Source organism: Nocardioides taihuensis (genome assembly GCF_042657275.1).
GTDB lineage: Bacteria > Actinomycetota > Actinomycetes > Propionibacteriales > Nocardioidaceae > Nocardioides > Nocardioides taihuensis.
The window spans coordinates 509294-565762 of the sequence record NZ_JBHSKD010000027.1 but is presented as its reverse complement, the minus strand read 5'-3'; the positions used below and the strand labels follow the sequence as shown (position 1 = coordinate 565762).

Sequence of the window (56469 nt, the reverse complement as noted above, 5' to 3'; positions counted from 1 at the left end):
CCTGGTCGAGGTCCACGTCCGTTTCGAGAGCATCGATCTCGGCCTGCCGCTCATCCCGACGATCCAGGACGGCATCGTCGACACCACCGCCAAGACGCGCGTCGAGTTCCTCAACGGCGGAAACCCCGAGGACTGCAGCTATGTCAACTACCTTCCGTGAGCGCAGCGACCGCGGTGCGGTCGCGGTCATGGTGGCCATCCTGTCGGTCCTGCTCCTGACCGTCGGCGCACTCTCGGTCGACCTCGGCAACGCCTGGGCGCGCAAGCGCTCGGCCCAGAAGCAGGTCGACGTCGCCGCGATGGCGGGTGCCGCGATGCTGCCGGCCAAGAGCTCCGCGGACCGGACGGCGGTCGCGCAGGCCGTGGCCACCTCGATGAACAACGCCAGCAACGCGGTCGGCGGACAGCAGGACGCCGCGTTCAGCGCCTCGCAGTTCCTCGACTCCGAACTCGGCAACGGCGAGATCACCTTCCAGGACAACAACGGGAACACCTGCGCGGTGACCGGGCTGTGCACCCAGATCACCGTGACCTCGCCGAGGGCCCGGGTCGAGTTCGGCCTGGGGCGGATCGTCAGCGACGGCGTCGACGTCGAGCAGACCGCGGTGGCCAAGATCTTCTCCGAGGTCCCCGACGGCAGCCACACGCTCCCGTTCTGGCTCCCCAACGGCTGCGCCTTCGGCGCCGCCGAGGGTGACACCTCGGGCGGGGGCAACGGCGGTGGCGGCGGCAACCCGATCGTGGCCAACGGCTTCGTGGCCACGGCCCCGGCCGGCGCGGTGGCCTCGGCCGCACCGGAGGCCGCGGCGACCTCACCGGCGGTCGGCGCGACCGCCGCGGCGAGCGCGCCGCAGTCGGTGGTCGTGGTCAGCCCGGTCGGCAGTCACAGCCTGGGCCCGTCGACCGCCAACTACACCGTGGGGGTCGGCTCGACGACCGACATCACCAACTACGTCGTCAGCAACGTGCCGTCCAACACCGACCGCGCCTCGATCCGCTTCATCTCGCCGGACAACAGCACCTTCGTCGACTACGCCGTGAACGAGCAGAACCCGCGCGGCACGCTGATCGTCCCGACGTTCACCGTCGGCCCGGCGGTCAGCAACACCTCGGGGGTCTGGACCGTGTACGCGTTGATCAAGCCCAACGGCAACCAGCCGGTCCAGTACTCCACCACCCACCTCACGTTCACCGTGGGCAACCCGTCGGTCTCGACCACGCTCACCTCGTCGACGACCACGACCAGCTCGGACACGACGTCGACCAGCACCAGCGGTGACGGTGGCCCCTCGTCGACGACCACGACGACCGAGCAGACGATCACTGCCACCCCGACCGGCAACGCGGTCGGCTGTGTCGGCCAGAACCGCGGCAACTTCGGCCAGCTCGACAGCCCGCGCCGCGGCATCAGCAACATCCAGCAGGCGCTGGGCCCGAACATCGCGCTCGGCCTCGACCACAGCATCGTGCAGTTCCTCGACCTGCCGCCGGGCACCATCAACTGCGACGACGTGCCGGCCGACCGTCAGGACGAGGTGTCGGAGGACGATGCACCGCCGCAGAACGGCCGCAACTGCATCCAGGGCGCCACCGGCAACGACGGCCCCAAGATGCTCGAGGGACTGATCACCGGCAGCACGGGCAACCCGAGTTTCAAGGGGCGGCTCGACGTGACGGGCGGCCCCAACCGCAACACCTCGAGCCTGTGCACCGGCGGCCGCACCAACGTCGCGCGCAACGGCGTCACCATCAACAACGACGTGCTGTCGTGCTACCTGCGCAACGGCACGACGCTGCGCGACATCGCCCAGCCGACCGGCGTCAGCCAGTCGATGGTCGACCCGTCGATCGTGAACTCGCCGCGGTTCGTGTGGCTGCCGGTCGTGTACGCCCAGACCCGCGACGAGCACGGCTGGCAGCCGATCTACACCTTCACCGCGGCGTTCATCACCGACGAGCGGTGGGACTTCGACGCCAACACGCCGGTCAACGCGACCAGCGACAACGGCATCGTGATCAACGGCAACGGCAACAGCGTCGAGAAGCTGACGGTGTTCACCTTCAACTCCCGCGTGCTGCCGACCAACTCCCAGTCGCCGAACGTCGCCTACAACGAGCAGATCGGCCGCCCGGTCCCGCGCCTGGTCGGCTGACGCGGAGGGCCCGCTCCTCACTGGTCGGGGTGCGGGCCGTCGGGGTCGACGGCGTGGCCGACAGTTGAGGACCTGGTCGCCGCCGCCGGCCCGCGAGACGTCCACAGGCCCTGCTCGGGACACCCTCGTCCACAGGTCCCCTCCGCCCCGCCGCCGCCCGTGCCCGGCTCCGGCGACGCTGGCTCCATGCAGCCCTCCACCTCATCCGCCGCCCGGCGCCTCGCCCTCGGCTCCTACGGCGAGCGCGTGGCCGAGCGTCACCTGACCGACCGGGGCCTCGTCGTGCTCGACCGCAACTGGCGGTGCCCGGGCGGCGAGCTCGACCTCGTGCTCCGCGACGGGGACGTCCTCGTCGCCTGCGAGGTGAAGACCCGGAGCAGCCTGGCCTGCGGCACGCCGCACGAGGCGGTCGACCTGGCCAAGGCCGAGCGGCTGCGCCGGCTCGCCGAGCTGTGGGTGGCCGCGCACGCGGCCCGTCCGCGCGAGGTGCGGGTCGACCTGGTCGCGGTGCTGCGACCCGCCCGGGGTGCCGCCAGCGTCGAGCACGTGCGGGGGATCGCCTGATGCCCGTCGCGACGGCCCGCGCCATCGCGCTCGAGGGCGCCACCGGCCACCTCATCGACGTGCAGGCCGACGTGTCGCAGGGGATGGTCGGCACCACCCTGGTCGGCCGGGCCGACGTGGCCCTGAGCGAGGGGCGCGACCGCTGCCGGATGGCCGTGGTGAACAGCCGGCTCGAGTGGCCCTCGACCCGACGGGTGACGATCCTGCTGTCGCCCGCGGACCTCGCCAAGCGTGGCACCCACTTCGACCTCGCCGTGGCCCTGGCCGTGCTGGGCGCCTGCGGCACGGTGCCGCCCGCCGCGCTCGCCGGCACGGTCTTCATCGGTGAGCTCACCCTCGAGGGCGGCCTGCGGGCAGTGCCCGGCGTGCTCCCGATGGTGCTGGGCGCCGCGGCCGGCGGGATCCGCCGCGTCGTGGTGCCCGAGCCGCAGGCAGCCGAGGCGGCCATGGTTCCGGGCGTCGAGGTGCTCGGGCTCCGCTCGCTGTCCCAGGCGGTGGCCGAGCTGCGCGGCGAGCCGGTCCCGGAGGCACCTCCGGTCGCCGCCGCCTCCGGCAACCGGCTGCTCGCGTGGCGCGGCGACGAACGCCTCGACGAGGTGGACATGGCCGACCTGCTCGGCCTCGGTGACGCCCGCTACGCCGTCGAGGTCGCCGCGGCGGGCGGTCACCACCTGCTGCTCTCCGGGCCGAAGGGGGCCGGCAAGACCACCCTCGCCGAGCGCATCCCCGGTCTGCTGCCCGACCTCACCCCGGAGGAGGCGCTCGAGCTCGCCGCGCTGCACTCGCTCGCCGGCGTGCTCGACCCGCGGCACCAGCTGGTCCGCCCGCCCTACTCCGCGCCCCACCACGACGCCAGCAAGGCCAGCATCATCGGCGGCGGCACCGGGCGGGTCCGCCCCGGCGAGGTCAGCCTCGCCCACTGCGGCGTCCTGCTCCTCGACGAGTTCCCGCTGTTCCGCACCGACGTCATCGACGCGCTCCGCACGCCCCTGGAGAGCGGCGACGTGACGGTCGCCCGTGGTGACGAGGTGGCGGTCTTCCCGGCGCGCGGCATGGTCGTGATGGCGTGCAACCCCTGCCCCTGCGGCGAGTACCGCAGCGACGTGCGGGTCAGCCGCTGCACGTGCAAGGAGGTGACCCGTCGCGACTACCGCGCCCGCATCTCCGGGCCGCTCGCCGACCGCATCGACATCACCCGTCACTTGGTGCCGCTGCGCCCTGACCACGAGCCCGGGGCCGATCCGCCGCCGGGGCTCACCCCGCCACCCGAGTCGACGGCGACCGTCCGCGCGCGCGTCGAGGCGGCCCGGCAGCGGCAGGAGGCCCGCTACGCCGGCCGGTCCTGGCGGCTGAACGCCCACGCCCCCGCGCCTGCCCTGCGCGCTGAGTGGCCGTTGTCCGAGGTCTGCCAGCGCCTGGTGGACGACAAGCTCTACGGCGGGCGGCTGAGCCGCCGCGGGGCCACGCGCGTGCACCGGATGGCCTGGACGGTCGCCGACCTGCGGGGGCTCGACCGTCCCGATGTCGCGTGCGTGGACACCGCCCTCCGGCTCCGCGAGGGTGAGCCGCTCCTGCTCACCGCGCTGCGGGTGGCGGGATGAACGCCCCCGCCGCCCTCCACGACGACCGCCTCGCCCGCGTCACCCTGTCGCGCCTCACCGAGCCGGGCGACCCGCGCGTCTCGCGGCTGGTGCCCCAGCTCGGCGCGCCCCGCCTGCTCCACCTGCTGCTCGACGACGCCGAGGTGAGCGACCTCCGGACGGACGCCGCGGCGCGCCTGCTCGACGTGGAGCCGGAGCGGGAGCTCGAGCGGGCCGCCCGGCTCGGCATCCGGTTCGTGGTCCCGGGCGACGCCGAGTGGCCGGCGCGGACCGCCGACCTGGCCCGGGTCGCCAACTCCCAGGACCGGGGCGGCCCGCCGCTGGGGCTCTGGGTCCGTGGCCCGCGGCGCCTCGACGAGCTGGGCAACTCCGTCGCGGTCGTCGGTTCGCGCTCGGCCACGACGTACGGCGCCGACGTCGCCTCGGAGATCGCGGCCGTCACCGCCCGGGCCGGCTGGGGCGTGGTCAGCGGCGCGGCGTTCGGGATCGACCAGGCCGCCCACCGCGGCGCTGCGGCTGTCCGCGGCTTCACCGTGGCCGTGCTCGCCTGCGGCGTCGACCGGGCCTACCCGACGGCGCACGCGGCCCTGCTCGAGCACCTGGCGACCGAGGGCATGGTGGTGTCGGAGCTTCCACCCGGCTGCTCGCCCACCCGGCTGCGCTTCCTCTCCCGCAACCGCGTCATCGCGGCCCTCACCCGGGGCACCGTGGTGGTCGAGGCCGCGCTGCGCAGCGGGGCCCTGAGCACCGCCAACTGGGCGAGCAAGATCTCCCGACCGGTGCTCGGCGTTCCCGGTCCCGTGACCAGCGCGCAGTCCCAGGGCGTGCACGGCCTGCTGCGCACCGGGGCCGCGACCCTGGTCACCTGCGGCGCGGAGGTGCTCGAGGAGCTCGGCGCCGTGGGGGAGCACCTCGCCGAGCTGCCCCGCGGCCCCGAACGCCGGCGCGACCGGCTGTCCTCCCGCCAGCAGCAGGTGCTCGAGGCCGTGCCCGTGGCCTCCCCGGCCGGGGTCGAGTCGGTCGCGCGCGCCGCGGGGATCGGCCTCCTCGAGGTCAGCACGCTGCTCGCCCAGCTGCAGGCCCTCGAGCTCGTCGAGCAGCTCCCGCGCGGGTGGCGGCTCGCCGAGGGAGCGCGAGCGTGAGGTCCCCGGGGGTCGCGACCCGCGCGCCTACACTCCGGGCATGGCCGACGGCGCTCCCGACCCCGGGCTCCCGGAGGCGATGGTCCGGGTGCTGGCGGACTACGAGCGGCACCTGGCCGTCGAGCGGGACCTGACGCCGCACACGGTCCGCGCCTACCTCGGCGACGTGGCCTCGCTGCTCGAGCACGCGCGGCGGCTCGGACACACCGACGTCGGCGGCCTCGACCTGCGCGGGCTGCGCAGCTGGCTGGCGCTCCAGCAGACCAGCGGCCGCTCGCGCACGACGGTCGCCCGCCGTGCCACCGCGGCGCGCGTCTTCACCGCCTGGCTGGCCCGGACCGGGCGGATCCCCACCGACGTCGGCGCCAGCCTCGGCTCACCCCGGGCGCACAGCACGCTGCCGGCGGTGCTCCGCGCCGACGAGGCCCGCGACCTGGTCGAGGCCGCCGCCGCGCTCGCCGACGACGGCAGCCCGGTCGGGATGCGCGACGTCGCGATGCTCGAGCTGCTCTACGCGACCGGGATCCGGGTCGGCGAGCTGGTCGGCCTCGACGTCGACGACGTGGACCGCGAGCGCAACGTCGTCCGGGTCCTCGGGAAGGGGCGCAAGGAGCGCACGGTGCCGTTCGGCCGTCCGGCGGCGCAGGCGCTCGACCTGTGGCTGGCGTTCGGCCGGCCGCGCCTGGTGGCCGCGGGGGCCGGGCCGGCCCTGTTCGTCGGTGCGCGGGGCCGGCGCATCGACCAGCGGGCGGTGCGCACGCTGGTGCACCGCCGCATCGCGGAGGTGCCCGGCGCCCCCGACATCGGCCCTCACGGGCTGCGTCACACCGCGGCCACCCACCTGCTCGAGGGTGGCGCCGACCTGCGCTCGGTGCAGGAGCTGCTCGGGCACGCCTCGCTCGCCACCACGCAGCGCTACACACACGTGACCACCGACCGGCTGCGCCGCGCCTACCAGCAGGCCCACCCCCGGGCCTGACGCCCGCGCCCCCGCCTCCCCGCGCGCTCACGGATCCCACCCGGAGCGGACCAGCGGCTGCCAACCGGCCCACGCCGGCCGGAGCAGCGGCGTTGCGGTGGGCGGTCCTGGAGCCGGAGGCACCGCGTCCGCCACTGGCGCCGGCCCCCACAGGGGCAGCAGGCGCACGGGTCCGCCGCCGACCAGGGTGAGCGGGTCGAGGTAGGTCTCGCCGCGGCGCCACCCCCAGTGCAGGCAGGCGTCGGGTGGGCAGTGGGTGCCCGCCCAGGCCAGCGTCCCGAGAGGGGCACCGGCCGCCACCCGGTCGCCGACCCTCACCGAGGCCGCGACGGGCTCGTAGGTCGTGCGGGTGCCGTCGTCGTGGCCGACCACCACGACGCCGCGTCCGGCGACCATCCCGGCGAAGGACACCGTGCCCGGCAGCGCGGCCACGACCTGCTGCCCGGGCGACCCGCGCAGGTCGACCCCGCGGTGACCGCTGCCCCACGGGTCGTCGGGAGGCTCGAAGGTGCGGGTCACCGCGGGCGCGGGGGAGAGCGGCCACACCCCCGCCGGACGGGCCGTGTCGGCGCTCGCGGCGACGGGAACGGCCGGGAGTGCCGGAAGCAGGAGCAGGAGGAGCGGGAGCAGGCGACGGGTCATGGTCCGAGGGTGCGGTGCGACAGGACCACCCCGGGGGCGCCGCGGGGGCGGTTGTGGAGGAAGGTGTCCCGGGGAGGGGCTGTGCGCAGGAGACGGGCCGTCCCTCGGATTCGCTGTGGTCGGCCCCGGTCGACTACGCTGACCCCCGGCGATCCCTCGGGATCGACTTCGCACGCCTGCCGACCACGACGGGACCGCTCCGGCCCCGACCACCCGTGGGCGACGGCCCTCGGTCCCGGTCACCCGACCGGGTCGGGCCGCGCGCAGGCGTCAGGGCAGCCGGCACCCGTCGGTTGCACGGAACTGAAAACGATCGGGGCACGTTCCCGGTCCGTCCTGGTTCAAGGGCGGACGTACGGGCGTGGCCCCACACCACAGGAGAACACCTTCATGGCAGTCGTGACCATGCGCCAGCTCCTCGAGAGCGGCGTCCACTTCGGACACCAGACCCGTCGCTGGAACCCGAAGATGAAGCGCTTCATCATGACCGAGCGCAACGGCATCTACATCATCGACCTGCAGCAGTCGCTGGCCTACATCGACCGCTCCTACGCGTTCATCAAGGACGTCGTCGCCAAGGGCGGCACGGTGATGTTCGTCGGCACCAAGAAGCAGGCCCAGGAGGCCATCGCCGAGCAGGCGACCCGCGTCGGCATGCCCTACGTCAACCAGCGCTGGCTCGGCGGCATGCTCACCAACTTCCAGACGGTGCACCAGCGGATCAACCGCCTCAAGGAGCTCGACGAGATCGACTTCGACGACGTGGCGGGCAGCAGCCGCACCAAGAAGGAGCTGCTGCAGATGCGCCGCGAGCGCGACAAGCTCAACAAGTCGCTGGGCGGCATCCGTGAGATGAGCCGCACCCCCGCCGCGGTGTGGATCGTCGACACCAACAAGGAGCACCTGGCCGTCGAGGAGGCGCGCAAGCTGCGCATCCCGATCGTGGGCATCCTCGACTCCAACTGCGACCCCGACCTCGTCGACTTCCCGATCCCGGGCAACGACGACGCCATCCGCGCGGTCGGCCTGCTCACCCGGGTCGTCGCCGACGCCGTCGCCGAGGGCCTGATCGCCCGCTCCGGCTCGAAGCCCGCCGAGGGCACCGAGGCTGTGGGCGCCGAGGAGCCGCTGGCCGAGTGGGAGCGTGAGCTGCTGGGCGGCGACGCCGAGAAGGCCGCCGTCGAGGCGACCGGCGGCGACGCCACCGCCGAGGCACCGGCCTCCGAGGCGACCGGTGCGGCCAGCGAGGCCCCCACCGAGGCGCCGGCCGCCGAGGCCGCGACCGAGGCTCCGGCTGCCGAGGCCGCCACCGAGGCGCCGGCTGCCGAGGCTGCCACCGAGGCGCCGGCCGCCGAGGCCGCCACCGAGGGCGAGTACGGCGCCGACTCGGCCGCCCCGCTCGAGGACGGCTCCGCCCCCGAGGGCTTCACCGTCAAGGGCAACAAGACCTCGATGAAGTTCCACGCGGAGACCAGCCCCTGGTACGACCGGACCAACGCCGAGGTGTGGTTCCGCTCCGCCGAGGCCGCCGAGGCCGCGGGCTTCACCAACGCCGAGGCCAAGGCCGACGCCTGACCGGCGTCCGCCCGACGCCTGACCGACGTCCGCGCCGTGCTCCCGTGACCCCTGGTCGCGGGAGCACGGCCGACCACCACCTGTTCGAGAAGAGGGACCATGGCGAACATCTCTGCCGCCGACGTCAAGAAGCTCCGTGAGCTCACCGGCGCCGGCATGATGGACTGCAAGAAGGCGCTGACCGAGGCCGAGGGCGACTTCGACAAGGCCGTCGAGATCCTGCGCGTCAAGGGCTCGGCCAAGGCCGAGCAGCGCGGTGCCGAGCGCGAGGCCACGGCCGGCCTGGTCGCCACCTCGGGTGGTGCCCTGGTCGAGCTCAACTGCGAGACCGACTTCGTGGCCAAGAACGACGACTTCGTCGCGGCGGCCCAGCGGATCGCCGACGCCGCCGACCAGGCGAAGGCCGGCGACGTCGAGACCCTCCAGCAGGTCTCGCTCGGTGACAAGACCGTGGGCGAGACGGTGAAGGACCTCGCGGTCTCCATCGGCGAGAAGATCGAGCTCGGCAGCGCCGCGTGGTTCGAGGGCCCGGTCGTGGTCTACCTCCACCGCCGCGCCGCCGACCTCCCGCCGGCCGTCGGCGTGCTCGTCGAGTACGACGGCGACGCCGACGCCGCCCGTGGTGCGGCGATGCAGATCGCCGCGATGCGCCCGCAGTACCTGACCCGTGACGAGGTCCCCGCGGACGTCGTCGAGCACGAGCGGAGCATCGCCGAGGCGAAGTCCCGCGAGGAGGGCAAGCCCGAGCAGGCGATCGCCAAGATCACCGAGGGCCGGCTCAACGGCTTCTTCAAGGAGGTCGTGCTGCTCGAGCAGCCGTCGGTGACCGAGCACAAGAAGTCGGTCAAGGCGGTCCTCGACGAGGCCGGCACCACGGTCAAGCGGTTCGCCCGCTTCGAGGTCGGCGCCTGACGCTAGGGTTCGACCAGACCTATCGGAGGAGGCCGGTTCGATGACGATCACGTCGCTCATCGAGCCGGCCTTCTGCCGTCCCCAGCCCCGCACCAGTCCCGAGCCCCGAAGGGTGACCGCGTGACCGCGTACAACAGAGTCCTGCTCAAGCTGTCCGGCGAGGTGTTCGGCGGCGGCAAGGTCGGCGTCGATCCCGACGTGGTGCAGGGCATCGCCCGCGAGATCGCCTCGGTCGCCCGCGCCGGCGTCCAGGTGGCGGTGGTCACCGGTGGCGGCAACTTCTTCCGCGGCGCCGAGCTCCAGCAGCGCGGCATGGACCGCGTGCGCGCCGACTACATCGGCATGCTCGGCATCGTGATGAACTGCCTGGCCCTCCAGGACTTCCTCGAGAAGCTCGGGGTCGAGACGCGTGTCCAGACCGCGATCGCGATGGGGCAGATCGCCGAGCCCTACATCCCGCGCCGGGCGATCCGCCACATGGAGAAGGGGCGCGTGGTGATCTTCGGCGCCGGCATGGGCATGCCGTTCTTCTCCACCGACACCGTCGCCGCGCAGCGCGCGCTGGAGACCAAGTGCGACGTGGTGCTGATGAGCAAGAACGGCGTGGACGGCGTCTACAGCGCCGACCCGCGGCTCGACCCGACGGCCACCAAGTTCGACGACCTCACCTTCGAGGACGCCCTCCAGCGCGGGCTGCGCGTCGCCGACGCGACCGCGTTCGCGCTCTGCCAGGAGAACAAGCTCCCGATGGTGGTCTTCGGCATGGAACCGGAGGGCAACATCCTGCGCGTCGTGCAGGGTGAGAGGATTGGCACGCTCGTCAGCGCGGGCTGAGCAGGCCACCTCGCGAGGGCCAGCCGGCGACGACGGCACGAGACGACCGCAGGACGACAGGAGCCAGGCGTGATCAACGACATCCTCAACGAGGCCGACGGCAAGATGGACAAGTCGGTCGAGGCGACGCGTGAGGAGTTCGCGGCGATCCGCGCGGGCCGCGCCCACCCGAGCATGTTCAACAAGATCACGGTCGACTACTACGGCACCCCGACGCCCCTGCAGCAGCTCGCGTCGTTCACCGCGCCCGAGGCCCGGATCATCCTCATCTCGCCCTACGACATGGGTGCCATCGGCAACATCGAGCGGGCGATCCGCGACTCCGACCTCGGAGTCAACCCCGCGAACGACGGCAAGCTGCTGCGCTGCGTGTTCCCCGAGCTCACCGAGGAGCGCCGCAAGGAGTACATCAAGGTCGCCCGGCACAAGGCCGAGGAGGGCCGGGTCGCGGTGCGCAACCTGCGCCGCACCGCCAAGCACCAGCTCGAGAAGCTGGAGAAGGACGGCGAGGCCGGCCAGGACGACGTCACCGGGGCCGAGAAGCGCCTCGACGGCATGACCAAGAAGCACACCGACGCCATCGACGACCTCCTCAAGCACAAGGAAGCCGAGCTGCTGGAGGTCTGAGCCTCCGCCAGCCCCGCACCCCCATGACCGAGACCGCACCCGCGGCCCCGCAGAAGGACCACGGCCGCGCCGGCCGGGACCTGCCGGCCGCCGTCGGCTCCGCCGTCGTCCTGATCGCCGCGATCATCGCGTCCCTGGCGTTCTGGAAGACCGCCTTCATGTTCATCGTCGCCGCCGCGGTCGTGGTGGCGATCTGGGAGATGCACCGCGGCTTCCGGGCCAAGTCCATCGACCTGCCGGAGCAGCCGCTGATGGTGGGCGGCGTGATCATGGTCGTCGTCGCGTACTTCTACGGCACCAATGCGCTGACCACGGCCACCGCGGTCACCGCGCTGGTGATCATGCTGTGGCTGCTGCGGCGCGGGGTCGACGGCTACGTCATGAACGCCACGGCGTCGGTCTTCACCCTGGTCTACATCCCGTTCCTCGGCTCGTTCGTGGCCCTGCTGCTCGCCGAGGGCGGCGCCACCGACTTCTCCCGGTGGGACGACGGCGTCAAGGGGATCATCACCTTCATCGCGGTCACCATCGCCAGCGACATCGGCGGGTACGTCGCCGGTGTGCTCTTCGGCAAGCACCCGATGGCGCCGGTGATCTCGCCGAAGAAGTCGTGGGAGGGCTTCGCCGGCTCCACCGTCTTCTGCGTCGCCGCCGGCTGGGCGCTCGTGGTCTACCTGCTCGACGGTGACTGGTGGGTCGGCGTCCTGCTCGGCCTGATCGCCGTCGTCATGGCGACGCTCGGCGACCTCTGCGAGTCGGTGATCAAGCGCGACCTCGGCATCAAGGACATGAGCCAGGTGATCCCCGGCCACGGCGGTCTGATGGACCGCCTCGACTCCCTGCTGGCCACGATCGCGCCGATCTGGCTGCTGCTGCACAACCTCGTCTTCAGCTGACACCACGGCCCCGTCGGGCGGGGGCACGCCGAGGCCGGTGCCGCCTCGGGTCCGGGGGTCGGAGGTGGGAGCATGGGGGCATGGGCAACGACACCTCCGTCGAGGACTCACCCACCCGCTCCGGCAACGGTTCGCCGGCCGAGTGGGACCGCAGTCACCCGACCGTGGTCGCCCTCAGCGGCTTCTTCACCGGGATGCTGTTCATCACCGTGATCCCGGGCGGCGTGGCCGGCGTGCTGCGGCTGCTCTTCACCTACGACACCGCCGAGGACCTCTTCCCGCTCGTGCTGCTGGCGCTGGTGGTCCCGATCGTGCTGGTGATCCTCCCGCGGACCCGCCGCTTCGGTGCGTACATGTGGCTGGGGATGGCGCTCACCGCGCTCGTCGTGCTCGGTGTCACCTCGCTGGTGCTCTACTTCATGGTCCGCGCCAACTAGGGGCGCCCGGCCGCATCGGATTGGGCCCGGCACAGTCCCGGATGGGATGATCGCGGGGATGTCCTCCCCGTCGCCCGACCGCCCCGCGCTGCCGCTCGTCCTCGACGAGCCGCGCGGACGACGCAAGCCGCCGCCGCACCTCGCCGACCTGACGGCCGAGGAGCGCGCCGACCGGCTCACCGAGCTCGGCCTCCCGGCGTACCGGGCCAGGCAGCTCTCGACGCACTACTTCGCCCGGCTCGTCGACGACCCGGCGGAGATGACCGACCTTCCCGCCGCCCAGCGGGCGGAGCTCGTCGAGGCGCTGCTGCCCTCGCTGATGACCCCGCTGCGCACCCTCGAGGCGGATCGAGGCACCACCCGCAAGACGCTGTGGCGCCTCTTCGACGGCGCGCTCGTCGAGTCGGTGCTGATGCGCTACCCCGACCGGGTCACCATGTGCGTCTCGAGCCAGGCCGGGTGCGGCATGGCGTGCCCGTTCTGCGCCACCGGGCAGGGCGGGCTGCAGCGCAACATGTCCACCGCCGAGATCGTCGAGCAGGTCGTGGCCGGGGCACGGTCGCTGGCCCGCGACGAGGTGCCCGGCGGGCCGGGTCGCGTGTCCAACGTGGTGTTCATGGGCATGGGCGAGCCGCTGGCCAACTACAAGGCGGTGATCGGCGCCGTACGACGACTCACCGACCCCGCGCCCGACGGCCTCGGCATGTCCGCCCGTGGTGTGACCGTCTCGACCGTGGGCCTGGTGCCGCGGATCCGCCAGCTGGCGGGCGAGGGCATCCCGGTGACCCTGGCGCTGTCGCTGCACGCGCCCGACGACGAGTTGCGCAACGAGCTGGTGCCGATCAACACGCGGTTCTCCGTCGCCGAGACCGTCGAGGCGGCGTGGGACTACGCGCGCACGACCAAGCGCCGGGTCTCGATCGAGTACGCCATGATGCGCGGCATCAACGACCAGGCGTGGCGCGCGGACCTGCTCGGTGACGTCCTCAACGGCTACGGCGACTGGGGGTGGGTGCACGTGAACCTGATCCCGCTCAACCCCACGCCGGGCAGCAAGTGGACAGCCTCCGACCCTGCCGACGAGCGCGAGTTCGTGCGCCGGCTCGAGGCGAAGGGCATCCCCACCACCGTGCGTGACACGCGTGGCCGCGAGATCGACGGTGCCTGCGGCCAGCTCGCCGCCACCGAGGGCTGAGCGAGCCGGCCGGCGACCCGGCTCAGCTCAGCGGAGCCACTTCGGCGTCCGCACGAGCAGCTCGACGTTGCGGTCCTTCGCCGATCCCCGACGCGTGTTGTCGCGCTCCTGCGGGTCGTTGGCCGCGAGCTCGCGACCCAGCGCCGCCAGGTTGAGCGGGTCGTCGAGCTGGTCCGCGGCCCAGGTCAGCGGGGCCGCGTGGTCGACCATCGTGCAGAAGATCGACAGCGTGCCGTCCTTGTTGTCGGCCACCTCGATCAGCCGGGACTGCTGAGGGAAGTCGATGTGGGCAGCGGTGTTGATCTCCCAGAAGCCGCCGCCACCGTCGCGCTTGTGGGCGGTGACCGAGTTGCGGTGGGTGTGGCCGTTGACCCACGCGATCACGTTGGGGTAGCGCAGCAGCTCCTTGACCACGGCCGGGCCGAGCTTGTCGCCGGACTTGATCGCACGGGCGTCCATCGTCCAGGACGTGTGGTGGCTGGCGATGACCACCAGCTTGCGCTTGGCGCGCTCGAGCTCGGCGCGCAGCCAGGCGAACTGCACCTTGTCGATCGATCCGGCGTCGCTGCCGCCCGGCGTCACCGAGTCGAGCACGATGAACCGGATCTTGCCCTGGTCGAAGGAGTAGTAGGCCGTGCCGTCCGCGAGGTTCTGGTCGGTGAAGCCGTGCCCGGCCGGCGCGGTGGTCGTCGTGAAGTGCTCCTCGACCAGCTCCTGGCGCGACAGCAGGCGACGGTCGGGGTCGGCGGTCACGGTGCGGGTGCCCGTGTTGGTCTGCTTGGTGCTGCCGATCGCGGTGGTGTTCGCCGCGTCCGTGTGGGGGAAGTTGCCCTGGTAGAGCTCGTCGTGGTTGCCCATCGCGACGTACCACGGCATCACCAGGCCGGTGGCCTGGAACGGCGCGCGGCAGGCGTCGAGGAGCCCCGGCACCGTCGGGAAGCCGTACTGCGACCGGTAGGTGTCGTCGACCTTCCCGGCGGGCGTGCCGTGCGGGTGCCAGAAGTCCACGCTGTAGTAGGTGGCATTGTCGTCGGCGACGCCCTCGTACTTGGTGAGGTCGCCGGAGTCCTGGGCGACCGTCTCGCCGTCGAGGAGGTCGATGTTCCAGCGGATCTCGTTGTACTGGCCGTTGTCGGAGTTGTCGCCCGTCTGCAGGGCCAGGGCGAGCGGCAGCTTGGTCACGGGGCCCTTGCCCACCGCGTTGATCTCCTGCACCATCGCCTCCGCGACGTGTGCCGTGAGGAACTCCTGGGGCCGGTAGGCCGAGGAGGAGAAGTTCTTGTCCTGGCTCTCGAACCGCAGCGGTGACTGGGCGTCGACGATGTGGACGTCGGTGAGCTGGGCGAACGCGAGCAGTCCCTCGCGGCGCTTCTTGCGCCCCTTCTTCGCGGTGATGCCGAGGTTGGTGCGCACCGTCGTCGGCTCGCCGGCGCCGTACACGAGCGGTCGGTACCCGCCCGTGCCCGGCGCGCCCTTGAGGATGACCTGCGACCGGGTGGCCGCGGCGGCGGTGAGCACGCCGGCCACGGCGGCGTCCGCCAGACCGCCGGCAGCGACGAGGCCGCCGGTGACGCCGGCAGCGCGGAGGAGGTTGCGACGACTGAGATCCATGGAGGCACCTTAAGCGGCGCCGGGCCTCAGGTCCGCTCTTCGAGCACGCTTGCGGCTTCCTTGACGGAGTCGACGAGGTGCACGTGCGTCTCCATCGGCCGCCCGCGGGCCAGCGAGCGCAGCAGCGGCCACGCCGGGAGCTCCTCGGTCCAGTAGCGGCGACCGACCAGCACCATGGGCGCGACCGACGACTCGTCGGCGTAGAAGTTCTCGCAGGCGTCCTGGAAGACCTCCTGCACGGTGCCGCCGACACCGGGCAGGAAGACGATGCCCGCGTCGCACACCTCCAGCAGGATCGCCTCCCGCTGGGCGTTGCGGAAGTACTTCGCGATGGCGGTGGCGAACAGGTTGGGCGGCTCGTGGCCGTAGTGCCAGGTCGGGATCCCGAGGGAGTCGGCGGCCCCGCCGTCGTCGACGACCGACCGCGCGGCCCGGGCCCACGCGCTCACCGACGGGTGGTACGACGGCACGGCTGCCAGCCGGTCCAGTGCGGTGTCGAGCTCGCGGACCGGTCGACCGGACAGCCGCGCGCCGAGGTTGGCCGCTTCCATCGCGCCGGGGCCGCCGCCGGTGGCGACGGTCAGCGTGTCGCCGAGGACGTGACCCAGCCTCGCCGCATCGGCGTACGCCGGCTCGCCGCGGCGCAGCCCGTGCCCGCCCATCACCCCGACCAGCCGGCGACCGGTCACCCAGTCGACCAGCGCGCGGTCGATGGCGTGGTCGTGCAGCGTGCGGGCCAGCAGGGCGGACTCGTCGCCGTTCTCGCGCGACCACGCGTAGGCGCGAGCGTCGAGCGTGTGCGGGTAGGCCGGGTCGTCGTACAGCTCGGCGGCGGAGTACAGGTCGGTGCGGTAGACGTCGACCGGTGTGGCCGGGATGGTCGGCAGCACCAGCGCGCCGCGCTCGGCGAGGGCGTCGTCGTCGCCGGGGGCGAAGGTGCACCCCAGGAAGGTCGCGCCCGCGACGTGGCAGCCGGCGAGGGCCGGACCGCGCTCGCGCAGGTCGACGGCCGTGAGCCGCCAGCCGCTGAGCGAGGCGGCCCCGGCCGCGAGGCGCCGGTCGAGGTCGGCCAGGGTGCCGACCTCGACGACGCGTCCGCGGGTGTGCCTCACGACGGCGAACCTAGCGGCTCGCCGGTGGGACCCTCAGAAGGCGTGCGCCAGCAGGTCGCCGTACAGGTCGTGCTCGTCGACCTCGAGACCGCGGGCCCGGAACCACGTGCAGATGTTGGTGCAGTCGCGCAGCAGGTAGTCCATGCCGTTGAGGTTGCCGACGAGGTCGACGACCTGCGGCAGGTCGATGATCACGAGCCGCTCGCCCGCGGCGAGGATGTTGTACGGCGAGAGGTCGCCGTGCACCAGCCCCGACTGCACGAGCGTGGCCATCGACTCCCGCAGCTGCTCGAAGTACGACGTGAGCAGGGCGCGGTCGGGCCGGGTCTGGGCCAGCCGCGGTGCGGTCTCGTCGCCGTCGGGCCCCTCGACCGTGATCCACTCCATGAGGATCTCGGTGCCGTCGATCTGCACGGGGTAGGGGACCGGCAGCCCGAGCGCCCAGCAGCGCTTGAGGGCGTCCCACTCCGAGACCGCCCACTCGCCCGCGGCCACGACGCGGCCCCAGGTGCTCTTGCGCTTGAGCGCCCGCTGGTCGCGCGAGCGCTTGGTGGCACGGCCCTCGGTGTAGGAGGCGGCCCGGTGGAAGGTGCGGTGCTCGCTGCTGCGGTAGCGCTTCGCGGCCATCACGACCCCGCCGTCGGGGTCGGCCGGGTCCGCGCGCTCGAGCAGGAAGACGTCGGCCTCCTTGCCGGTCTTGAGGATGCCGAGGTCGGTGTCGATGGCGCCCTGCGAGGTCACCACCCAGTCGGGGCGGGGCTCGGGGCCGCGGCACAGCGGCTCGACGCTGAGCCACGTGGACCAGCGCTGGGAGTCGTCGTCGGCGAGGTCGTCGTACGCCTGGAAGTCGAAGACGAACGTCGGGTCGAGGTCACCGTCGTGGTCGCCGGAGTGGTCGGCGGGCGAGGGTGCGAGGTGCGAGAAGTAGTCGTCAGGTGTGAGCTCGAGGGGCTCGGTCATGGTGGTGGGTGCTCCGGGTGTGAGAGAGGATCTGGTCTGCGGACAGGCCAAGGACAGCGATGGTCATGTCACTGCTCCTCTCTCCTGGGAGGCACACCACGGACGGCACGCGCTCGCTCTCCTCCCATGGTGACCCCGGCCGGTGGTGGGGTGCAACGTGTTATTCCGGATAGTCCCCGACGTTCGGGTCGGGTTACGTGCGAGTAACCCGACCCGAACGTCGGGGACTATCTCGCCCGGGGTCGAGTCGGGCACGCCGTCGGCACCCTTGCGCCGGGGCGCTGTCAGCCGGCCGGGCGCGCTGCGGGGCGGGGCCGGGGCACGGCCGACCCGGCGACCCGCTGCCAGTCGTCGTCGAGGTGGACGACGCTGCGCCCGGCCCGGGCCAGCAGGGCGGCGGCGATGCCGGCGCGGAAGCCGGAGCGGCAGTGCACCCACACCTCGCCCGGCGGCACCTGCGCGATCCGGGCAGGCAGGTCCTGCAACGCGATGTGCACGGATCCCCGCAGGTGGCCGGCGTCGTGCTCGTCGCGCTGACGCACGTCGAGCAGCACGCGCCGGGCCCGCAGGTCCGGGTCGCCGCCCGAGCCCGACACCCAGTCGGCCCAGTCGGCCACGCGGTAGCGCCCGGTCGGCTGGTCGCCGTGCGCGGCGCCGTCGAGCGCGAACGTGGCCACGCCCTCGATGCCGATCGCGGCGAGGTCGGTGAGGGCGGGGGCCGGGTCGACTCCGGACGGGGTGAGCAGCACCAGCTCGGCGCCCCACGGCACCAGCCACCCGACGTACGTCGCGAACTGGGCGCCGTACTCGATCCCGAGGGTGCCCGGCAGGTGGGCCGCCGCGTAGCTGCGGCGCGGGCGCAGGTCGACGAGCCAGGCGCCCCGGTCGCGGGCGTCCAGCAGCTCCTCGAGCGCGAGGCGGCGGCTGGGCCGAGGGCGGCGCCGCCCCGACCCGGCGCGGTTGAGCGGTCCCATGTGCCGGTAGTACGCCGGGTAGGGGCCGAAGCCGGCCACCAGGGCCTCGACGAACGGGTCGCGGTCGAGCTGCAGCACCGGGTTGGTCGCGCGCTGGTCGGCGACCGTGGGCGTGCCGGCGTCCGGGCCGGCGGTCACGCCGCCCGCGCAGAAGCTGCCGAAGCCGTGGGTGGGGTGCAGGCGGGTCGCCGGCGGCAGCTCGTCCAAGGTGCGGGCGCTCTGCCACTGGGCGGCGGCGAGGGTGGCGGTCAGGGCCGGGTCCACGAGGTCGGTGCGGCCGACCGTGCCGTGGAGCAGGCTCCCGCCGCTGAAGAGGGCGCCGGGCCCGTCGCCGTACGACGCGAGGAAGGCCTGGTGGTGACGCGTGTGACCGGGGGTGTCGATCACCCGGACCGAGAGCCGGCCCACCTCGAGCACGTCGCCGCCGCGGACCCCGACCCGCTCGAACTCGACCGGCTCGTCCGCCGCGAGCAGGTAGTCGGCGCCGTGACGCCGGGCCAGGCCGAGGGCGCCCGAGAGGTAGTCGTTGTGCACGTGGGTGTCCGCCACGGCCGCGATCTCGAGCTGCGCCTCCTCGGCGGCGCCCTCCACCGCCGCGAGGTCGCGCGGCGGGTCGACGACCAGGGCACGCGCACCGTCGTGGACGAGGTGGCAGCGGTTGCCGAGGTGGGGCAGGTCGAGGGTGATCACGGAGGGGGTGGTGGACGCGGTCATGGTCGGCTCCCGGAGAGTCGGTAATAAAGTCAATAGATTCAGTAGTGTTTATACACCTCCCGACGGCCCAGGAAGGGGAGCAGGTGGCGCTAGGTTCGACCCCGTGACCCCTCGGAACCCGCTCCGGCGTCCTGCTCTCACCGCCGCCGTCCTCGCGACCGTCCTGGCGGTCGGCGGCGCCGGCGCGGCGCCCTCGCTGGCCGGGGGAGTCGTCGGCACGCCCGGCGCCGACGGGATCGGCGACCCCTACTTCCCGCTCGACGGCAACGGTGGGTACGACGTGCAGTCCTACGACGTGCACGACCGCTACCGGTTCGGGACCGGGCGGCTCACCGGCCGGACGACCGTGACCCTGACCGCGACGCAGGACCTGTCGTCCTTGGACCTCGACTTCCTGCTGCCGGTCGACGAGGTGCTGGTCGACGGTGTTGCCGCCGGGCACGCCCGGCCGGACAACGACCACGAGCTGGTCGTCACGCCGGCCACGGGGATCCCGGCCGGCAGCACCGTCGAGGTCCGCGTGTCCTACGCCGGCCGCCCCGGCGAGGTGTCGTGGCGCGGGGAGTCCAACTGGCTGGCGGACCGGCACGAGGTCGTCGCCATGAACGAGCCGCACATGGCGCCCTGGTGGTTCCCGGCCAACGACCACCCGCTCGACAAGGCCGCGATGGACATCTCGATCCGCGTGCCCGCCGACCGGCAGGTGATCGCCAACGGCGAGCGGGTGGGTCGCACCGTCCACGCCGACGGCACCGCCACGACCAGCTGGCACGCGGACGAGCCGATGGTGCCCTACCTGGCGTTCTTCGCCGCGGGCCGGTTCGCGGTCGACCACGGCACCACCGCGGGCATCCCCTGGTACGTCGCGGCGTCGGAGCAGCTCCGTGACCGCGACACCCGGGCGTCGATGACGCAGCTGCGCCGCTCGGCCTCCATCGTGCACTGGCTGCAGGGCCAGCTGGTCGACTACCCGTTCGCGACGACGGGCGGTGTGGTCACCAGCCTCGACGCCGGCTTCGCGCTGGAGAACCAGACCCGGCCCACCTACTGGCCGCTGGGCCGCGGCTCGACCGGGGTGCTGGTGCACGAGCTCGCGCACCAGTGGTTCGGCGACTCGGTGTCGGTGCACCACTGGCGCGACGTGTGGCTCAACGAGGGCGCTGCGACGTTCATGCAGGTCCGCTGGACCGAGACCCACGGCGGCCCGAGCGCCCAGCACTGGTTGCACTCCTGGTACGACAGCTACCGCGCCGGCAGCAGGTTCTGGGACCTCACCATCGGGGACCCCGGACGCAACCGCATCTTCGACGGCGCGGTCTACACCCGCGGCGCGATGGCGCTGCAGGCGCTGCGCCACCGCATCGGGAACGGCGCGTTCTGGACCACGATCCGCACCTGGCTGACCGACCGTGCCGACGGCAACGGCTCGACCGAGGACTTCCAGGCCGTCGCGGAGTCGACCAGCGGCGAGGACCTCGACTCCTTCTTCACCGCCTGGTTCTTCACCGACGCCAAGCCGGACCCGACCGCCGCCAACGGCCTCGACTGACGGCCCGCCGGGCAGCCGTCAGCGGAGGCGGACGGAGAGACAGGTCACGCAGCCCTCGAGCTTCTCGAACTCGGAGATGTCGACGGCCACCACACGGAGCCCGCGTTCCTCGAACAGCGCGCGGGTGCGCGGGGCGCTGGTCGCCATCAGCACCGTGTCGTCGGCGAGCCGAACGACGTGGGCGCCGCCCCCCTCGGGCACGCCGAGGAAGGTCGGCCAGGTGGCGGGGTCGTCGACGACCGGCTCGTGGCCCACGACGGTGCCGTCGGGGAGCGCGGTGACCGCCGACTTCAGGTGCAGCGCCTTGGTCACCGGGACGCCGACCACCCGCAGGCCGGCCGGGGCCAGCAGCGCGGCGAGCTGGTCCACGCCCGCCCGGTTGGTGCGACCGCCCAGCCCCACCCAGCAGGTGTCGCCGGAGCGGAGCACGTCGCCGCCGTCGAGCGTGCCCGGCGCCTCGATGTGCGCGATCCGGTAGCCGAGGCCGGCGAGCGTCTCCTCGGTGCCCGCGGTCTCGGGCCGCCGCTGGGGCGCTCCGGGCAGCGTGATCACGGCGAGGTCGTCCTGCACGACCACGGTGTCCTCGACGAACGCCGCGTCGGGGCAGTCGTCGGCGGGCGGGACCTCCACCGGCTCCCAGCCGGCGCCGACCAGCGCTGCGACGTACCCGGCCCACTGCTCGCGCGCGAGGTCCACGTCGACCGGAACCCGGTCGAGGTGCGTCAGCAACCCGTCCGCGAGGCGGGGTGAGGGTCGTCGGACGAGTGCGCGCGTAGCCATGGGCGCAGTGTGTCAGCCGTCAGCCCAGGAACCTCGACACCACCCGGGCGGTGCGGCTCGGGCGGCCCGTCCGGGCCTCCTCGTGGTCGGCCCACGTCATCGCGCGCAGGCCCGCGTTGACCCCCAGCCACCGCAGGGGCTCGGGCTCCCACGCGGGGGAGCGGTGGCCGGCCCACGGCAGGCGGGTCAGGTCGGTGTCGTGGCCGAGCACGAGGTCGCGCAGGGTCCGTCCGGCGAGGTTGGTCGTGGCGACGCCGTCGCCGACGTACCCACCGGCCCAGGCCAGCCCGGTGTCGCGGTCGAGGCCGACCGAGGCGCACCAGTCACGCGCCACGCCGAGCGGGCCGCCCCAGCGGTGCGTCACCCGCACGTCGGCGAGCACCGGGAACAGCTCCACGAGGGTCTCGCGCAGCATGTCGAAGACCTTCTCGTTGCGGTCGAAGGTCGGGTCGATCCGCGACCCGAAGTGGTACGGCGCGCCCCGGCCGCCGAACACGATCCGGTCGTCGGCGGTCCGCTGGCCGTAGATGATCAGGTGCCGGTGGTCGTTGAACGTCTCGCGGCGCCGCAGCCCGATCCGCTCCCACGTCGCTGCCGGCAGGGGCTCGGTCGCGATCACCAGTGAGTAGACCGGCGCGACGGCCCGGCGGTACCCGGGCAGCGTGGCCGTCCATCCCTCCGTGGCCCGCACGACCACGTCCGCACGCACCCGTCCGCGCGCGGTGGTCGCCAGGCCGGGCTCGATCCGCTGCACCGGCGTGTGCTCGAGCAGCCGGACGCCGCGCTCGGTGACCGCGTCGGCCAGGCCGCGGACCAGGCGCAGCGGGTGCACGGCCGCGCAGTCGGGTGTGTACGTCGCGCCCAGGGTGCCGCTGGCATCGAGACGGGCGCGCGCCTCGGCCTCGTCGAGCTCGGCGAGCTCCTCGGGGCCGCGGCCCCACGACCTCGCCTCGGCGACCTCGGCCCGGGCCCGGGTGACCTGGGCAGGGGAGCGCAGCAGCGACAGGGTGCCGCCCTTGGCCCAGTCGGCCGGGATCTGCTCGGCTGCGACCACGCGGCCGACCTCGTCCACCGTCGCCCGCATCGCGGCGTGCTGGGCGAGCGCGGCCGACCGGTCGGACAGGGCCGCCAGGCTGTCGAGCGAGGCGGGGAACAGCGCCGAGCACCAGCCGCCGTTGCGCCCGGAGGCGCCGAAGCCCGCCTGCTGGGCCTCGAGCACGGCGATCCGCAGACCGGGCCGGGCCTCGGCGAGGTAGTAGGCGGTCCACAGGCCGGTGAAGCCGCCACCCACGATCGCGACGTCGACGTCGAGGTCGCCCGCGAGCGAGGGGCGCGTCGGGGCGGGCCCGGCCGTGTCCGCCCAGAGGCAGGCGCTCAGCGCACACCCCACGAGTAGGTCTGCTTGCGCAGCTCGAGGTACATGAAGGTCTCGGTGGAGACGACTCCCTCGATGGTGCGGATCTTCGCCGAGATCAGGTCGAGCAGGTGCTGGTCGCTCTCGCAGACCACCTCGGCGAGCAGGTCGTAGCTGCCGGCGGTGATCACGACGTAGTCGACCTCCTCGAGCCCGGCCAGGGCGTCCGCCACGCGGTCGAGCGGCCCGGCGACCCGGATGCCCACCATCGCCTGCCGGGCGAAGCCGAGCTCGAGCGGGTCGGTGACCGCGACCACCTGCATCACGCCGCCCTCGATCAGCCGCTGCACGCGCTGGCGCACCGCGGCCTCCGAGAGGCCCACGACCTTGCCGATGGCGGCGTACGAGCGGCGTCCGTCCTGCTGCAGCTGCTCGATGATGGCCTTGGAGACGTCATCGAGGGTCACGGACCGCTCGCGCTTGGCTGCCATGCGGCGCATGCTGTCAGGACCAGGACGTGGGGTCAAAGGATCGGGGCAATTTTTCAAGCGATTTCGTTGCGGAAGCACGTCATTCCGACGGGATCGCTTGTGACCGGGGGCTGCCGCGTGGCACGATCCGCCCCGGGGGCCGCCACGAGAAGTTGCGAAGGGATTCGATGACACCCAGTACTCCGCCGGATCCGGCCACCCGGTCGACGCTCTCGCGGCGTGGGCTCCTCAAGGCCGGAGGGGTGGCCGGCTTCGGTGCGCTCAGCCTCGCCGCCCTCAAGCTGCCGTTCTTCTCGACCGAAGGCGCGGTGCAGGACCCCGCGACCTGCCGCGCCACGGACCTCTCGGACGAGCAGAAGGCGCTGATCATCTCCAACTGGACCGCCTACATCGACCCTCGCAAGGCGGAGGGCTCGACGATGTCGGTCTTCGAGCAGCAGACCGGCATCACGGTCACCTACAACGTCGACGTGAACGACAACTCGGAGTTCTACGCCAAGGTCCGCAACCAGCTCGGCTCGTGCGAGCCGATCGACCGCGACATGATCATCCTGACCGACTGGATGGCCGCGAGGATGATCGACCTCGGCTGGATCCAGCCGCTCGACGCCACGACGGTGCCGAACCTCCACGACAACCTGATCCCGCAGCTGCGCAACAAGGTCTGGGACCCCGACCTCGAGTACCACGCCCCGTGGCAGAGCGGGCTGACCGGCATCGCCTACAACGCCGACAAGGTCCCCGAGGTCAAGAGCTTCGAGGAGCTGCTCACCCGCGAGGACCTCAAGGGCCGGATCACGCTGCTCACCGAGATGCGCGACACCATGGGCTTCGTCCTCAAGGTGACCGGAGCCGACCCGGCGGACTTCACGCCCGACCAGTGGGCCAACGCCATCGACTACATCGAGAAGGTGATCGCGGACGGCCAGCTGCGCCAGTTCGCGGGCAACAACTACCTGCAGGACCTCGCGAACGGCAACACCGTGGCGTGCGAGGCGTGGTCCGGCGACGTGATCCAGGCGCAGTTCGACAACCCGTCGATCAAGTTCGTGGCACCGGAGGAGGGACTCAGCCTCTGGAGCGACAACATGATGGTGCCCAACCTCGCGGAGCACCAGCTCAACGCCGAGAAATGGATCGACTACTACTACGACCCCGAGGTCGCCGCCAAGCTGGCGGCCTGGGTGAACTACATCTGCCCCGTCCAGGGGGCACAGCAGGAGATGGAGAAGATCGACCCGTCGCTCGTCGACAACGAGCTCATCTTCCCGACGGACGAGCTGCTGGCGTCGACCTTCGACTTCATGCCGCTCGACGACCAGCAGCAGATCGAGTACGAAGGAGACTGGGCCGATGTCATCAGTGGCTGAGCAGGACGCCACCTCGTCGGAGTCGCAGGCGTTCGACGGCCTGAGGATCCGTTCACTGACCAAGAGCTTCGGGGCGTTCACCGCTGTGCAGGACCTCGACCTCGACGTCCCCCGCGGCTCGTTCTTCGCGCTGCTGGGCCCGTCCGGGTGCGGCAAGACCACGACGCTGCGGATGGTCGCCGGTCTGGAGACCCCGACGTCCGGCACGATCACGCTGGCCAACCAGGACATCACCTGGAAGAAGCCCTACCAGCGTCCGGTCAACACGGTCTTCCAGAGCTACGCGCTGTTCCCGCACCTCGACATCTACGAGAACGTCGCGTTCGGCCTGCGCCGCCGCAAGAGCTCGGACGTCGACACCCACGTGCGCGAGATGCTCGAGCTCGTCGAGCTGGAGTCTCAGGCGCGCAAGCGGCCGGCCCAGCTCTCCGGTGGCCAGCAGCAGCGCGTGGCGCTGGCCCGGGCGCTGATCAACAAGCCCGAGGTGCTGCTGCTCGACGAGCCGCTCGGCGCGCTCGACCTCAAGCTCCGCCGGGCGATGCAGATCGAGCTCAAGCGGATCCAGGTCGACGTCGGGCTGACGTTCATCCACGTCACGCACGACCAGGAGGAGGCCATGACCATGGCCGACACGGTCGCGGTGATGAACAAGGGGATCATCGAGCAGATGGGCGCCCCCGACGAGCTCTACGAGAACCCCCGCAGCACCTTCGTGGCCAACTTCCTCGGCCAGTCCAACCTCATCGACGGCACGATCAAGAGCCGCAACGGCGACCTGGTGACGGTCGACATGCACGGCATCGACGTGTCGGTGCCCGCCGCCCGGACCCACACCGACAGCGACCGCGGCTGGGTGGGCATCCGGCCCGAGAAGGTGCTGATCGGCGAGGTCGGCGAGGAGCTCGACGCCCCCGGCAACACGATCCCCGGCGGCGTGGTGACCGACGCCAGCTTCGTCGGGGTCAGCACGCAGTACCTGGTGCGGATGCCGTGGGGCCAGGAGCTGCAGATCTTCGAGCAGAACACCGGACGGCGACGACTCTTCCACGTCGGCGAGAAGGTCGAGCTCTCCTGGCGTCCCGAGTACGCCTTCCTGCTCGACATCTCCCAGGACGCCCACGCGGGCCAGGACGAGGCCGTCAGTTGAGCACCGAGACGACCCGGCGCCGCGGGAAGGTCGGGTACCTGCTCCTCGCGCCGGCGCTGCTGTGGCTGGTCCTGTTCTTCGTCATCCCGTTCTACTCGCTGCTCGCGACGAGCCTGTACGACCCGAGCGGGTCGGACTTCCGCGGCTACGAGATGACCTACGCGTGGGGCAACTACGTCGACGCCATCCAGGCCTACTGGCAGCCGGCCCTGCGCTCGCTCTGGTACGCCGGCCTCGCGACGGCGTTCTGCCTCGTGCTCGGCTACGTGCTGGCGTACGCGATCGCGTTCAAGGCCGGCAAGTGGAAGAACCTGATGCTGGTGCTGGTCATCGCACCGTTCTTCACCAGCTTCCTGCTGCGCACCCTGGCCTGGAAGCTGATCCTGTCCGACGACGGCTGGATCGTGAACACGCTGCAGGCGCTGCACATCCTCGGCGCGGACGGGCGGCTGCTGGCCACGCCGGTGGCGGTGGTCGCGGGTCTGACCTACAACTTCCTGCCGTTCATGGTGCTGCCGCTCTTCGCCAGCATCGACAAGATCGACCACCGGCTCATCGAGGCGTCCGGAGACCTCTACGCGCACCCCGCGGTCGGGTTCTTCAAGGTGACCTGGCCGCTGTCGCTGCCCGGCGTCGTCTCCGGCACGCTGCTCACGTTCATCCCGGCGGTCGGTGACTACATCAACGCCGAGCTGCTGGGCAGCACCAACACCCGCATGATCGGTGCCGTCATCCAGAGCCAGTACACCGATGCCAACAACTACCCGATCGCCAGCTCCCTCTCGGTCATGCTCATGGCGCTGATCCTGCTGCTGGTGCTCGTCTACATCCGGCGCGCCGGGACGGAGGACCTCCTGTGACCGCGACGACGACCGCCGTGCGCTCGCCCGCGCCGGCCGTGGAGCCCAAGCGGCCCCCGGGTGCCGCGGGTCGCTGGCTGCGCCAGCACCTCGTGCTGATCCTGGGCCTGCTGGTGCTGCTCTACACCTTCATCCCGATCAGCATCGTGATCCTGATGAGCTTCAACGACCAGCAGGTGCGCAACCTCTACCAGTGGGACGGCTTCACGCTCGACAACTGGCTGAACCCCTGCGCCGACCCGTCGATGTGCGACGCGGTGAAGGTGAGCATCGCGGTCGGCCTGATCGCGACCCTGGCCTCGACCCTGATCGGCACGCTCGCGGCGTTCGCTCTGGTGCGCCACCAGTTCGTGGGCCGCTCGGGCACCAACATGCTGATCTTCCTGCCGATGGCGGCGCCCGAGATCGTGATGGGCTCCTCGTTGCTCGCGCTCTTCGTGGCGTCCGGCTTCGCCGGCCAGCTCGGCTTCTGGACGATCTTCATCGCCCACGTGATGTTCTGCCTGTCGTTCGTGGTCGTGACGGTCCGCGCACGCCTCGCCGGTCTCGACGACAACCTCGAGCAGGCGGCGATGGACCTCTACGCCACGCCGCAGCAGACGTTCTGGCGGGTCACCTTCCCGCTCGTGTTCCCGGGCATCCTGGGCGCCGCGCTGCTGGCGTTCTCGCTGTCCTTCGACGACTTCATCATCACCAACCTGAACGCCGGCAACACGACCACCTTCCCGATGTACGTCTGGGGCTCAGCCCAGCGCGGCGTGCCGATGCAGGTGAACGTGGTGGGCACCCTGATGTTCGTGATCGCGATCGTGATCGTGCTCGGTGCCGAGGCCAACCAGAGACGTAGGCAGAGGAAGCTGACATGAGCTCCACGATCATCGGTCACTGGCACGAGGGGGCGCCGTGGCCGGGCGCTGCCGAGCGCCGTGGCGACGTGTACGACCCCGCCACCGGCCAGGTGACCGCCCAGGTCGCCTTCGCCTCGGGCGACGAGGTGGACGCCGTCGTCGCGGCCGCCGACAAGGCGGGCCGCGCCTGGGGGGCGACGTCGGTCGCCAGGCGGACCAACGTGCTGTTCGGCTTCCGCAACGCGCTCGTCCGGCGCCGCGAGGAGATCGCGGCGGCCATCACGGCCGAGCACGGCAAGGTGCTCGACGACGCTCTCGGCGAGGTGCAGCGCGGTCTCGAGGTCGCGGAGTTCGCCTGCGGCGCCCCGCACCTGCTCAAGGGCGGGCACACCGACGCCGCGTCGACCGGCGTCGACGTGCACTCGCTGCGCCAGGCGCTCGGCGTGGTCGCGGTGATCTCGCCGTTCAACTTCCCAGCGATGGTGCCGCTGTGGTTCGTGCCGGTCGCGATCGCGTGCGGCAACGCGGTGGTGCTCAAGCCCAGCGAGAAGGACCCCTCCACCTCGCTGCTGCTGGCCGAGTGCTGGGCCGAGGCCGGGCTCCCGGCCGGGGTCTTCAACGTGGTGCAGGGCGACAAGGTTGCGGTCGACGCGCTCCTCGAGCACCCGCAGGTCGCGGCCGTGTCGTTCGTGGGCTCCACGCCGATCGCGCGCTACGTCTACGAGACCGGCACCGCGCACGGCAAGCGGGTCCAGGCCCTCGGCGGGGCCAAGAACCACATGGTCGTGCTGCCCGACGCCGACCTCGACGACGTGGCCGACGCCGCGGTCAGCGCCGGCTTCGGGTCGGCGGGGGAGCGCTGCATGGCGATCTCCGTCGTGGTCGCGGTCGACCCGGTCGGCGACGAGCTGGTGCCGAAGATCGCGGAGCGGATGGCCGGGCTGCGCACCGGCGACGGACGCCGCGGCTGCGACATGGGACCGCTGGTCACCGGCGCGCACCGTGACAAGGTCGCCGGGTACGTCGCCGCGGGCGTCGACGCCGGCGCGGACCTCGTGGTCGACGGCCGGGAGGTCGCGCCCGACGGAGCTGCGGACGGCTTCTGGCTGGGCCCCACGCTCTTCGACCACGTGCGCCCCGGCATGCCGGTGTACGACGAGGAGATCTTCGGGCCCGTCCTGTCGGTCGTGCGCGTCTCGTCGTACGACGAGGCCCTCGCGCTGGTCAACGCCAACGACTACGGCAACGGCACCGCGATCTTCACCGGCGACGGCGGTGCCGCGCGGCGCTACGCCCGGGAGGTCGAGGTCGGCATGGTCGGCGTGAACGTGCCGATCCCGGTGCCCATGGCCTACTACTCCTTCGGCGGGTGGAAGGCCTCGCTGTTCGGCGACACCCACGCGCACGGCACCGAGGGGATCCACTTCTTCACCCGTGCCAAGGTGGTCACCACGCGCTGGCCCGACCCGGCCTCGCGGCACGGCATCGACCTCGGGTTCCCGCAGCACACCTGAGGGGAGGCGGCTACACCGCCTCGACGACCTCGCAGCCGACCCACCGGTCGGGCTCGTCCTCGGGCGCGACGCCGAAGTAGCCGACCCGGTCGCGACCGGGGCCGCAGTGGATCACGTCGCGGACCCCGTCGCGGCCCACGAGGACGGTGTCGCTTCCGGTGCCGGCGAAGACCGTGTCGCGCCCCTCCTGGAGGCGGATCCAGTCCGCGCCGGGTCCGCCGAGGAGCACGTCCGCGCCGCGCCCGCCCTCGAGCGAGTCCGCACCCGGTCCGCCGAGGGCGGTGTCCTTGCCGAGGTTGGCATCACCGCGGACGGGCCTGTCGCCGGAGTAGCCGACCATGTCGGGCCCGCGGCCGCCGACGTACAGGTCGTCGCCCCGGCTGCCGAAGAAGCGGTCGCGCGCGCCTCCGCCGAAGGAGGTGTCGCGGCCGGCGCCCGGCCTCAGCACGTCGTGCGCAGCCCGGCCGTAGAGCGTGTCGTTGCCGCCCCTGCCCACGAGGGTGTCGCGATCGGTGGTGCCCACGAGCACGTTGGACCGGCCGTCGCCCGTCACCACGGCCCCCTCGGCCGACGCCCACGGTCCCGCGAGACCTGCCGTGGCGGCGAGGACCGTGACCACCGCCCGCGCCCAGGGGTGCCGGCGGGGCCTGCGTTGCCTCATGCCCGGCAGACTACGCGCCGGCCGCCGTCGGCCGGTCAGTCCCCGAGACGGTGGTAGCGCGGCAGCGGCGGCTGCGCCGCCTGCGGCCCCACCGGCTCGGGCCACAGCTCGTGCCCGGCGCGGTCCGCGGTGTGCCCGTCGGTGCGGGGCTCGCGGGGCTCGCCCGAGCCGGAGCCGGCGTCAGGACGCTGGTCGGTGACCAGACGGAACGAGATCACCGGGCCTCCTGCGTGACGTGGTCGGTCGGGGCGTCTCCCGAGCACACCCGTCCAACGCCGCGGCGCGACGCATGGTCACGCGCCCTCCCGCAGAGAATCTTCCCCGCCATCCGGACCTCCCCCAAGGTACGCCGGACCCGTCCGGCGACTACTTCCTATCCAAGGACACGCGTGGCCGGATGTCACTACCCCGGGGGCAAAGAAAGTGACCCGTCCGGGCCAGTCGGAACTGGCACGGACGGGTCATCCGGACCCGGGGTCCGACGCTGTCTCCCGCACGTGGTCGCGGAGGGTCAGAGCATCTGCCCGGCCTTCTCGAGCACGACGCGGAGGATCTGCTCCATCTCGTCGAAGTGCTCCTGGGTGCACACCAGCGGGGGCGCGAGCTGCACGACCGGGTCGCCGCGGTCGTCGGCGCGGCAGTAGAGGCCCTCGGCGTACAGCTGCTTGGACACGAAGCCGTAGAGCAGGCGCTCGCACTCCTCGTCGCTGAAGGTCTCCTTGGTCACCTTGTCCTTGACCAGCTCGATGCCGAAGAAGTACCCGTCGCCGCGGACGTCGCCGACGATCGGCAGGTCGTTGAGCTTCTCCAGCGTGGCGCGGAGGGCGGCCGCGTTGTCCTGGACGTTCTCGAGCACCTTCTCCTCCTCGAAGATCTCGAGGTTGCGCAGGCCGACCGCGGTCGAGACCGGGTGGCCGCCGAAGGTGTAGCCGTGGGCGAACATGTTGCCGCCGGTGAGGAAGGGCTCCATGAGCTTGTCGGAGGCGATCATCGCGCCGAGCGGGGCGTAGCCGGAGGTGATGCCCTTCGCCGAGGTGATCATGTCGGGCTGGTAGCCGAAGCGGGTGGCGCCGAACATGTGGCCGAGGCGGCCGAAGGCGCAGATGACCTCGTCGGAGACCAGGAGCACGTCGTACTCGTCGCAGATCTCGCGGACCCGCTCGAAGTACCCCGGGGGCGGCGGGAAGCAGCCGCCGGCGTTCTGCACCGGCTCGAGGAAGACCGCGGCGACCGTGTCGGGGCCCTCGTTCTCGATGGCGACCGCGATCTGGTCGGCGGCCCAGCGGCCGAACTGCTCGGGGGTGAGGTTCTCGGGGGCGCCGTGCTCGGTCGAGCGGTAGATGTTGGTGTTGGGTACCCGGAAGGTCGAGGGGACCAGCGGCTCGAACTGCTGCTTGAGCAGCGGCAGGCCGGTGATCGACAGGGCGCCCTGGGTGGTGCCGTGATAGGCGATCGCGCGGCTGATCACCTTGTGCTTCATCGGCTTGCCGGTGAGCTTGAAGTAGTTCTTGGCCAGCTTCCACGCGGTCTCGACCGCCTCGCCGCCACCGCTGGTGAAGAACACGCGGTTGAGGTCACCGGGGGCGTGCGCCGCGACCTTCTCGGCCAGCTCGATCGCCGTGGGGTGGGCGTAGGACCACAGCGGCATGAAGGCCAGCTCCTGGGCCTGCTTCGCCGCGACCTCGGCGAGGTCGGCGCGGCCGTGGCCGAGCTGGCTCACGAACAGGCCGGCGAGGCCGTCGAGGTACCGCTTGCCCTTGGCGTCGTACAGGTAGGCACCCTCGCCCCGGACCATGATGGGCACGTCCGCGTTCGCGTACGAGCCGTGCCGGGTGAAGTGCATCCAGAGGTGGTCCTTGGCGGCCTGCTGGAGGTGGGCGTAGTCAGGGTGCTCCATGCGGGCCATCTTCACGGTTTCGCGGCCCGAATGCAAGCGGATCCGTGGTGTGTGCGGCCCGCGGCATGCGGATTTCGTGGTTAGGGGCCCGGTGAGGTGCCGGTCTGGTAGGACTGCCCCATGACCCGGTACGGCGCGCAGTTCGGACCCGACATCACCTTCCTCGGCGTGGACCCCGTCGACCTCGACGACGCCGAGGCGCTGGCAGGGGCGGACGTGGTGATCCTGGGGGCGCCGTGGGACGGCGGCACCTCGCACCGCCCGGGCACCCGCTTCGGACCGCAGTCGATCCGGGGGACCGACTACCTCCCGCACGACGGGTCCCGGCCGCACCTCGCGCTGCGCGTCGACGGCCTGCAGGACCTCCGGGTCCTGGACGCCGGTGACGTCGAGATGCCGCCGGGCGAGCAGGAGGTGGCACGCCAGAACCTGGAGGAGGCCGTCCACGCGGTGGCCAGCCGGGGAGCGATCCCGCTGGTGCTCGGCGGCGACCACTCGATCACGCTGCCCGACGCCACCGGCGTGGCGCGGCACCTCGGCTTCGGCCGGGTCTCGATGATCCACTTCGACGCGCACGCCGACACCGGCGACATCGAGTTCGGCTCCCTCTACGGCCACGGCCAGCCGATGCGGCGGCTGATCGAGTCCGGCGCGCTGCGCGGGGACCGTTTCCTGCAGATGGGGCTGCGGGGCTACTGGCCGGGCCCCGAGACGCTGGGCTGGATGGCCGAGCAACGGATGCGCTCCTACGAGATGACCGAGATCGGCAAGCGCGGGCTCGACGACTGCCTCGACGAGGCGTTCGAGATCGCGCTCGACGACTGCGACGCGGTCTTCCTCTCCGTCGACATCGACGTGTGCGACCCCGGGCACGCACCCGGCACCGGCACGCCCGAGCCCGGCGGGCTGAGCGCGCGCGCGCTGCTCGACGCCGTCCGCCGGATCTGCCGCGAGCTCCCGGTGGCCGGCATCGACGTGGTCGAGGTCTCCCCGCCGTATGACCACGCGGAGATCACCGCGTTCCTCGCCAACCGGGTCTGCCTCGAGGCGCTCTCCGGGCTGGCCGCGCGGCGCCGGGGCATCGACCACGATCCCGCCGGACCGCTGCTCGAGGGGCGCTGACGTGGCGGCGGTCCGGTTCCGCAACGGGTCGGTCTTCGACGGCGAGCGCTACCTCGGCTCGGGCGAGGTGCTCGTCGTCGACGGCCGGGTGGTGGAGGTGCGCGCGGTCGACCGCGGCGCCGAGCCGGCCGCGACGGGTGCCGGCGAGGAGGTCGTCGACCTCGCGGGCGGCCTGCTCTCGCCCGGCTTCGTCGACGCCCACGTGCACCCGATCCAGGGTGGGCTCGAGCGACTGCGCTGCGACCTCTCCCACCTGTCCACCCGCGAGGACTACCTCGCCGCGATCCGGTCGTACGCCGACGCGCACCCCGACCTGCCCTGGATCCTCGGCGGAGGGTGGGCGATGCCCGCCTTCCCCGGCGGCACGCCGACCGCGGCCGACCTCGACGAGGCGGTCCCGGGCCGGGCGGTGTTCCTGCCCAACCGCGACCACCACGGCGCCTGGGTGAGCTCGCGGGCGCTCGAGATCGCCGGCGTGGACGCCGGCACGCCCGATCCGCCGGACGGCCGGATCGAGCGCGACGCCGACGGCCGCCCCAGCGGCACGCTCCACGAGGGGGCGACCGCCCTGGTCTCGCGCCACCTGCCGCGCACCACCGGTGACGACTACTACGCCGCGCTGCTCGCCGGGCAGACCTACCTGCACTCGCTCGGCGTGACCTCGTGGCAGGACGCGATCGTGGGCGCCTACTCCGGCATGGACGACCCGGCCTCGACGTACACGACCGCGGCCGGCAACGGCGACCTGCGCTCGCACGTCGTCGGCGCGCTGTGGTGGGAACGACGTCTCGGCGTCGAGCAGGTGGCCGACCTCGTGGGCCGGCGGGAGGCGATGACCGGAGGTCGCTTCCGGGGCACGACCGTGAAGATCATGCAGGACGGCGTGGCCGAGAACGGCACCGCGGCGATGAGCGCGCCCTACCTCGACCGGTGCGGGCACCCCACCGACAACACGGGGCACTCGTTCGTGGAGGCGGGGGCCCTGCGCGAGGCGGTCGCGGCGCTCGACGCGGCCGGGTTCCAGGTGCACGTGCACGCGATCGGCGACCGCGGCGTGCGCGAGGCGCTCGACGCCTTCGAGGGCACCGACCCCGCCCGCCGGCACCACGTCGCCCACCTGCAGCTGGTGCACCCCGACGACGTCCCCCGGTTCCCCGCGCTCGGCGTGGCCGCCAACATGCAGGCGCTGTGGGCCTGCCTCGACGAGCAGATGGTCGACCTGACGATCCCGTTCCTGGGGGAGGAGCGGTCGCGCTGGCAGTACCCCTTCGGCGACCTCCACCGCGCCGGGACGCGCCTGGTGGCGGGCAGCGACTGGCCGGTGAGCACCCCCGACCCGCTCGCCGCGATCCACGTCGCCGTCAACCGCACCGCCTGGGGCGAGGAGGGGCGGGCCGGCACCGAGCCGTTCCTGCCCGAGCAGGCGCTGCCGCTCGAGACCGCCTTCGCGGCGTACACGTCGGGCTCGGCGTGGGTGAACCACCGCGACCTCCACGACGGTGCGGGCCGGCTCGCGCCGGGCGCCGCGGCCGACCTGGTGGTGCTCGACCGCGACCCGTTCGCGGGTCCCGCGGCCGAGGTCGGGGCGACCCGGACCGTCTCCACCTGGGTCGACGGAGTGCCGGTCTTCGAAGCCTGACGCCCCATTGCGTGCGGATTTCGTCAACGAAAGCGGGGTCCCCTACAGATTCCGTCGTCCCATGGTTAGGGTGACGCTCACACCGATCCCCGACCGGCGGAGGAAACAGCGGACATGGCAGACGCGGCGTTCAAGAACGTCATCAACGGTGAGCTCGTCGACGCGGCTTCGGGGGAGACCTACGACGTCATCGACCCGACCACCGGCGAGGTCTACGCGACCGCACCGGCGTCCGGCGCCGAGGACGTCGACCGCGCGTACGCCGCCGCCGACGCGGCCTTCGAGGGCTGGGGGTACGCGACGCCCCAGGACCGCTCGAATGCCCTCCTCAAGATCGCGGGCGCCATCGAGGAGCGCATCGAGGAGATCAACGCGGTCGAGTGCAAGGACACCGGCAAGCCGCTCGGGCTCACCATGTCGGAGGAGATGCCCTACGCCTCCGACCACTTCAAGTTCTTCGCCGGCGCCGCCCGGCTGCTCGAGGGCCGGTCCGCCGGCGAGTACATGGCCGACCACACCTCCTGGGTCCGGCGTGAGCCGGTCGGCGTCGTCGGGCAGGTGACGCCCTGGAACTACCCGCTGATGATGATGATCTGGAAGATCGCCCCGGCCCTCGCGGCGGGCAACACCGTCGTGCTCAAGCCGAGCGACACCACGCCGGCGAGCTCGACGTTGCTGGCCGAGCTCGCGCAGGAGTTCCTGCCGCCGGGCGTGCTCAACGTCGTCTGCGGTGACCGCGACACCGGCCGCATGCTCGTCGAGCACAAGACCCCCCAGATGGTGGCGATCACCGGCTCGGTGCGCGCGGGCATGCAGGTGGCCGAGGCGGCCTCCCGTGACCTCAAGCGCGTGCACCTCGAGCTCGGCGGCAAGGCGCCGGTCGTGGTCTTCGACGACGCCGACATCGCAGCGGCCGCCGACGGCATCGCGGGCGCGGGCCTCTTCAACGCCGGACAGGACTGCACCGCGGCGACGCGGGTGCTCGTGCAGCAGGGCATCCACGACGAGTTCGTCGCCGCCCTCGCGGAGGCCGCCCGGGGCATGCCGACCGGCATGCCCGACGACGAGGCGACCTACTTCGGCCCCCTCAACAACGCCCACCAGCTCGCCCACGTCTCCGGCATGGTCGAGCGCCTCCCCGACCACGCGACGGTGCACACCGGCGGCACCCGGCACGGCGACCGGGGCTACTTCTACGAGCCCACCGTCGTGTCCGGCCTCCAGCAGCGGGACGAGCAGATCCAGACCGAGATCTTCGGCCCGGTCATGACCGTGCAGGCGTTCAGCGACGAGGCGCAGGCCCTCGCCTGGGCCAACGACGTGGAGTTCGCGCTCGCCTCCAGCGTGTGGACCAGGGACCACGCCCGGGCCATGCGGATGTCGCGCCGACTCGACTTCGGCGCGGTGTGGATCAACACCCACATCCCCTTCGTCTCCGAGATGCCGCACGGCGGCTTCAAGCACTCCGGCTACGGCAAGGACCTCTCCATGTACGGCCTGGAGGACTACACCCGGATCAAGCACGTCATGTCGTACATCGGTCAGTAATCGAAAGGCAGCACACTCCCCATGCGGATCCTCCTCGTCGGCGCCGGCGGCGTCGGCTCGGCGTTCGCTGCCATCGCGGCGCGACGCGACTTCTTCGAGACGATCGTGGTCGCCGACTACGACCAGGCCAAGGCCGAGACGGCGGCCGCGACCGACGCGCGCTTCGTCGCCGCCCGGATCGACGCCTCCGACGCCGCGTCGGTGACCGCGCTGTGCCGCGAGCACCGGATCACCCACGTGATGAACGCCGTCGACCCGGTGTTCAACATGCCGATCTTCGACGGCGCCTTCGAGGCGGGTGCGGACTACCTCGACATGGCGATGTCGCTGTCCTACCGCCACCCCGAGGCGCCGTTCGAGAAGGTCGGCGTCAAGCTCGGCGACGCGCAGTTCGAGAAGGCGGGGGAGTGGGAGTCGTCCGGGCGGCTCGCGCTGGTCGGCATCGGCGTCGAGCCCGGCCTCTCCGACGTGTTCGCGCGGTACGCCGCGGACCACCTCTTCTCGGAGATCGACGAGCTCGGCACCCGCGACGGCGCGAACCTCACGGTCACCGACGACGACGGCAACGAGATCTTCGCGCCGTCGTTCTCGATGTGGACCACGATCGAGGAGTGCCTCAACCCGCCGGTCATCTACGAGAAGGCGCGCGCCGACGTCGACGGCGGCTGGTTCACCACGGCGCCGTTCTCCGAGCCCGAGGTCTTCGACTTCCCCGAGGGCATCGGCCCGGTCGAGTGCGTGAACGTCGAGCACGAGGAGGTGCTCCTGATGCCGCGCTGGGTCGACTGCAAGCGGGCGACCTTCAAGTACGGCCTCGGCGACGAGTTCATCACCATCCTCAAGGTGCTCAACACCCTCGGGCTCGACCGCACCGAGAAGGTCCGGGTCAAGGGCGTCGAGGTCTCGCCGCGCGACGTCGTGGCGGCGGTGCTGCCCGACCCGGCCACCGTCGGTCCGCGGATGAGGGGCAAGACCTGCGCCGGACTCTGGGTCACCGGCACCGGCAAGGACGGCAGCCCGAGGTCGACCTACCTCTACCACGTGGTCGACAACGAGTGGACGATGCGCGAGTACGGCCACCAGTGCGTGGTCTGGCAGACCGCGATCAACCCGGTCGTCGCCCTCGAGCTGCTCGCCCGCGGCACCTGGCAGGGCGCCGGCGTGCTCGGCCCGGAGGCCTTCGACGCCGTCCCCTTCCTCGACCTGCTCACCGAGTACGGCAGCCCGTGGGGCCAGGTGGAGCGCTGACACCACCCGGTGGTCTGGTCCGGAGCTCGGGGACCGCTGACCGTTCCACAATCACGATCGGGTAACGACCACCGATCCGCTCGTCGACCCTCCGAGAAACGATGGAAACCGTGATGTCTGCTTCGCTAGCGTGGCCTGCCATGCCAACCGAGGGGTCGAGCACGCCTGCTGCCATCTCGCTGTCCGGTCTCAGCAAGCACTTCGGCGAGGTCCGCGCTGTCGACGACCTCGACCTGCAGATCGCGGACGGTGAGTTCTTCTCCATGCTCGGCCCGTCCGGCTCCGGCAAGACCACGGTGCTGCGGCTGATCGCCGGCTTCGAGAAGCCGACGGCCGGGACCATCGTGCTCGGCGACCGCGACGTGACCGACGTGCCGGCGTACGCCCGTGACGTGAACACCGTCTTCCAGGACTACGCGATCTTCCCGCACATGAACGTGCTGCAGAACGTCGAGTACGGGCTGCGCGTGAAGAAGGTCCGCAAGACCGAGCGCCGCCGGCGCGCCGAGGAGGCGCTCGCCACGGTGCGCCTCGAGGGCTTCGCCGACCGGCGCCCCCACCAGCTCTCCGGCGGCCAGCGGCAGCGGGTCGCCCTCGCCCGGGCGCTCGTCAACCGGCCGCGGGTGCTGCTGCTCGACGAGCCGCTCGGCGCGCTCGACCTCAAGCTGCGCCGCGAGATGCAGATCGAGCTCAAGCAGATCCAGCGCGACGTCGGCATCACCTTCGTGTTCGTGACCCACGACCAGGAGGAGGCGCTGACGATGAGCGACCGGATCGCGGTCTTCAACGAGGGTCGCATCGAGCAGCTGGCCGCGCCGGTCGAGCTGTACGAGGAGCCGGCGAGCGCCTTCGTGGCGGGTTTCGTCGGCACCTCCAACCTGATCCAGGGCGCGGTGGCCCAGCAGCTGGTCGGCCGGGAGGGCACGTTCGTGGTCCGCCCGGAGAAGGTCAGCATGGTCGCCGCGTCCGACGCACCGCCTCCGGGACCCGACACCTGCGTGGCCCCCGGCGTGGTGCGTGAGGTGGTCTACCTGGGGGCCTCGACCCACTCGGTCGTGGCCCTCGATGCCGGCGCCACCCTGACGGTGTCCCACCAGAACTCGGACCGCTCCATCGAAGCCGCACTCGAGCGGCGGGAGCAACGCGTCGTCCTGACCTGGCGACGCGACCAGCTGGTGTCCCTGGGCGGCGCGGCCGCCCCCGGGACATCCCCCATGGAGGAGACACGATGAGGAAGACAACCGCCACGCGGATGGTGGCCGTCGGCGGCGCGCTGCTGCTGGCCACGGCGTTCGCCGGCTGTGGCACGAGCTCGGACGAGGGCTCCGACAACGGCAGCACGGCCTCGGGTGGCTTCACGCCCCCGGACGTCCCGATGGCCCAGGAGATCGGGGACATGGAGGGGCAGGTCAACATCCTGGCCTGGCCCGGCTACGCCGAGGACGGCAGCACCGACAAGAGCGTCGACTGGGTGACGCCGTTCGAGGAGCAGACCGGCTGCGACGCCAACGTGAAGTACTTCGGCACCTCCGACGAGGCCGTGCAGCTGATGAAGAGCGGGGAGTACGACGTCGTCTCGGCCTCGGGTGACGCCTCGCTGCGGCTCATCGCCGCGGGCGACGTGGCGCCGATGAACACCGATCTCCTGGAGAACTACGGCGACATCGAGGACTTCCTCAAGGACCGCCCGTGGAACTCCGTCGACGGCCAGATGTACGGCGTGCCCCACGGCTGGGGCGCCAACGTGCTGATGTACAACACCGAGGTGGTCTCGCCGGCCCCGACCAGCTGGGGCGCGGTCTTCGACCAGTCCTCGGACTACGCGGGCAAGGTGACGGCGTACGACTCGCCGATCTACATCGCCGACGCGGCGCTGTACCTGATGAAGACCCAGCCCGACCTGGGCATCACGGACCCCTACGCGCTCGACCAGGACCAGCTCGACGCGGCCGTGGAGCTGCTCAAGCAGCAGAACGAGAACGTCAGCGAGTACTGGTCGGACTACCTCAAGCAGGACCAGGCCTTCACCAACGGCGACTCGGTCATCGGGACGACGTGGCAGTTCATCGCCAACCTGGCCCAGTCCGAGGGCGTGCCCGTCGAGGTGACGCTGCCCGAGGAGGGCGCGACCGGCTGGTCGGACACCTGGATGATCGCTGCCGACGCGCAGAACCCCAACTGCGCCTACGCGTGGTCCGACTACATCACCAGCCCGGAGCCGCAGGCCCAGGTTGCCGAGTGGTTCGGTGAGGCGCCGGCCAACACCCAGGCCTGCTCGCTGACGTCGGACAAGAAGTTCTGCGACACCTACCACGCCGAGGACGCCGACTACGCCGCGCAGATCTACTACTGGACCACGCCGATCGAGCAGTGCCTCGACGGCCGGACCGACGTGAAGTGCACGGACTACGGCGACTGGACCCAGGCGTGGACCGAGGTCAAGGGCTGATCGTTGACGCAGAGCACTGACAGCACCGCCGCGGCGCGGCGCGGGGCCGACCAGGCCCCGCGCCGGGCCCGGCGCTCGCGCGCGCAGGGCGGCACGGGCGACTCCGGCAGGCGCCTGAGCCCCACCACCGCCTTGCTGCTCGCGCTGCCGATGCTCTGGCTGGGCGCGCTCTACCTGACCGCGCTCGGCGGTCTCTTCATCACCTCGCTGTGGTCGCAGGACGACTTCACCGGCAACATCGTGCGGGAGTGGACGCTCGACAACTTCCGCGACCTGTTCACGATCGAGGTCTACCGGACGATCACCCTGCGCACGCTGGGGATCGCCGCCCTGGTGACCGTGATCGACGCGCTGCTCGCCTTCCCGATCGCGCTCTACATGGCCAAGATCGCCTCGCCGCGGGCCCAGCGGCTGCTCGTGATCTCCGTGCTGATGCCGCTGTGGGCGTCGTACCTCGTCAAGGCGTACGCGTGGCGCGGCATGCTCTCGGAGAACGGCCTGATCTCCTGGCTGGGCGCGCCGTTCGGCATCTCCAGCCCCGGCTACGGGCTGCTGGCCACGACGATCACGCTGGCCTACCTGTGGCTGCCGTTCATGATCCTGCCGATCTTCGCGGGCTTGGAGCGGGTGCCGGACTCGCTGTTCGAGGCGTCCTCCGACCTCGGTGCCCACTGGTGGGTGACGCTGCGCCGGGTGGTGCTGCCGATGGCCTTCCCGGCGATCGTGGCCGGCTCGATCTTCACGTTCTCGCTGTCCATGGGCGACTACATCGCGGTCAAGATCGTCGGCGGCACCGGGCAGCTGCTCGGCAACGTCGTCTACGACAACCAGGGCGCGGCCAACAACCTGCCGTTCGCCGCTGCCGTCGCGACCATCCCGGTCGTCGTGATGCTGCTCTACCTCGCCGCGGTACGGCGTACCGGAGCCCTGGAGAACCTGTGAACGACGCCAAGGGCCTCAAGGCCATCCTCACCGGGTTCACCGTGCTGGTGCTGGTGTTCATCTACACCCCGCTGGCGCTGGTGTTCCTCAACTCCTTCAACGCCGACAAGTCGTTCAAGTGGCCGCCGACGGACCTCACGCTGCACTGGTGGAGCGTCGCTGCGCAGAGCACCGGGGCGCGCGACGCCCTCTGGACGAGCGTCCAGGTGGCGATCGCTGCCACGCTCGTCGCGCTGCTGCTGGGCACGCTGGCCGGGATGGCGCTGCGGCGCACCCGGTTCTTCGGGCGCAACACCGTCTCGCTGCTGATCATCCTGCCGATCGCACTGCCGGGCATCGTCACCGGTCTCGCCTTCCAGAACGCGTTCAAGACGCTGTTCGGCATCGACCTCAGCCTGTTCACGATCATCGTGGCGCACGCGACGTTCTGCATCGTCACGGTCTTCAACAACGTGCAGGCGCGTTTCCAGAGGCTCGGGCACAACTTCGAGCAGGCCTCGATGGACCTCGGCGCCGGCCGGTTCACGACCTTCCGCCTGATCACCCTGCCGATGCTGCGCTCGGCCCTGCTGGCCGGCGCGCTGCTGGCCTTCGGCCTGTCGTTCGACGAGATCGTGGTGACCACGTTCACCGCGAGCAGCCAGGACCAGACGCTGCCGATCTGGATCTTCCAGAACCTCTTCCGGCCCAACCAGGCGCCGGTGGTGAACGTGATCGCGGCGGTGCTGGTGATGCTCTCGGCAATCCCGATCTACCTCGCGCAGCGGCTCTCCGGCGGGCACACCGAGGCGCTCACCGGCGCCCGGTGACCCGGTAGCGCAGGGAGACCACGCTCCCCGTCACCTCGTGCTCGACGAGCTCGAGGTCGACGCGGCCGGAGCGGGGGGAGAAGGCGATGCCCGCGCCGAGATCGGGCTGCGGTCGACGACGACGTTGCTCATGCCCGAGCAGACCACGGCGCCGCCCCGAAGTCATCGGGGCGGCGCCGCAGGGTGGCGGGTGTCAGGCGGTGGCGTCGAAGGCCTCCGCCACCACGTCGAAGGCCTCGTGCAGCAGCTCGTCGCTGATCGACAGCGGCGGCAGGAACCGGAAGACGTTGCCCCAGGTGCCGCAGGTCAGCGTGACCACGCCCTGGCTGTGGCAGTACGACGACGCGGCGGCCGCGCGGGCGGCGTCGGGGGTCGTGGTGCCGGGCTGGTTGAGCTCGATCGCCATCATCGCGCCGCGCCCACGGATCTCGGCGACGACCGGGTGCTTCTGCTGCAGGGCGGTCAGCCGCTCGGTCATGATCGCGCCGACCTGCCGGGCGCGGGCGTTGTGGTCGTGGGCCTGCATCTCCTCGATGGCGCCGAGGGCGGCGGCGCAGGCGACGGGGTTGCCGCCGTAGGTGCCGCCGAGGCCGCCCGCGTGGACGCTGTCCATCACCTCGGCGCGACCGGTGACCGCGGCGAGGGGGAGGCCGCCGGCGATGCCCTTGGCGGTGGTGACCAGGTCGGGGACGACGCCCTCGTGGTCGCAGGCGAACCAGTCGCCGGTGCGACAGAAGCCGGACTGGATCTCGTCCGCGACGAGGAGGACCCCGCGCTCGCCGGCCCAGGCGGCGAGCGCGGGGAGAAAGCCGGGGGCCGGGACGACGAAACCGCCCTCGCCCTGCAGGGGCTCGATCACGATGCAGGAGAGGTTGTCGGCACCCACCTGCTTGTCGAGCACGTCGATCGCCCGGGCCGCGGCCTCCTCGCCGGACAGCCCGTCGCGCAGCGGGTAGGACATCGGCGCTCGGTAGACCTCGTTGGCGAACGGCCCGAACCCGTGCTTGTAGGGCATGTTCTTGGCGGTCATGGCCATCGTGAGGTTGGTGCGGCCGTGGTAGGCGTGGTCGAAGACCGCCACCGCGTCACGGCCGGTCGCGGTGCGCGCGATCTTGACGGCGTTCTCGACCGCCTCCGCGCCGGAGTTGAACAGCGCCGACTTCTTGGCGTGGTCACCGGGGGTGAGCCGCGCCAGCTCCGCGCAGACGTCCACGTAGCCGTCGTACGGCGTGATCATGAAGCAGGTGTGGGTGAAGGCCTCCACCTGCCGCTGGACGTTCGCGACCACGGACGGCGCGGCGTTGCCCACCGTGGTGACCGCGATGCCGGAGCCGAGGTCGATCAGCGAGTTGCCGTCGACGTCGTGCAGGACGCCACCCCCCGCCGCCGTGACGAAGACCGGGAGCATCGTGCCCACGCCGTCCGCCACGTGCGCCTTCTTGCGCTCCAGCCGCTCCCGCGACCGCGGACCGGGGATCTCGGTCACCAGCCGTCGCGCCTGCACCAGCCCCGGCCCGCCCGCGTGCAGCTCGGTCGGGATCTCACTCACCACGTCGCTCATGGGCGACGATCCTAGTACCCACAGCGCCCCGTGGCGACGGATCCCACCTGTGAATCAACCCCTGAGCAACGGATTCCGCACCCCATCCCGCCAAGGTGGCAGAAATGGCGACGCGAGGTGGCGAAAATGGCGGTCCGAGGTGGGAGCAATGGTCGCCATTCCTCCCACCTCGGACCGCCATTTCTCCCACCTCGGCGTCAGGGCGGGGGCGAGAGGATGGTGAGCGTGGCACTGCGGTCGCCGAGGCGGGCGTGCAGGGCGTCGGTGACGCGGATCTGAAGTGTCTCCGCCTCGGTGTCGGTGGTGTCGGGCTGGTCGGGGAGGACGACGACGGGCACGAGCACGCTGCGCTCCCCGGCGGGGACGACGAGACGCAGGGAGACCGGCTCGTAGTCGGTGCCGGCCTCGGCCGTGCCGGGCACGTCGACGACGTCGAGGACGACGCGGCGTCCGCTTGCCCGACCGAGCCGCAGCTCCACGAACGCGGTCACGGGGTCGGTCGTCGGCTCGGTCACCGTCGCGTCCCGGGCCCACACGGCCGGCGGGCGGTCGTGGTCGCGGATCGTGGCGACCTCGCGTCCCTGCGTCACGCGCAGGTGCCGGGGGTGGCGGAGCACGACCTCGAACCGCTCGTCGGCCTCGTCGATCCGGTCGCCGAGCAGCGGGATCGCGACCCGGGCCCGCAGGGCGCCGGCGGGGATCTCGACCCGGACGTCGACGGCGGTGAAGTCGAGCCCCGACGTGGCCGAGCCGGAGTGCGTGCGCAGCCGCACCGAGGTGTTCCGCGCGGTGGGCCGGTCGAGCGTGATGGTGGCCACCGCGGAGCGGCCCTCGCGCGCGTCCTCGACCTGCAGCGAGGCGCGCGGCGTGGGGAAGCCGGGCTCCCCGTGCTCGTCGAGGGCCACGAAGCAGTAGCCGCGGCGGCGGGCCTCCCGGACGACGCGGGGCAGCGCGGCCACCGACGCGGGGGAGGTCGCCACGCCGTCGTGCTGGATCACGATGTTGCTCCCGCCGGGCACCAGGCCGTCCAGGATCCGTTTGGCGATGGTCGCCGACGACGAGGTGTCCCAGTCGCGCGGGTCGATCGTCCACAGCACCTCGGCGAGCCCCAGCCCGGCCTCGATCTTCTGCACCCGCGTGTCGGTCAGGCCGTACGGCGGGCGCACCAGCGGGCTTGTGACCACGCCGGCGCGGTGCAGCGCGCGCTGGGTGCGACGCAGCGTGTGCCGGACCTGCCGGTCGCCCAGCGCGGTGAGCTGCTCGTGCTCCCAGGTGTGGTTCCCGACCAGGAAGCCCGACCGCGCGACCAGCCGCGCAGTGGAGGGGGACACGGCGACCCGGTAGCCCAGCATGAAGAACGTCGCCGGCACGTGCAGCCGGCGCAGCGTGTGCACGAGCTGGGGCGTCACCGTCGGCGACGGGCCGTCGTCGAAGGTGAGCGACACGTGGCCCGAGGAGCAGCGGGCGGCGACCCGTGCCGTCGCGGCGCCCGGTGACGTGGCCGGCACGCCGAGGACGGTCGTGGTCAGCACGGCCGCCGCGACCAGCGCGCGGAACGGGCGGCCCATGCCTCCAGCGTCCTCCCCGGGCACGCCCCGGCGTTGCCGATTGACGGGATCTGGAGTGTCTGCTGGAACACTGTCCCGGTGCAGCACCGTGAACGCCGCGACGTGGTCGTGCTCGGCTCGACCGGCTCGATCGGCACCCAGGCCCTCGACGTCGTACGACGCAACCCCGACCGGTTCCGCGTGGTCGGGCTGACCGCCGGCGGTGGCAACCCCGACCTCTTCGAGCGCCAGGTCGCCGAGCTCGCGCCGGCCTTCCACGGCCTCGGCGAGGAGGCCAGCGTCGAGGCGGCCGGGATGCCGGCCGACGTGGTGCTCAACGGCATCACCGGCGCGGTCGGCCTGCGACCGACCCTGGCCGCCCTCGACGCCGGGAACGTGCTGGCGCTGGCCAACAAGGAGAGCCTGATCGTCGGCGGACCACTCGTCACCGGCCGCGCCCGCCCGGGCCAGATCGTGCCGGTCGACTCCGAGCACTCGGCGCTCGCCCAGTGCCTGCGCGGCGGCTCCGCCGACGAGGTGCGCCGGCTCGTGCTGACGGCCAGCGGCGGACCCTTCCGCGGCCGCACCCGCGAGGAGCTCCTCGACGTGACCGTCGCGCAGGCGCTCGCGCACCCGACGTGGGACATGGGACCGGTCGTCACGATCAACTCCGCGACTCTGGTCAACAAGGGCCTCGAGGTGATCGAGGCGCACCTGCTCTTCGGCATCCCCTTCGAGCGGATCGCGGTGGTCGTGCACCCCACCTCCGTCGTGCACTCGATGGTCGAGTTCCTCGACGGCTCGACGCTGGCGCAGGCCAGCCCGCCGACCATGCTGATCCCGATCGCGCTCGGCCTGGCCTGGCCCGACCGCGTCGCGGGCACCGCGCCACCCGTCGACTGGACCTCCCCGCAGACCTGGGAGTTCTTCCCGCTCGACGACCAGGCCTTCCCCGCCGTCCGTCTCGCCCGCGAGGCAGGGGAGCGCGGCAGCACCGCCCCCGCGGTCTACAACGCCGCCAACGAGACCTGCGTCACCGCCTTCACCGAGGGCCGGCTCAGGTTCGTCGACATGGTGCCGACGGTGGAGGCGGTGCTCAGGCAGCACGACGTACCCTCGGAAGCGACGCTCACCGTCGACGACGTGCTCGCCGCCGACTCGTGGGCGCGCGAGACCGCTGGCCGGATGATCGAAGGAACGACGTGACCCCCCTGCTCTACACCCTGGGCGTGGTGTTCTTCGTTCTCGCCATCCTGGCCTCGATCGGGCTGCACGAGCTCGGGCACATGATCCCGGCGAAGGCCTTCGGCGGGAAGGTCACCCAGTACTTCATCGGCTTCGGCCCCACCGTGTGGAGCAAGCAGGTCGGCGAGACCGAGTACGGCGTCAAGGCCATCCCGCTCGGCGGCTACGTCAAGATCGTCGGGATGCTGCCCCCCGCGGCCGAGGACCTCGACGAGGACGCCGAGCACCCGCAGTACGACGAGGACGGCAACCGCGTCATCCGGATCCGCAAGTCCAACACGGGCATGTTCACCCAGCTGGTCTCCGACGCCCGCGCGGCCGAGTGGGAGCACATCAAGCCCGGCGACGAGGACCGCCTCTTCTACCGCATGGCGTGGTGGAAGAAGGTGATCGTGATGGCCGGCGGCCCCACGGTCAACCTGCTGATCGCCTTCTTCATCTTCTGGGGCGTCTTCGGCCTCTACGGCACCCGCACCCCCGAGCCCGACGCCGGCCAGCCGGTCATCGACACCGTGTCCAGGTGCGTCATCCCCTACAACGAGGAGGGCCGGGACTGCGCGGCCAGCGACCCGCCCGCCCCGGCGTACGAGGCCGGGCTGCGCCCCGGCGACGTGATCACGTCGTTCAACGGCACGTCCGTGCGCGACTGGGACCAGCTGCGTGCCCTGATCCGGGCCAACGACAACGGCAGGGCCGTCATCGTCTACGAGCGCGACGGCGTCGAGCGCACCGGCACCACGAGCACGACCGTCGAGCTGCGCCCCGCCTCGGCCTCCGACCTCACCGTCTCCCAGGTGGGCTTCCTCGGCGTCACGCCGACCTTCCACACGGCCGTCGTGTACGGCGGCCCGGTCTACACGCTGCAGGAGATGGGCGGGATGACCGTCCAGACGGTCGAGGCGCTCGGCCAGCTCCCCGTCAAGGTGTACGGCGTGGGCCGGGCCATCGTCGGCGCCCAGGAGCGCGAGCAGGACAGCCCGGTGAGCATCGTCGGCGGTGGCCGGATCGCCGGTGAGGTGGCGTCGACGGACAAGGCCCAGGTCACCGAGAAGGCGGTCTTCCTCCTGCTGCTGGTGGCCGGCTTCAACCTCTTCATCGGGCTGTTCAACTTCATCCCGCTGCTGCCGCTCGACGGCGGCCACATCGCCGGCGCGCTCTACGAGGCGATCCGGCGCGGGGTGGCCCGCGCCCGGCACCGGCCCGACCCCGGGTACGTCGACGTGGCCAAGCTGCTCCCGGTGGCCTACGTCGTGGCCTCGGCGCTCCTCGTCATGGGTGTCGTGCTGATCGTCGGCGACCTCGTGGTCCCGGTCCGCACCGAATTCTGACGCGCACGCCCCGCCGGTAACCTGACCGCATGACCTCCGTCGGCCTCGGCATGCCCGCGCTCCCGCCCCCGGTGCTCGCCCCGCGCCGCCCCACCCGGCAGATCCGCGTCGGCAAGGTCGGGGTCGGCAGCGAGCACCCGATCTCGGTGCAGTCGATGACCACGACGCTGACCTCCGACGTCAACGCGACCCTCCAGCAGATCGCCGAGCTGACCGCCACCGGGTGCGACATCGTCCGCGTCGCCTGCCCGAGCCAGGACGACGCCGACGCCCTGCCCGAGATCGCGCAGCACTCGCAGATCCCGGTCATCGCCGACATCCACTTCCAGCCGAAGTACGTCTTCGCGGCGATCGACGCCGGCTGCGCCGCCGTGCGCGTCAACCCCGGCAACATCCGCAAGTTCGACGACCAGGTCAAGGAGATCGCCGCCGCCGCCAAGGACCGCGGCACCTCGATCCGGATCGGGGTCAACGCCGGATCGCTCGACAAGCGACTGCTGGAGAAGTACGGCAAGGCGACGCCCGAGGCGCTCGTCGAGTCGGCGGTCTGGGAGGCCGGGCTCTTCGAGGAGCACGACTTCCACGACTTCAAGATCTCGGTCAAGCACAACGACCCCGTCGTGATGGTCGAGGCCTACCAGATGCTGGCCGAGCGCGGCGACTGGCCGCTCCACCTCGGCGTCACGGAGGCCGGGCCCGCGTTCCAGGGCACGATCAAGTCCGCGGTGGCCTTCGGCGCGCTGCTCAGCAAGGGGATCGGGGACACCATCCGGGTCTCGCTCTCCGCGCCTCCGGTCGAGGAGGTCAAGGTCGGGCTGCAGATCCTGGAGTCGCTCAACCTCCGGCCGCGCCGGCTCGAGATCGTCTCCTGCCCCTCCTGCGGGCGGGCTCAGGTCGACGTCTACAAGCTCGCCGACGAGGTGACCGCCGGGCTCGAGGGGCTCGAGGTGCCGCTGCGCGTCGCCGTCATGGGGTGCGTCGTGAACGGCCCCGGCGAGGCCCGCGAGGCCGACCTCGGCGTCGCGTCCGGCAACGGCAAGGGCCAGATCTTCGTCAAGGGCGAGGTGATCAAGACCGTGCCCGAGTCGCAGATCGTGGAGACCCTCATCGAGGAGGCGATGCGGATCGCCGAGGGCATGGAGGCCGTGGACGGCGCCGGCGCCGAGGTGACGGTCTCCTGAGCCCCGCGGCGCAGGCGGTGACGCGGTCGCCGCCGGCCCTCGCGTTCACGCGCGCGAGCCGCTCTCACCGGCCGCGGCGGGCGCGTAGGCTCCGGTCCGTGCTCTCGACCCGCCACGGCGTCCGGGTCCTCGGCCCGACCGACCTGGCCGCGTTCCTCGACCTCACCGGCCGCGACCCGGTGGTCAACGTGTTCGCGGACTACCGTGCGCGCACCACCAACCTCGAGCCCCGCTGGCTCGGCGGCGAGGTCTGGGGCCGGTTCCGCGACGGAGAGCTGGTCGCGGCCTGCCACCTCGGCGCGAACCTGGTCATGGTCGAGGCGACCGACGAGGACGCCCGGGTCTTCGCCGAGCGGGCGCTGACCCGCCGGCGCAGCGTCTCCACGATCTACGGGCTCCAGGCCCCGGTGCGCGCCTTCTGGGACGTCGTCGCCACCGGCTGGGGCCGCCCGCGTGAGGCGCGCTGGTGCCAACCGCACCTCGAGATCGCCGGCGAGCCGGCGGTCGCCCCCGACCCGCGGGTCCGGCGCACCACCCGCGACGACCTCGACGTGCTGTTCCCGGCGTGCGTCGCCATGCACACCGAGGAGGTCGGCGTCCCGCCCGACCAGGGCGGGGGAGCGGACCTCTACCGCACCCGGGTCAGCCAGCTGATCTCACTGGGGTGGTCGTTCGCGCGCTTCGAGGACGATCGGGTGGTGTTCAAGGCGGAGGTCGCCTACGCCTCGCCGCACGCCGCGCAGGTGCAGGGCGTGTGGGTCCCTCCCGACCTGCGGGGGCAGGGACTCGCCGCGGCCGGCATGGCCGCGGTCGTCGAGCAGGTACGCCGCGACATCGCCCCGGTCGTCTCCCTCTACGTCAACGGCTACAACACGCCGGCCCGCGCGGCGTACGCCCGGGTCGGCTTCCGCGAGACGGCCACGTTCGCCACGATCATGTTCTGACAGGCTGCGGGGCGTGACCCCACCCCTGACCCGCGAGGCGAAGGTCGTCGTCGGCGCCTTCGCCGCCAGCGGCACCGTCCACCTCGTCCGGCCGCGCACGTTCGAGCCGCTGATGCCGTCGTGGGTGCCGCGCCACCGCGAGGTGATCCTGGCCAGCGGCGTGGCCGAGCTGGTCTGTGCCGCCGGCCTGCTCCACCCGCGCACGCGACGCGTCGCCGGCTGGGCCAGCGCCGCCCTGCTCGTCGCCGTCTTCCCCGGCAACCTGAAGATGGCCGACGACGCCCGCCGGTCCGGCGACGCGAGGCTGCAGGCGGTGGCCTACGCGCGCCTGCCGCTGCAGCTGCCGATGGTGCGCGGCGCGCTGCGCGCGGCCCGGGGCTGAGCCCGGGCCGCGCACCGAGGTCCGCGCCGGCTCAGAGCTGCGTGCGGGTCAGGCCCGAGGCCCGCTCGCAGGTGCCCACGTCGCACCGCACCCAGGCGGTCTTCCTCTTCCCGTGGGTCAGCATCAGCGGGGTGGTGTCGGTCTCCCAGAGCACCGCGCCGAAGTAGTAGGTGTGGTACTTCGCGACGATCCTGCCGCCGCCCTTGCGCAGCTGCACCTGACCGGGGCCGAGCCCGTCGCTGAGGATGTAGACGGTCGCCATCCGGCTGCCGTCGGGGGAGAACTCCCACACGGCCTGGTCGCAGCTCTTCCACACGCGGGCGGTGGTGTCGGACAGCCGGGAGACGATCGAGCAGCCGCCGCGGTAGGGGTCCTTGCTCATCCACGCCAGCCGGTCGGCCGCGATGCTGGCGGCGTACGCCGCGCGGTCGGTCAGCCGGGTCACCCGGTCGGTGCCGGTGTTCCAGCTGAAGGTGCGCTGCGGCTGGGAGGCCGACATGACGAAGGTCCCCGCGTCGGCGTCGAGCGTCCAGGCGAACCCGTCGAAGGTGCGCTGCACCAGCAGGCTGCCGTCCGTCGCGCTGTAGACCTTGGTGCGGGTCTCCTTCGCGCGGTACTTCACCTTCGGGTAGACGATCTGGGCGCCGTCGTGCGACATCGTCATCTCCCACACCGGCAGGCCGCTGAGGATCGTGGTGCGGTCGCCGGTCGGCGTGACCCGCACGACGCGGGGCGTCGTGGTGGTCGTGTCGGACCAGGTGGCCACGACGTAGTCGCCGCCGGACGTGCCGAGCAGACGCACACCGCCCGCGTTCTTGAACCGCGCGGTGAAGGAGCCGTCGACGACAGCGTTGCCCTCGACGTGCGGCACGGTCGCGTCGGCGCCCCGGGTGAGCTGGCCGGGCTGGAGGTGGACGTCCGGGACCGCGGCCAGGGCCGGCGCGGTGGCGCCGGCGACGAGGGCGAGCGTCGCCGCGGCAGCGGCGAGGAGGGCGGGCTTCTTCATCGGTGACTCCCAGGTGGAGGGGGGTGGCGGTGGGTGTGGAGCGGCCCGGGGGGTGCCGGGCCCCACGCTAGAGGCCCGGGCCGTTCCCGGCGTCCTCGTCCGGTGAGACGTCCGGTCGGCGGTCTGGTTGCCGGCGCGAGGTCACAGGGTGGTCACGGTCTGCCGAGCCCGAACTGGTTCGCGACGGCCCCGCGGCGACCCGTACCCTTCGTCCATGATTTCCCGGATGTCGACGCTGTTCGTGCGGACCCTGCGAGAGGACCCCGCGGACGCCGAGGTCCCGAGCCACCGGCTCCTCGTCCGTGCCGGCTACATCCGCCGCGCCGCGCCCGGGATCTACACCTGGCTGCCGCTCGGCCTGCGCGTCCTGCGCCGGATCGAGGGCATCATCCGCGACGAGATGGACGGCATCGGCGCGCAGGAGCTGTCGTTCCCGGCGCTGCTGCCGCGCGAGCCCTACGAGGCCAGCGGCCGGTGGACCGAGTACGGCGACGGCATCTTCCGGCTCAAGGACCGCAAGGGCGGCGACTACCTCCTCGGCCCCACCCACGAGGAGATGTTCACCCTCGTGGTGAAGGACCTCTACTCGTCGTACAAGGACCTGCCGCTCTGGATCTACCAGATCCAGACCAAGTACCGCGACGAGGCGCGGCCCCGGGCGGGGCTGCTGCGCGGGCGTGAGTTCGTGATGAAGGACTCCTACTCCTTCGACGTCGACGACGCCGGTCTCGAGCGCAGCTACCAGGCGCACCGCGACGCCTACGTCCGGATCTTCGACCGGCTCGGCTTCGAGTACGTGATCGTCAAGGCCGAGGCCGGTGCGATGGGCGGCTCGAAGTCAGAGGAGTTCCTGGCCAAGGCCTCGGTCGGCGAGGACACCTACGTCCGCTGCACCCGCTGCGACTACGCCGCGAACGTCGAGGCCGTGGACACGCCCGTGCCGACCCCGACGCCGTACGACGACGCACCGGCCGCGCACGCGGAGCAGACGCCCGACACCCCGACCATCGACACCCTGGTCGACCACCTCGACGCGGCGTTCCCGCGCGACGACCGCCCCTGGCACGCCGGCGACACCCTGAAGAACGTGGTCTTCCTCGTGCGCCACCCCGACGGCACGTCGGAGGCGCTGGCCATCGGCCTGCCCGGCGACCGCGAGGTCGACACCAAGCGGCTGGAGTCCAAGCTCGGCGAGGGCGTCGTCTTCGAGCCCTTCGGCGAGGCCGACTTCGCCGCCCGGCCGACCCTGGCCAAGGGCTACATCGGCCCGGGCGCGCTGGGGGAGAAGAAGCCGGCCGGCGTGCGCTACCTCCTCGACCCGCGCGTGGTCGAGGGCACCCGCTGGGTCACCGGGGCCGATGTCGACGGCAGCCACGTGATCGACCTGGTCGCCGGGCGCGACTTCAGCGGCGACGGCACCATCGACGTGGCGGAGGTGCGCGACGGCGACCCCTGTCCGGTCTGCGGCGCCACCGACGGCGGCATCCTGCAGTCGGCGCGCGGCATCGAGATGGGCCACATCTTCCAGCTCGGCCGCAAGTACGCCGACGCCCTCGACCTCCAGGTCCTCGACGAGAACGGCAAGCTCGTCACCGTGACCATGGGGTCCTACGGCATCGGCCCCTCGCGCGCGGTGGCGGCCATCGCGGAGGGCACCTACGACGAGTACGGCCTGTGCTGGCCGCGCGAGGTCGCACCGGCCGACGTCCACCTCGTGGCCACCGGCAAGGACGACGAGGTGTACGCCGCGGCCGAGCGCGTCGCCCGCGAGCTGTCGGCGCAGGGGCTCGAGGTGATCTACGACGACCGGCCGAAGGTCAGCCCGGGCGTGAAGTTCAAGGACGCCGAGCTGATCGGCGTCCCGACGATCGTCGTGGTCGGCAAGGGCCTCGCCTCGGGCACGATCGAGGTCAAGGACCGCGCGAGCGGCGAGCGGGCCGACGTCCCGGCCGACCAGGTGGTCGACCACGTCGTCGGGCTCGTCCGGGCGTGAGCGTCGAGGCCGTCGTCTTCGACTGGGGCGGCACCCTGACCCGCTGGCACGACATCGACTTCCACGCCGAGTCGCTGGCGCTCGCCCAGGCCGTCGTCGGCGCCGACCACCCCGTTGAGGTCTCCCGCGAGCGGCTGCACGCCGCGGGCGACTCGATCTGGGGGCGCAGCCGCGACCACCAGCGGAGCGCGACCGTGGCCGACCTGTTCGACGAGGCCGGGCTGGAGCACGACCCCGAGCTGCTGAGCCACTACTACGAGTTCTGGGAGCCGCACACCTACACCGATCCCGAGGCCGGGCCGATGTTCGAGGCCCTGCGGGCTGCCGGGACCAAGGTCGGCGTGCTGTCCAACACCATCTGGCCGCGCGCCTGGCACCGCGGCTTCTTCGAGCGCGACGGGGTGCTGCACCTCATCGACGGCGACGTCTACACGAGCGAGATCCCGTGGACCAAGCCGTCCGAGCACGCGTTCCGGGCCGCGATGGACGCCGTCGGGGTCAGCGACCCCGCCTCGTGCGTCTACGTCGGCGACCGGCTCTTCGACGACGTGTGGGGGGCGCAGAACGCCGGCATGCGCGCGATCCACGTGCCCCACAGCGACATCCCGGCGAACCAGGTCGGGCACACCGAGGGTCGCCCGGACGCCGTGGTGCACGCGCTGTCCGAGATCCCGGCCCTGGTCGCCGGCTGGGCGGGCCGGGGCTAGTCGGACGGGCAGGCGGGGGCCGGGCCACCGGGACGAGCGGACCGCGCGCCCCCTTCCGGTCCGGCCCGGTTCGGGGCAGGATGCCCGGGATCGGCCGTGATCCCACGGCCCTCGACCACGGAGGACACCCCACGATGCGTCTCACCCGACCGGTCCGCTCCCTGACGATCGCTGCGGCCGCCGCGGTGGCCGCCACGGCCGTCGCCGCCGGCACCGCCGCTCCCGCCTCCGCACGCGTCGCCGACCGCGAGGCCGGCTGCGTGGCCGAGGGCTCCGGCCCCGCCGCGGCTGCCCGCGGCGGCTTCGCGGGCGTGGACCACCGCGAGGTCACCGCCCGTCAGCAGGCCGCGATCGAGCGGCGTACGCAGCGCCTCCTCGACCAGCGCGGCTCGCTGCGCGCCGGCGCGACCGTCACGGTCCCCGTCTACGTGCACGTGATGCGCGACAACCAGGGCCGGGGCGACGTCACCAACACCCAGATCAACCAGCAGATCACCGTGCTGAACAAGACCTTCGCCGGCGGGGAGAGCAGTGCGGCCGCGAACACCGGCTTCCAGTTCACGCTCGCGGGTGTCGACCGCTTCAACAACACGACGTGGCACAACGACCGCCAGAGCGCGTCGTACCGCAAGCAGACCCGCCAGGGCGGCGCCAACGCGCTCAACATCTGGCTCGTCGACTTCGACTACCTCGGCATCGCGACGTTCCCGTGGGACTACAAGAAGAACCCCGGCATCGACGGCATCCGCGTCCACTACGCCTCGCTGCCCGGCGGCAGCATCGCCAACTACAACCTCGGCGAGACCGCCACGCACGAGGCGGGTCACTGGTTCGGGCTCTACCACACCTTCCAGGGCGGCTGCACGACCACGAACGACGAGGTGGCCGACACCCCGGCCCAGGGTGGGCCGACCACCGGCTGCCCCGAGGGCGCCGACACCTGCTCGCTGCCGGGCCTCGACCCGATCCACAACTACATGGACTACAGCTACGACTCCTGCTACACGCAGTTCACGCCCAACCAGGCGACCCGCACCCAGCAGATGTGGGCGGCCTACCGCGCCTGACCCTGCCGACGGCCGGCCCGGCGCCGGTCTCGTCGCCTCACCGGTCCCTCTCGTCCCGCCAGGCACGGGAGGGACCGGTGGCGTCGTCTTCTGCAACTTTGTGCAGTGCAGAAAGGTGAGCGAGCGTTGCTCTGTCGCTCTGCAAGATGATGCTGCACAATTTTGCATCAAGAGAGGCGCAAACGGCTGACGACTCGGGGTTCGGCTCCGCCTCTCGCGAACGGCCTCTCGGGGAGCCCGTTCTCAGCGGTCCGCGTACTCGCTCGCTCCGGGGAAGATCTCGGGACTTCCTCGGAAGGCGAGGACGCGGACCGCGCTCATGTGGAGCGCTTCCACGCCCCAGCGGCGCTCGGCGCCGGCGGTGCCGGCCACCAGCCAGGCGTAGGTCTCCTGGCAGGCCTCCTCGATCCGCACGGCGGCGGCGTCGACCCGGGCGCTGGTGCGGACGTCGGGGATCTCGTACGCCGCCTCCGCGGCCACCGGCGTCCCGCCGGCCTTGCGGATCATCGCGGTGAGCTCGTCGCGCTGGTCGCGGTGCGCCCGGTACGCCGCGCCCACGGCGGCGAACTGCTCCGGTGTCGCGGAGGCCGAGGTCGCCGCCCCCAGCACGCCGTACTCGTAGAGCGCGGCGTGCTCGGCCGCGAGCGCGGTCTGCAGGGGGTCGGTCTCCGGGGGAGTGGTCGTCACGTCGCACCTCCCCGACGCGACGGTGGCTGCTCGGGCAGCGCCGCGAGGTGGGCGGCCGTGCCGGCGGACATGCTGGCGAACAGCCGGGCGAGGGTCCCCGACCGCGCGTCCTCGGCGGCGCCCCCCAGCGCGCGGACCAGCGCCGCCTCCTGGCGACGGAGCTGCGCCCACTGCGCCGCGGCGTCGCGGGGCACCTCCGGGACGGGGGCCGGCTCGCCGGCGGGCAGCTGGCGGCGGTGTGCCTCGTGCGTGTGCGCCATCGGAGCGAGCGGCCGGGCCAGCCAGGGCGAGCGGTCGGACACGGCCGTGACGAGCGCGAGCCGGGCGTCGATCTGGGTGCTCACCTCGTCGACGAGCGCGTCGTCCACCTCCACGTCGGCCGTCGCGTCGGTGCCCGGGTCGCCCGGGTCGGTGGCGGTCGAGCCGGTCGCCGGCGGGCCCGTGGTGGTCGGGTCCGCCCCGGACGCCTCACCGGTCCCGTCGACGGCCTCGCAGCCGGCGAGCACGGCCACCGCGGCGAGCGCGGCACCGATCGTGGACCGCCGGGTCAGTGACGGGAGGGGCACGGGGGACACGGCGCGACCCTATCGCCGCTATCGTGGACTTCTTCCAACTGCACAAGGAGGTCGCCCCGCCGTGAGCCGCAGCACCACGACCAAGCAGGACGCCACGTCCCGCCGGATCGAGAGCGAGATCTCGGGCCCGCTCAGCGACCTCTCGCTCGACGTGGAGGCGGTCGAGGTGACTCCCGCGGGCAAGCGTCGCGTGCTGCGCATCGCCGTCGACAAGGACGGCGGCGTCACGCTCGACGAGATCGCCGAGGCGACCCGCGAGGTCTCCCGGGTGCTCGACGACTCCGACGTGATGGGCGAGCAGCCCTACACGCTCGAGGTGACCTCGCGCGGCGTCGACCGCCCGCTCACCCTGCCGCGCCACTGGCGCCGCAACACCGACCGGCTGGTCGCGGTCACGCTGGCGGACGGCGAGAAGGTCACGGGCCGGATCACCGGCGCCGACGACGCCGAGGACGGCGCCGCGACCCTCGACGTCGAGGGCGCCGAGCGCCGGGTCGCCTATGCCGAGGTGACCTCGGCCCTGGTGCAGATCGAGTTCAACCGTCGCGGGGGCGAGGAGGTCTGATGGACATCGACATGAGCATCCTGCGGATGCTGGAGCGCGAGAAGGAGATCTCGTTCGACGTCCTGGTCGAGGCCATCGAGCAGGCCCTGCTGACGGCGTACCACAAGACGCCGGGTGCGCAGGAGCAGGCGCGGGTCGAGCTCGACCGCAAGAGCGGCCACGTGACCGTGCTCGCCGCCGAGCTCGACGACGACGGCACCAAGGTCGGGGAGTACGACGACACGCCCGCGGGCTTCGGCCGGATCGCCGCCACGACCGCGAAGCAGATCATGCTGCAGCGGCTGCGCGACGCCGAGGACGACGTGCGCTTCGGGGAGTTCGCCGGCAAGGAGGGCGACATCATCTCCGGGGTGATCCAGCAGGGGCGCAACCCGGACGACGTGCTGGTCAACCTCGGCAAGATCGAGGCGGTCCTGCCGGTCGGCGAGCGGGTGCCCGGGGAGAACTACACGCACGGCACCCGGATCAAGTGCCTGGTGGTGTCGGTGCGCAAGGGGATGCGGGGCCCGCAGGTCACCCTGTCGC

The 56469-nt window shown here is 72.1% G+C and carries 54 protein-coding genes (2 of these 54 only partly in view); 37 read left to right on the top strand and 17 right to left on the bottom strand.

From position 1 onward, the window contains the following. The 6 genes from ACFPGP_RS20680 to ACFPGP_RS20655 all read left to right on the top strand — a co-directional run. Positions 1 to 160: the final stretch of a TadE/TadG family type IV pilus assembly protein gene (locus ACFPGP_RS20680; RefSeq protein WP_378592999.1), read on the top strand. Its footprint begins 344 nt before the window's first position; the window shows 160 of its 504 coding nt (coding positions 345-504); its start codon lies beyond the left edge, outside the window; the stop codon is at positions 158 to 160. Further along, positions 141 to 2153 (top strand): hypothetical protein, encoded by a 2013-nt coding sequence (locus ACFPGP_RS20675; RefSeq protein ID WP_378592997.1) that lies wholly within the window; start codon positions 141 to 143, stop codon positions 2151 to 2153. The genes ACFPGP_RS20680 and ACFPGP_RS20675 overlap by 20 nt, the downstream gene beginning before the upstream one ends. Positions 2154 to 2339: 186 nt before the next feature. Continuing rightward, entirely contained in the window at positions 2340 to 2717 is a 378-nt protein-coding gene (locus tag ACFPGP_RS20670) for a YraN family protein (RefSeq protein ID WP_378592996.1), read from the top strand. Further along, positions 2717 to 4318 (top strand): YifB family Mg chelatase-like AAA ATPase, encoded by a 1602-nt coding sequence (locus tag ACFPGP_RS20665; RefSeq protein ID WP_378592994.1) that lies wholly within the window; start codon positions 2717 to 2719, stop codon positions 4316 to 4318. The genes ACFPGP_RS20670 and ACFPGP_RS20665 overlap by 1 nt, the downstream gene beginning before the upstream one ends. After that, the gene (dprA, locus tag ACFPGP_RS20660; protein WP_378592993.1) at positions 4315 to 5460 is read left to right on the top strand and encodes a DNA-processing protein DprA; all 1146 of its coding nucleotides are present in this window, start codon (positions 4315 to 4317) and stop codon (positions 5458 to 5460) included. Before ACFPGP_RS20665 ends, dprA begins: the two co-directional genes overlap by 4 nt. Positions 5461 to 5500: 40 nt before the next feature. Further along, positions 5501 to 6439 (top strand): tyrosine recombinase XerC, encoded by a 939-nt coding sequence (locus tag ACFPGP_RS20655; RefSeq protein WP_378592992.1) that lies wholly within the window; start codon positions 5501 to 5503, stop codon positions 6437 to 6439. A gap of 27 nt (positions 6440 to 6466) precedes the next feature. Here the strand turns inward: ACFPGP_RS20655 and ACFPGP_RS20650 are convergent, their stop codons facing one another. Continuing rightward, positions 6467 to 7081: a peptidoglycan DD-metalloendopeptidase family protein gene (locus ACFPGP_RS20650; protein WP_378592990.1), complete on the bottom strand. Its 615-nt coding sequence runs from the start codon at positions 7079 to 7081 to the stop codon at positions 6467 to 6469. A 390-nt stretch (positions 7082 to 7471) separates the two neighbouring features. Here ACFPGP_RS20650 and rpsB point away from each other — a divergent pair, with 390 nt between their 5' ends. The 7 genes from rpsB to rlmN all read left to right on the top strand — a co-directional run bounded on the left by rpsB (position 7472) and on the right by rlmN (position 13557). Further along, positions 7472 to 8656, top strand: coding sequence for a 30S ribosomal protein S2, sunset domain variant (rpsB, locus tag ACFPGP_RS20645; protein WP_465263275.1), 1185 nt, complete (start codon positions 7472 to 7474; stop codon positions 8654 to 8656). 99 nt (positions 8657 to 8755) lie between these two features. Beyond that, complete coding sequence (gene tsf / locus ACFPGP_RS20640; protein WP_378592988.1) at positions 8756 to 9568, top strand: translation elongation factor Ts; 813 nt, start codon at positions 8756 to 8758, stop codon at positions 9566 to 9568. 120 nt (positions 9569 to 9688) lie between these two features. Continuing rightward, positions 9689 to 10402 (top strand): UMP kinase, encoded by a 714-nt coding sequence (gene pyrH / locus ACFPGP_RS20635; protein WP_378592987.1) that lies wholly within the window; start codon positions 9689 to 9691, stop codon positions 10400 to 10402. Between the two features lie 72 nt (positions 10403 to 10474). Beyond that, positions 10475 to 11029: a ribosome recycling factor gene (gene frr / locus ACFPGP_RS20630; RefSeq protein ID WP_378593571.1), complete on the top strand. Its 555-nt coding sequence runs from the start codon at positions 10475 to 10477 to the stop codon at positions 11027 to 11029. Between the two features lie 23 nt (positions 11030 to 11052). Further along, the gene (locus tag ACFPGP_RS20625) at positions 11053 to 11925 is read left to right on the top strand and encodes a phosphatidate cytidylyltransferase (protein ID WP_378592985.1); all 873 of its coding nucleotides are present in this window, start codon (positions 11053 to 11055) and stop codon (positions 11923 to 11925) included. Positions 11926 to 12005: 80 nt separating this feature from the next. Further along, on the top strand, positions 12006 to 12362 hold the full coding sequence (locus ACFPGP_RS20620) for a hypothetical protein (RefSeq protein WP_378592984.1): 357 nt from the start codon (positions 12006 to 12008) through the stop codon (positions 12360 to 12362). Positions 12363 to 12420: 58 nt separating this feature from the next. Further along, a complete protein-coding gene (gene rlmN, locus ACFPGP_RS20615; protein WP_378592983.1) occupies positions 12421 to 13557 on the top strand; it encodes a dual-specificity RNA methyltransferase RlmN in 1137 nt (378 codons plus the stop codon). Positions 13558 to 13584: 27 nt separating this feature from the next. Here rlmN and ACFPGP_RS20610 read toward each other — a convergent pair whose 3' ends face one another. The 4 genes from ACFPGP_RS20610 to ACFPGP_RS20595 form a co-directional block, all read right to left on the bottom strand. After that, on the bottom strand, positions 13585 to 15168 hold the full coding sequence (locus tag ACFPGP_RS20610) for a metallophosphoesterase (protein WP_378592982.1): 1584 nt from the start codon (positions 15166 to 15168) through the stop codon (positions 13585 to 13587). 26 nt (positions 15169 to 15194) lie between these two features. Beyond that, positions 15195 to 16280 (bottom strand): LOG family protein, encoded by a 1086-nt coding sequence (locus tag ACFPGP_RS20605; protein WP_378592980.1) that lies wholly within the window; start codon positions 16278 to 16280, stop codon positions 15195 to 15197. Positions 16281 to 16313: 33 nt separating this feature from the next. After that, entirely contained in the window at positions 16314 to 17240 is a 927-nt protein-coding gene (locus tag ACFPGP_RS20600) for a serine protein kinase RIO (RefSeq protein WP_378592979.1), read from the bottom strand. A gap of 284 nt (positions 17241 to 17524) precedes the next feature. Then, positions 17525 to 18928, bottom strand: coding sequence for a rhodanese-like domain-containing protein (locus ACFPGP_RS20595; protein ID WP_378592977.1), 1404 nt, complete (start codon positions 18926 to 18928; stop codon positions 17525 to 17527). Positions 18929 to 19031: 103 nt separating this feature from the next. Here ACFPGP_RS20595 and ACFPGP_RS20590 point away from each other — a divergent pair, with 103 nt between their 5' ends. Beyond that, the gene (locus ACFPGP_RS20590) at positions 19032 to 20477 is read left to right on the top strand and encodes a M1 family metallopeptidase (protein WP_378592975.1); all 1446 of its coding nucleotides are present in this window, start codon (positions 19032 to 19034) and stop codon (positions 20475 to 20477) included. 18 nt (positions 20478 to 20495) lie between these two features. Here the strand turns inward: ACFPGP_RS20590 and ddaH are convergent, their stop codons facing one another. From ddaH to ACFPGP_RS20575, 3 genes are read right to left on the bottom strand one after another with little or no spacing between them, the layout of a single operon-like run. Next, entirely contained in the window at positions 20496 to 21257 is a 762-nt protein-coding gene (gene ddaH / locus ACFPGP_RS20585) for a dimethylargininase (protein WP_378592974.1), read from the bottom strand. Positions 21258 to 21276: 19 nt separating this feature from the next. Further along, positions 21277 to 22647, bottom strand: a complete 1371-nt coding sequence (locus ACFPGP_RS20580; protein ID WP_378592973.1) for an NAD(P)/FAD-dependent oxidoreductase — start codon at positions 22645 to 22647, stop codon at positions 21277 to 21279. Then, positions 22632 to 23102, bottom strand: coding sequence for an Lrp/AsnC family transcriptional regulator (locus ACFPGP_RS20575; protein WP_378592971.1), 471 nt, complete (start codon positions 23100 to 23102; stop codon positions 22632 to 22634). Before ACFPGP_RS20575 ends, ACFPGP_RS20580 begins: the two co-directional genes overlap by 16 nt. A gap of 242 nt (positions 23103 to 23344) precedes the next feature. On the opposite strand from ACFPGP_RS20575, the gene ACFPGP_RS20570 reads away from it, so the two are divergent. The 5 genes from ACFPGP_RS20570 to ACFPGP_RS20550 are packed head-to-tail and all read left to right on the top strand — an operon-like array spanning position 23345 to position 28841. Then, positions 23345 to 24472: a polyamine ABC transporter substrate-binding protein gene (locus tag ACFPGP_RS20570; RefSeq protein ID WP_378592969.1), complete on the top strand. Its 1128-nt coding sequence runs from the start codon at positions 23345 to 23347 to the stop codon at positions 24470 to 24472. Continuing rightward, positions 24456 to 25619 (top strand): ABC transporter ATP-binding protein, encoded by a 1164-nt coding sequence (locus tag ACFPGP_RS20565; protein WP_378592968.1) that lies wholly within the window; start codon positions 24456 to 24458, stop codon positions 25617 to 25619. Before ACFPGP_RS20570 ends, ACFPGP_RS20565 begins: the two co-directional genes overlap by 17 nt. Then, complete coding sequence (locus ACFPGP_RS20560; protein ID WP_378592967.1) at positions 25616 to 26479, top strand: ABC transporter permease; 864 nt, start codon at positions 25616 to 25618, stop codon at positions 26477 to 26479. The genes ACFPGP_RS20565 and ACFPGP_RS20560 overlap by 4 nt, the downstream gene beginning before the upstream one ends. Continuing rightward, the gene (locus ACFPGP_RS20555) at positions 26476 to 27345 is read left to right on the top strand and encodes an ABC transporter permease (RefSeq protein WP_378592966.1); all 870 of its coding nucleotides are present in this window, start codon (positions 26476 to 26478) and stop codon (positions 27343 to 27345) included. Before ACFPGP_RS20560 ends, ACFPGP_RS20555 begins: the two co-directional genes overlap by 4 nt. Next, positions 27342 to 28841 carry a CoA-acylating methylmalonate-semialdehyde dehydrogenase gene (locus ACFPGP_RS20550; RefSeq protein WP_378592965.1) on the top strand — a complete coding sequence of 500 codons (1500 nt, stop codon included), beginning with the start codon at positions 27342 to 27344 and terminating at the stop codon, positions 28839 to 28841. The genes ACFPGP_RS20555 and ACFPGP_RS20550 overlap by 4 nt, the downstream gene beginning before the upstream one ends. Positions 28842 to 28851: 10 nt before the next feature. Here the strand turns inward: ACFPGP_RS20550 and ACFPGP_RS20545 are convergent, their stop codons facing one another. From ACFPGP_RS20545 to ACFPGP_RS20535, 3 genes are all read right to left on the bottom strand, one after another. Then, on the bottom strand, positions 28852 to 29502 hold the full coding sequence (locus ACFPGP_RS20545) for a calcium-binding protein (protein WP_378592964.1): 651 nt from the start codon (positions 29500 to 29502) through the stop codon (positions 28852 to 28854). 35 nt (positions 29503 to 29537) lie between these two features. Continuing rightward, positions 29538 to 29720 (bottom strand): hypothetical protein, encoded by a 183-nt coding sequence (locus ACFPGP_RS20540; RefSeq protein ID WP_378592963.1) that lies wholly within the window; start codon positions 29718 to 29720, stop codon positions 29538 to 29540. Between the two features lie 293 nt (positions 29721 to 30013). Then, positions 30014 to 31399, bottom strand: a complete 1386-nt coding sequence (locus ACFPGP_RS20535) for an aspartate aminotransferase family protein (RefSeq protein WP_378592962.1) — start codon at positions 31397 to 31399, stop codon at positions 30014 to 30016. A gap of 120 nt (positions 31400 to 31519) precedes the next feature. Here ACFPGP_RS20535 and speB point away from each other — a divergent pair, with 120 nt between their 5' ends. The 8 genes from speB to ACFPGP_RS20495 all read left to right on the top strand — a co-directional run bounded on the left by speB (position 31520) and on the right by ACFPGP_RS20495 (position 41156). Further along, positions 31520 to 32521, top strand: a complete 1002-nt coding sequence (speB, locus tag ACFPGP_RS20530; protein ID WP_378592961.1) for an agmatinase — start codon at positions 31520 to 31522, stop codon at positions 32519 to 32521. 1 nt (position 32522) lies between these two features. Next, complete coding sequence (locus tag ACFPGP_RS20525; protein WP_378592960.1) at positions 32523 to 34160, top strand: amidohydrolase; 1638 nt, start codon at positions 32523 to 32525, stop codon at positions 34158 to 34160. A 114-nt stretch (positions 34161 to 34274) separates the two neighbouring features. Continuing rightward, on the top strand, positions 34275 to 35708 hold the full coding sequence (locus ACFPGP_RS20520; protein ID WP_378592959.1) for a gamma-aminobutyraldehyde dehydrogenase: 1434 nt from the start codon (positions 34275 to 34277) through the stop codon (positions 35706 to 35708). A 21-nt stretch (positions 35709 to 35729) separates the two neighbouring features. Continuing rightward, a complete protein-coding gene (locus ACFPGP_RS20515) occupies positions 35730 to 36956 on the top strand; it encodes a saccharopine dehydrogenase family protein (RefSeq protein WP_378592958.1) in 1227 nt (408 codons plus the stop codon). 140 nt (positions 36957 to 37096) lie between these two features. Further along, positions 37097 to 38188 carry an ABC transporter ATP-binding protein gene (locus tag ACFPGP_RS20510; protein ID WP_378592957.1) on the top strand — a complete coding sequence of 364 codons (1092 nt, stop codon included), beginning with the start codon at positions 37097 to 37099 and terminating at the stop codon, positions 38186 to 38188. After that, a complete protein-coding gene (locus ACFPGP_RS20505) occupies positions 38185 to 39405 on the top strand; it encodes an ABC transporter substrate-binding protein (protein ID WP_378592956.1) in 1221 nt (406 codons plus the stop codon). Before ACFPGP_RS20510 ends, ACFPGP_RS20505 begins: the two co-directional genes overlap by 4 nt. Positions 39406 to 39408: 3 nt before the next feature. Continuing rightward, positions 39409 to 40347: an ABC transporter permease gene (locus ACFPGP_RS20500; protein WP_378592955.1), complete on the top strand. Its 939-nt coding sequence runs from the start codon at positions 39409 to 39411 to the stop codon at positions 40345 to 40347. Then, entirely contained in the window at positions 40344 to 41156 is an 813-nt protein-coding gene (locus ACFPGP_RS20495; RefSeq protein WP_378592954.1) for an ABC transporter permease, read from the top strand. The genes ACFPGP_RS20500 and ACFPGP_RS20495 overlap by 4 nt, the downstream gene beginning before the upstream one ends. Here the strand turns inward: ACFPGP_RS20495 and ACFPGP_RS20490 are convergent. The 3 genes from ACFPGP_RS20490 to ACFPGP_RS20480 form a co-directional block, all read right to left on the bottom strand. Continuing rightward, positions 41140 to 41322: a hypothetical protein gene (locus ACFPGP_RS20490; protein ID WP_378592953.1), complete on the bottom strand. Its 183-nt coding sequence runs from the start codon at positions 41320 to 41322 to the stop codon at positions 41140 to 41142. The two genes, ACFPGP_RS20495 and ACFPGP_RS20490, sit on opposite strands and share 17 nt — an antisense overlap. Positions 41323 to 41349: 27 nt before the next feature. Next, entirely contained in the window at positions 41350 to 42717 is a 1368-nt protein-coding gene (gabT, locus tag ACFPGP_RS20485; RefSeq protein ID WP_378592952.1) for a 4-aminobutyrate--2-oxoglutarate transaminase, read from the bottom strand. A 197-nt stretch (positions 42718 to 42914) separates the two neighbouring features. Beyond that, a complete protein-coding gene (locus ACFPGP_RS20480) occupies positions 42915 to 44285 on the bottom strand; it encodes a polysaccharide deacetylase family protein (protein WP_378592951.1) in 1371 nt (456 codons plus the stop codon). 78 nt (positions 44286 to 44363) lie between these two features. On the opposite strand from ACFPGP_RS20480, the gene ACFPGP_RS20475 reads away from it, so the two are divergent. The 5 genes from ACFPGP_RS20475 (at position 44364) to ACFPGP_RS20455 (ending at position 49344) form a co-directional block, all read left to right on the top strand. Then, positions 44364 to 45470: a 1-deoxy-D-xylulose-5-phosphate reductoisomerase gene (locus ACFPGP_RS20475; RefSeq protein ID WP_378592950.1), complete on the top strand. Its 1107-nt coding sequence runs from the start codon at positions 44364 to 44366 to the stop codon at positions 45468 to 45470. Beyond that, positions 45467 to 46837: a M50 family metallopeptidase gene (locus ACFPGP_RS20470; RefSeq protein WP_378592949.1), complete on the top strand. Its 1371-nt coding sequence runs from the start codon at positions 45467 to 45469 to the stop codon at positions 46835 to 46837. The genes ACFPGP_RS20475 and ACFPGP_RS20470 overlap by 4 nt, the downstream gene beginning before the upstream one ends. Positions 46838 to 46866: 29 nt before the next feature. Then, entirely contained in the window at positions 46867 to 48018 is a 1152-nt protein-coding gene (gene ispG / locus ACFPGP_RS20465) for a flavodoxin-dependent (E)-4-hydroxy-3-methylbut-2-enyl-diphosphate synthase (RefSeq protein WP_378592948.1), read from the top strand. 98 nt (positions 48019 to 48116) lie between these two features. Further along, positions 48117 to 48962: a GNAT family N-acetyltransferase gene (locus tag ACFPGP_RS20460; protein ID WP_378592947.1), complete on the top strand. Its 846-nt coding sequence runs from the start codon at positions 48117 to 48119 to the stop codon at positions 48960 to 48962. A 13-nt stretch (positions 48963 to 48975) separates the two neighbouring features. After that, positions 48976 to 49344, top strand: a complete 369-nt coding sequence (locus tag ACFPGP_RS20455; RefSeq protein WP_378592946.1) for a DoxX family protein — start codon at positions 48976 to 48978, stop codon at positions 49342 to 49344. A 31-nt stretch (positions 49345 to 49375) separates the two neighbouring features. Here ACFPGP_RS20455 and ACFPGP_RS20450 read toward each other — a convergent pair whose 3' ends face one another. After that, positions 49376 to 50350: a hypothetical protein gene (locus tag ACFPGP_RS20450; RefSeq protein ID WP_378592945.1), complete on the bottom strand. Its 975-nt coding sequence runs from the start codon at positions 50348 to 50350 to the stop codon at positions 49376 to 49378. Positions 50351 to 50564: 214 nt separating this feature from the next. Here ACFPGP_RS20450 and ACFPGP_RS20445 point away from each other — a divergent pair, with 214 nt between their 5' ends. The 3 genes from ACFPGP_RS20445 (at position 50565) to ACFPGP_RS20435 (ending at position 54117) form a co-directional block, all read left to right on the top strand. Beyond that, the gene (locus tag ACFPGP_RS20445) at positions 50565 to 52343 is read left to right on the top strand and encodes a proline--tRNA ligase (RefSeq protein WP_378592944.1); all 1779 of its coding nucleotides are present in this window, start codon (positions 50565 to 50567) and stop codon (positions 52341 to 52343) included. Beyond that, the gene (locus tag ACFPGP_RS20440; RefSeq protein WP_378592943.1) at positions 52340 to 53050 is read left to right on the top strand and encodes an HAD family hydrolase; all 711 of its coding nucleotides are present in this window, start codon (positions 52340 to 52342) and stop codon (positions 53048 to 53050) included. The genes ACFPGP_RS20445 and ACFPGP_RS20440 overlap by 4 nt, the downstream gene beginning before the upstream one ends. Positions 53051 to 53184: 134 nt before the next feature. After that, on the top strand, positions 53185 to 54117 hold the full coding sequence (locus tag ACFPGP_RS20435) for a zinc metalloprotease (RefSeq protein ID WP_378592941.1): 933 nt from the start codon (positions 53185 to 53187) through the stop codon (positions 54115 to 54117). Positions 54118 to 54360: 243 nt separating this feature from the next. Here the strand turns inward: ACFPGP_RS20435 and ACFPGP_RS20430 are convergent, their stop codons facing one another. Together ACFPGP_RS20430 and ACFPGP_RS20425 are read right to left on the bottom strand one after the other, a co-directional pair. Further along, positions 54361 to 54804, bottom strand: coding sequence for a ferritin-like domain-containing protein (locus tag ACFPGP_RS20430; protein WP_378592939.1), 444 nt, complete (start codon positions 54802 to 54804; stop codon positions 54361 to 54363). Next, positions 54801 to 55379, bottom strand: a complete 579-nt coding sequence (locus ACFPGP_RS20425; protein ID WP_378592937.1) for a hypothetical protein — start codon at positions 55377 to 55379, stop codon at positions 54801 to 54803. Before ACFPGP_RS20425 ends, ACFPGP_RS20430 begins: the two co-directional genes overlap by 4 nt. Before the next feature lie 61 nt (positions 55380 to 55440). On the opposite strand from ACFPGP_RS20425, the gene rimP reads away from it, so the two are divergent. Both rimP and nusA read left to right on the top strand, forming a co-directional pair. Further along, positions 55441 to 55944 carry a ribosome maturation factor RimP gene (gene rimP / locus ACFPGP_RS20420; protein ID WP_378592935.1) on the top strand — a complete coding sequence of 168 codons (504 nt, stop codon included), beginning with the start codon at positions 55441 to 55443 and terminating at the stop codon, positions 55942 to 55944. Then, positions 55944 to 56469, top strand: the 5' portion of a protein-coding gene (gene nusA, locus ACFPGP_RS20415) for a transcription termination factor NusA (protein WP_378592933.1). It continues 503 nt past the right edge of the window; the window shows 526 of its 1029 coding nt (coding positions 1-526); it begins with the start codon at positions 55944 to 55946; its stop codon lies off the right edge, out of view. Before rimP ends, nusA begins: the two co-directional genes overlap by 1 nt.

Coding starts and splice junctions, on each gene's coding strand:
- ACFPGP_RS20535 (WP_378592962.1), bottom strand. CDS start 31,399: ATGGAGCACCCTGACTACGCCCACCTCCAGCAGGCCGCCAAGGACCAC.
- ACFPGP_RS20545 (WP_378592964.1), bottom strand. CDS start 29,502: ATGAGGCAACGCAGGCCCCGCCGGCACCCCTGGGCGCGGGCGGTGGTC.
- dprA (WP_378592993.1), top strand. CDS start 4,315: ATGAACGCCCCCGCCGCCCTCCACGACGACCGCCTCGCCCGCGTCACC.
- ACFPGP_RS20625 (WP_378592985.1), top strand. CDS start 11,053: ATGACCGAGACCGCACCCGCGGCCCCGCAGAAGGACCACGGCCGCGCC.
- ACFPGP_RS20620 (WP_378592984.1), top strand. CDS start 12,006: ATGGGCAACGACACCTCCGTCGAGGACTCACCCACCCGCTCCGGCAAC.
- ACFPGP_RS20575 (WP_378592971.1), bottom strand. CDS start 23,102: ATGGCAGCCAAGCGCGAGCGGTCCGTGACCCTCGATGACGTCTCCAAG.
- ispG (WP_378592948.1), top strand. CDS start 46,867: ATGACCTCCGTCGGCCTCGGCATGCCCGCGCTCCCGCCCCCGGTGCTC.
- ACFPGP_RS20445 (WP_378592944.1), top strand. CDS start 50,565: ATGATTTCCCGGATGTCGACGCTGTTCGTGCGGACCCTGCGAGAGGAC.
- ACFPGP_RS20665 (WP_378592994.1), top strand. CDS start 2,717: ATGCCCGTCGCGACGGCCCGCGCCATCGCGCTCGAGGGCGCCACCGGC.
- ACFPGP_RS20515 (WP_378592958.1), top strand. CDS start 35,730: ATGCGGATCCTCCTCGTCGGCGCCGGCGGCGTCGGCTCGGCGTTCGCT.
- tsf (WP_378592988.1), top strand. CDS start 8,756: ATGGCGAACATCTCTGCCGCCGACGTCAAGAAGCTCCGTGAGCTCACC.
- ACFPGP_RS20550 (WP_378592965.1), top strand. CDS start 27,342: ATGAGCTCCACGATCATCGGTCACTGGCACGAGGGGGCGCCGTGGCCG.
- ACFPGP_RS20565 (WP_378592968.1), top strand. CDS start 24,456: ATGTCATCAGTGGCTGAGCAGGACGCCACCTCGTCGGAGTCGCAGGCG.
- ACFPGP_RS20675 (WP_378592997.1), top strand. CDS start 141: ATGTCAACTACCTTCCGTGAGCGCAGCGACCGCGGTGCGGTCGCGGTC.
- ACFPGP_RS20655 (WP_378592992.1), top strand. CDS start 5,501: ATGGCCGACGGCGCTCCCGACCCCGGGCTCCCGGAGGCGATGGTCCGG.
- gabT (WP_378592952.1), bottom strand. CDS start 42,717: ATGAGCGACGTGGTGAGTGAGATCCCGACCGAGCTGCACGCGGGCGGG.
- ACFPGP_RS20505 (WP_378592956.1), top strand. CDS start 38,185: ATGAGGAAGACAACCGCCACGCGGATGGTGGCCGTCGGCGGCGCGCTG.
- ACFPGP_RS20650 (WP_378592990.1), bottom strand. CDS start 7,081: ATGACCCGTCGCCTGCTCCCGCTCCTCCTGCTCCTGCTTCCGGCACTC.
- ACFPGP_RS20670 (WP_378592996.1), top strand. CDS start 2,340: ATGCAGCCCTCCACCTCATCCGCCGCCCGGCGCCTCGCCCTCGGCTCC.
- ACFPGP_RS20510 (WP_378592957.1), top strand. CDS start 37,097: ATGCCAACCGAGGGGTCGAGCACGCCTGCTGCCATCTCGCTGTCCGGT.
- speB (WP_378592961.1), top strand. CDS start 31,520: ATGACCCGGTACGGCGCGCAGTTCGGACCCGACATCACCTTCCTCGGC.
- ACFPGP_RS20480 (WP_378592951.1), bottom strand. CDS start 44,285: ATGGGCCGCCCGTTCCGCGCGCTGGTCGCGGCGGCCGTGCTGACCACG.
- ACFPGP_RS20490 (WP_378592953.1), bottom strand. CDS start 41,322: ATGACTTCGGGGCGGCGCCGTGGTCTGCTCGGGCATGAGCAACGTCGT.
- rpsB (WP_465263275.1), top strand. CDS start 7,472: ATGGCAGTCGTGACCATGCGCCAGCTCCTCGAGAGCGGCGTCCACTTC.
- ACFPGP_RS20610 (WP_378592982.1), bottom strand. CDS start 15,168: ATGGATCTCAGTCGTCGCAACCTCCTCCGCGCTGCCGGCGTCACCGGC.
- ACFPGP_RS20520 (WP_378592959.1), top strand. CDS start 34,275: ATGGCAGACGCGGCGTTCAAGAACGTCATCAACGGTGAGCTCGTCGAC.
- ACFPGP_RS20435 (WP_378592941.1), top strand. CDS start 53,185: ATGCGTCTCACCCGACCGGTCCGCTCCCTGACGATCGCTGCGGCCGCC.
- ACFPGP_RS20600 (WP_378592979.1), bottom strand. CDS start 17,240: ATGACCGAGCCCCTCGAGCTCACACCTGACGACTACTTCTCGCACCTC.
- ACFPGP_RS20595 (WP_378592977.1), bottom strand. CDS start 18,928: ATGACCGCGTCCACCACCCCCTCCGTGATCACCCTCGACCTGCCCCAC.
- ACFPGP_RS20450 (WP_378592945.1), bottom strand. CDS start 50,350: ATGAAGAAGCCCGCCCTCCTCGCCGCTGCCGCGGCGACGCTCGCCCTC.
- ddaH (WP_378592974.1), bottom strand. CDS start 21,257: ATGGCTACGCGCGCACTCGTCCGACGACCCTCACCCCGCCTCGCGGAC.
- rlmN (WP_378592983.1), top strand. CDS start 12,421: ATGTCCTCCCCGTCGCCCGACCGCCCCGCGCTGCCGCTCGTCCTCGAC.